This window comes from Rhizobium sp. SJZ105 (assembly GCF_007828365.1).
In the GTDB taxonomy this organism is placed as follows: Bacteria; Pseudomonadota; Alphaproteobacteria; order Rhizobiales; family Rhizobiaceae; genus Agrobacterium; species Agrobacterium tumefaciens.
Window position 1 is genome coordinate 344951 of record NZ_VIUP01000002.1, and the last position, 57335, is coordinate 402285.

The window sequence follows — 57335 nt, forward strand, 5'->3', positions numbered from 1 at the left end:
GCGCGTTGCCATATCCGCAAGCCTGAACGCCACGGCCTGATGCTCGATGATGGCTTGCCCGAAGGCCTTGCGCTCGCGGGCATAATCCCGCGCCGCCTCGAAAGCCGCCTGCGCCATGCCAACCGCCTGTGCGGCAATGCCGATACGACCGCCTTCCAGATTGGCGAGCGCGATGCGATACCCCTGCCCCTCTTCACCGAGCCGCAATTCGGCTGGGACCGCCATGTCGGTAAAGGCAATCTGGCAGGTATCCGAAGAATGCAGACCGAGTTTTTCCTCGATCCTGATTACCTCGTAACCGGGCGTATCTGTCGGCACGATGAAGGCCGTGATACCTTTTTTGCCGGCAGCCGGATCGGTGATGGCAAAAACGATGATGACATCGCCGTTCTTGCCCGACGTGATGAACTGTTTTGCGCCGTCGATGATATAGCGGTCGCCATCGCGCCGCGCTTTTGTCTTCAGATTGGAGGCGTCGGAACCGGCCTGCGGTTCGGTCAGCGCAAAACCGCCGATCCATTCGCCGGAGGCGAGCTTGGGGAGGAAGCGCTGCTTCTGCTCTGCCGTGCCGAATTTCAGGATCGGCACGCAGCCAACCGAATTGTGGACGCTCATGATGGTGGAACAGGCGCCGTCACCGGCAGCGATTTCCTCCAGCGCCAGGGCGTAGGCGACAGCACCGGTTTCCGACCCGCCATAGTCCTCCGAGACCAGCATGCCGAGAAAGCCGAGTTCACCCATTTCTTTCAGCTCGTCTTTCGGGAACCGGCTTTCCCGGTCGCGCGCGGAAGCGCCGGGGGTGAGCCGCTCGCGGGCGAAATCGCGGGCCATGTCCCTGATCTGTTGCTGGGCTTCGTTCAGGATCATCTCCGCCTCCCTTCAGTGCCGCTCGACCGCAAGCGCAGTCGCCTCGCCGCCGCCGATGCAGACGGCGGCAACGCCGCGTTTCAGTCCGTGACGCTGCAAAGCGGCCAGCAACGTGACGACGATGCGTGCACCGGAAGCCCCGATGGGATGGCCGAGCGCGCAGGCGCCGCCATGCACATTCACCTTCTCATGTGGCAGATCGAGATCACGCATGGCCGCCATCACCACAACCGCGAAAGCCTCGTTGATTTCGAACAGATCGACATCCTTCGCCGACCAGCCGGTTTTTTCGAACAGCTTTGTCATCGCGCCGATGGGAGCCGTCGGATATCTGGCAGGTGCATCCGCATGGGATGCCTGACCGATAATGGTCGCCAGCGGTGAAAGGCCTCGTCTTTCCGCTTCGGAACGGCGCGTGACAACGAGAGCGGCTGCGCCATCCGAAATAGAACTGGAATTCGCCGCCGTCACCGTTCCGCCGTCGCGAAAGGCGGGCTTCAGCTGCGGTATCTTTTCCGGCTTTGCCTTCCCCGGCAACTCGTCCACGCCATCATCGCCAACAGGCGCGATTTCCGCTTCGAACGCACCTTCCTCTATGGCGCGTCGCGCCCGTTCCAGTGAGGCGAGCGCAAAATCATCCTGCATCGCGCGAGTGAATTGATACTCTTGCGCGCAATCTTCAGCAAAAGTCCCCATCAGCCTGCCCTTGTCATAGGCGTCTTCGAGACCGTCGAGAAACATGTGGTCGGTGAGCTTGCCGTGGCCAAGACGATAGCCGTTGCGGGCGCGGTCCAGCAGATAAGGGGCGTTGCTCATGCTTTCCATGCCACCTGCAAGCACGATGGAAGAGCTTCCCGCCGCAAGCTGGTCATGTGCCAGCATGATCGCTTTCATGCCCGAGCCACACATCTTGTTGATTGTTGTTGCGCCAACCGAGTTGGGAATGGCGGCGGCAATCGCTGCCTGTCTGGCAGGAGCCTGTCCCTGCCCGGCTGAGAGCACGCAGCCCATCAGCACATCGTCAATGTCAGCGGAAGAAATTGCAGCACGTTCGACGGCCGCGCGGATTGCCGCCGCCCCAAGATCGGACGCCGCCACCGATTTGAATTCGCCCTGGAACCCACCCATAGCAGTACGGGCGGCCCCGACGATAACGACAGGGTCATGCACAGCCAAATTCACCTCCCTTGGCCATCCTCCCACCGAGAGAACGACCGTCATCGCAATCTCCTCCAGACCGCGACTGACGTGAACGCTATCACTATCTCGAATTCATTTCAAAGCTATTTTGATTGACAGTTTTTTGATTGGCGATATCTTTGATCCAACAATTAGTCATATCATAGAGCAAATGATCCATGATTGAGCTCGACAGTTTCGACCAGAAGATTCTCCATGTGCTTGGCGATGACGGGCGTGTGAGCTGGCGCGATCTGGCAGCCCGGATCGGGCTTTCCTTCACGCCGACACTGCGCCGCGTGCGCAAGCTGGAAGAAGAAGGCATCATTCGCGGTTATACCGCCGTGTTCGATGAGAACCGGCTGCTCGGCAATATGGGCGTCTTCATTTCCGTCACGCTGGAACGGCAGATAAAGGAAGCGCTGACGACGTTCGAGCACCATGTCGCCTCCATTCCGGAAGTGGTGGGCGGCTACCAGACGAGCGGCAGTTCCGACTATCTCATTCATGCCATGGTGCGGGATCTACCGCATTATCAGCAGCTTCTGGATTTCCTGACCACGGTTCCCGGTGTGTCGCGCATCCAGTCCAATTTCGCCATCAAGACATTCGTGCGCCGTTCCGCCGCCTTCACCGGAGGTGACGCGCCATAAATGAGAGTTGCCAGCACGGAGGAGGTGCTGGCCGCTGACGAGAGGGACGGAGACAAATGGCCGTCCGGAGGAGGAGACGCGATGAGTTTGAACCTCGCCGCCATTTTCGATGCCGATCTCGGCCCGGAAATCGCAGCATTGCGCGACAGCGCAAGAGCATTCGCAGACGATGAAATAGCGCCGCTCGCAGCAGAAATCGATCGCAACGATCAGTTTCCGCGCCAGCTCTGGCCGCGGATGGGTGAACTCGGTCTGCACGGTATTACCGTTTCGGAGGAATTCGGCGGTGCTGACATGGGCTATCTCGCTCATTGCGTGGCGATGGAGGAGATAAGCCGCGCTTCCGCGTCCATCGGCCTGTCCTATGGCGCCCATTCCAACCTCTGCATCAACCAGATTCATCGCTGGGGAACGGAAGAGCAGAAGCGGCGATATCTGCCGAAGCTGGTGTCGGGCGAGCATGTCGGTTCGCTCGCCATGAGCGAGACGGAGGCCGGCTCGGATGTCGTCTCGATGCGGCTGAAGGCGGAACGTAAGGGCGACGTCTATGTGCTGAACGGCACAAAGATGTGGATCACCAACGGTCACGAGGCAGACACGCTGGTTGTCTACGCCAAGACGGACATGTCCGCCGGTGCGCGTGGCATCACGGCCTTTCTGATCGAAAAAGGCTTCAAGGGTTTTCGCCCCGCACAAAAACTCGACAAGCTTGGCATGCGCGGCTCACCCACCTCCGAACTGGTGTTTACGGATTGCGAGGTCCCGGAGGAAAACCTCCTCGGGCGCTTGAACGACGGCGTGACGGTGCTGATGAGCGGGCTTGATTACGAGCGCGCGGTGCTGGCTGCCGGCCCTGTTGGCATCATGCAGGCGGCTATCGATCTGGTGCTACCCTATGCGCGCGAGCGCAAGCAATTCGGCAAGCCGATCGGCGAATTCCAGCTGGTGCAGGGAAAGCTTGCCGATATCTATTCGGCCATGAACGCCTCCCGCGCCTATGTCTATGCCGTGGCGCGCGCCTGCGACAATGGCCGCATCACAAGGCAGGATGCGGCAGGTGCGATCCTGTTTGCCGCCGAGCGGGCGACGCGAGTTGCACTGGATGCAATCCAGCTTCTCGGCGGTTCCGGCTATGTCAATGAAAGTCCGGCCGGGCGGCTGCTTCGGGACGCCAAGCTTTATGAAATCGGCGCGGGCACCAGCGAAATCCGCCGGATGCTGATCGGCCGCGAACTGGTCAAAGGCAATGGGTGAGGAATGCGATGAAGCTTACATCCAGTCTGAACCGCGATCCTACCTTTTCCGCCAACGTCACCTTCATGTCGGGCCTGGTGGATGACCTGCGGCAGCATGTCGAAAAAATCTCCAAGGGCGGCGGCGACAAGGCGCGCGAACGGCATCTGTCACGCGGCAAATTGCTTGCGCGCGACCGGATAGAAGCACTGCTCGATCCCGGGAGTCCGTTTCTCGAATTCTCGCAATTCGCAGCATACGAGGTCTACGACGAACCCGTTCCGGCCGCCGGCATCGTCACCGGCATCGGCCGGGTCGCAGGCCGTGAATGCGTCATCGTGGCCAATGACGCGACGGTGAAAGGCGGCACCTATTATCCGCTGACGGTCAAGAAACATCTGCGCGCGCAAGAGATCGCTGCCGACAACCACCTGCCCTGCATTTATCTGGTCGATTCCGGCGGTGCGAACCTTCCCAATCAGGACGAGGTTTTTCCCGACCGCGATCATTTCGGCCGCATCTTTTACAATCAGGCCAATATGTCGGCGGCAGGCATCGCCCAGATCGCAGTCGTGATGGGAAGCTGTACGGCTGGTGGGGCCTATGTGCCGGCTATGAGCGACCAGTCCGTGATCGTCAAAAATCAGGGCACGATCTTCCTCGGCGGTCCGCCGCTGGTGAAGGCCGCAACGGGCGAAGTGGTGAGTGCGGAAGAACTGGGTGGCGCGGATGTGCATTCGCGGCAATCCGGCGTGACTGATCACTATGCCCACGATGACCGCCACGCGCTTTCGCTGACCCGAAGGATCGTCTCCACCCTCAACCGCCGCAAACGCGTGGAGCTGGATATTCGCGAACCCGCAGAACCGCTTTATCCATCGGAGGAGCTTTACGGCATCGTGCCCACCGATACGCGCAAGCCTTTCGAGGTGCGCGAGATCATCGCGCGTCTGGTGGATGGCTCCGAATTCGACGAGTTCAAGGCGCTTTATGGCACGACGCTTGTGTGCGGTTTCGCCCATATCCACGGTTATCCCGTCGGCATCGTCGCCAATAACGGCATTCTGTTTTCGGAATCGGCGCTGAAGGGCGCGCATTTCATCGAACTCTGCTGCCAGCGCGGCATTCCCCTGGTTTTCCTGCAGAACATAACCGGCTTCATGGTCGGCAAGGCCTATGAGGCCGATGGTATCGCCAAGGATGGCGCCAAGCTCGTTACGGCCGTTGCATCGGCTAAAGTGCCGAAATTCACCGTCATTATCGGCGGCTCCTTCGGTGCGGGCAATTACGGCATGTGCGGGCGCGCCTATTCGCCGCGCTTTTTGTGGATGTGGCCGAATGCGCGCATTTCCGTCATGGGCGGCGAGCAGGCGGCATCCGTTCTGGCGCAAATCCGGCGCGACGGCATCGAGGCGGATGGCCGCCACTGGTCCAAGGAGGGCGAGGAGGCGTTCAAACAGCCGATCCGGGAAAAATACGAGCGGGAAGGTCACCCCTATTATGCCAGTGCAAGGCTGTGGGACGATGGCATCATCGACCCGAAGGACACCCGCCTCGTGCTCGGCCTTGGCCTGTCGGCCGCGCTGAACGCGCCGATTGAACCCACCCGTTTCGGCATATTCAGGATGTGAGGCGACGATGTTCTCAAAAATACTGATCGCCAACCGCGGCGAAATCGCCTGCCGGATCATCCGCACCGCCCGCAAGATGGGCATCCGCACCGTCGCGGTCTATTCGGATGCCGACCGCGACGCCATGCATGTGGCGCTGGCCGACGAGGCCATTGCGATCGGTCCTGCACCTGCCCGCTCGTCGTATCTCGATGCTGAAAAGATCATCGCCGCCGCACAGGCAAGCGGCGCGCAAGCCATTCATCCCGGTTACGGTTTTCTCTCGGAGAATGCCGGTTTCGCCGAAGCCTGCGCCTCTGCCGGCATCATTTTCATCGGCCCGACACCCGATGCCATCCGCGCCATGGGCGGAAAAAGCGAGGCGAAGGCGCTTATGGCGCAGGCGGGCGTTCCCGTGGTGCCCGGCTATCACGGCGAGGATCAGGCCGACGAAAAGCTTGCCGGCGAGGCAGAAGCCATCGGCTATCCGGTTTTACTCAAGGCTTCAGCTGGCGGCGGTGGCAAGGGCATGCGCATTGTCCGTGAAAAGCGTGAATTTGCGGCAGAGCTCGCCGGCGCAAAACGCGAAGCGCTCGCCGCCTTCGGCAATGACCGTATGCTGATCGAGAAATATCTGGAACGGCCGCGACATGTGGAGGTGCAGGTCTTTGCCGATGGCCATGGCAATTGTCTTTCGCTTTTCGAGCGCGATTGCTCGATCCAGCGCCGGCACCAGAAAGTCATAGAGGAGGCCCCTGCCCCCGGCCTGCCCGATACGCTCAGGCAACGCATGTACAACGCGGCGGTCGCCGCCGCCCGCGCCATCGACTATCGCGGGGCAGGAACGGTGGAGTTCCTGCTCGACCCGTCCGGCGCGTTCTATTTCATGGAAATGAACACGAGGCTTCAGGTCGAGCATCCGGTCACGGAATATATTACCGGGCTCGATCTGGTCGAATGGCAGATCCGTGTTGCGAATGGAGAGGCGCTGCCGGACGACTGGGGCAATCTGCGCATCAACGGCCATGCCATCGAGGCACGGATTTACGCCGAAGACCCGGCGCATGATTTTCTGCCGTCAATTGGCACGGTCAGCCACCTCGCCTTTCCGGAAGAAGGACCTCACCTTAGGATAGATAGCGGCATACGCACCGGCGACGCCATCAGCGTGCACTATGATCCGATGATCGCCAAGCTGATCGTCTGGGACTACGACCGTCCGTCTGCCGTGCGGCGTCTGCGTCTTGCACTTGAAAAACTGGCGATTTGCGGCGTCACCAGCAATGCCGCCTTTCTGACACGGCTTGCGGGGCTGGACGCTTTCGCCGCCGCCGAACTCGATACCGGCTTCATAGCCCGCAACGAAGCGGCGCTTTTTGCCCCCGGAGCCACGAGCGAGAACGAAATAGCTTTGGCCACGCTCGGCCTGCTTCTCTCACGCCGGAACGGGGCCAAGCCGCAGGCCGATCCTTATAGCCCTTGGAACAATACGAACTCTTTCCGCCTCAATGCGCCAGCGAGGGAAACCTTGCGTTTCGTCCTGGATCAACAGCCGGTCGATGTCGCCGTTACACATGAGCCAGATGGTTTTTCACTGGAGATCGGCACGCGGGCAATCCGCGCTCATGGCAGCATCTCACAAGACGGCGCACTGCGGGCGACCGTCGATGGCAGGCAAAGGCAGTGCCGTTTCTTTGCCAGCGATAACGGCCACGCGCTTTTTCTGGATGGCGAGCACTATCGCATCAGCCAGCCCGACCCGGTCGATGTAGCGGATACCTCCAACCATACCGGCGGTCTGGAAGCCCCGATGCCCGGCGTCATCCGCGCCATTCTAAGCCAGCAGGGCGCAGCGGTTGAGGCCGGTGACGCGCTTGTGGTGATGGAGGCGATGAAAATGGAGCACACTATCCGTGCGCCAGCAAAAGGCACCGTCACCGCCATCAACTGCGCCGAAGGTAATATGGTCGAAGCCGGCGCCATGCTGGTGGATTTCGAACCGGAGGGCGCATGAGATGGCCTTGCCCAAAACCGTCAAGATCGTCGAGGTCGGCGCACGTGATGGCCTGCAAAACGAAACTGCTGAGGTTCCCACCGCCATCAAGATCAGGTTGATCGAGCGGCTGGCTGCGGCCGGATTGGCGGCGGTGGAGGCGGGAGCCTTCGTTTCGCCAAAAAAAGTTCCGCAAATGGCAGGGTCGAAGGAGGTGCTTCTAGGCCTCAAACGACATCCCAATACCGCCTATCCGGCGCTCGTTCCTAATATCAAGGGTTTCGAGGCCGCCGTTGAAGCCGGTGTGACGGAGATAGCCGTTTTCGTGTCCGCATCCGAAGGCTTCAGCCAGCACAATATCGCCTGTTCGCGCGCCGAAAGCCTCGAGCGCCTGCGCGATGTTTCGGAGGCAGCGGCCAGCCGTAACATCCGCATGCGCGGCTATGTCTCCTGCATCGCCGGTTGCCCCTATGACGGCGCGGTCGCACCCGAAGATGTGGCGGCGATGGCCGAAGCGCTTGTCGCCATGGGATGCTACGAAATCTCGCTCGGCGATACGATTGGTGTCGGCACTGCCGGGCAAATCCGCAAGCTCATACAACATGTATCGACCCGCATCCCGTGCGAAAAACTCGCCATGCATTTCCACGACACCTATGGCCAGGGCGTCGCCAATGTGTTGGCTTCGCTTGAGGAAGGTATTTGTGTGTTCGACAGTTCCGTGGCCGGGCTCGGCGGTTGCCCCTTTGCGCCGGGCGCAAGCGGCAATGTCGCCACCGAAGACGTTGTTTATCTGCTGCACGGGCTTGGCATCAAAACCGGCATCGACCTGATGGCGGTGGCGAGAACGGGAGACTGGATAAGTCGACATCTCGGCAGGGCAAATGCGTCACGCGCCGGTAAGGCACTTCTTGCCGTAAAGATGGAGGATAATGCACATGGTGGGTGAGTTGTTGAGCGAGAAGCGCAAGGACGTTCTGTGGCTGACGCTTAACCGGCCGGACGTCCACAACGCCATGAACGCCGCGATGACGGACGGCTTGACGCATGCGATCCGGACGGCCTCCAGCGACGGCGACCTGCGTGCCGTGGTGATAACGGCGGCGGGCGACCGTAGCTTCTGCTCAGGGGCCGATCTGAAGGAAAGCGCTGGTGGCATGTTCCTCTCGCGAGACGGAACGAACCCCATCGCCAATGTGATGCGCGCTATCGAGACCTGCAACAAAATCGTCATCGCCCGCGTCAATGGCCGGGTGCTGGCGGGTGGGCTAGGCCTTATCGCGGCCTGCGATCTCGCTTATGCCGCCGATCATGCTGAGTTCGGCCTGCCGGAAGTTCGCGTCGGGCTTTTCCCGGCCATGGTGGCGGCGAAACTTCTGGCCAAAATACCGCTGAGCCGCCTCCACGAAATGGCCTATCTGGGGCAACCGGTCACCGCCGCAGAAGCCGAAGGGATCGGCCTCATCAACCGCACGGCGCCACATGCCGAACTCGATGGCGTGATCGAGGGGGTACTCGCCCGCTTGCGGCAGAACGCGCCGGGCGCAGTCTCCGCCGGAAAGGCAGCGCTGCTGACGATGCGCGACATGCCGGCCAGTGAACGGCTCGCCTTTGCCGAAAGCGTCATCGCGAAGATCAGCAGCAGCGAGGAGGCGCGCGAAGGCAGAGACGCCTTCGCTGGAAAACGCCCGCCGCTCTGGGCTGGCGGGTCCTGAACCACCGCTCAAGGTCTTAATCGATATAATGCCCGCAGCCGCGTTGACCCCGTTCGGCAAATCGAGTTCTATCCACCACCTTTCGCCGGAGGGCGATCGGGGAGCTGGAGGAGAACCTATGCGCCTTGTAAAAACCGTCGCCGAGTTGCGCGGTCTGACCGCCAAGTTTCGTCGCGATGGCAAGACCGTCGGCTTCGTGCCGACCATGGGTTTTTTGCATATCGGCCATCTGACGCTGGTTGCCAGGGCGAAAGCGGAGAACGACGTGACGGTGGTCTCGATCTTCGTCAATCCGCTGCAATTTGGAGCCAATGAGGATCTTGCCCGTTACCCCCGCGATCTCGCCCGCGATAGCGCGCTGCTGGAAGAGGCAGGTGTCGACATTCTTTTCGCACCCGAGGTTACGGAGATGTATCCGCGCCCGATGCAGACCGTGGTGGATGTGCCGGAACTGGGAAGCCAGTTGGAAGGTGCGGTACGGCCGGGGCATTTTGCCGGGGTTACGACTGTTGTCACCAAGCTTTTTAATCTCGTGCAGCCGGGTGCCGCCTATTTCGGTGAAAAGGACTACCAGCAGGTAACGCTGATCCGGCGCATGGTGGACGATCTCGCCCAGCCAGTCCGCGTCGTTCCCGTCGCCACCGTACGTGAGGCGGATGGGCTCGCCTGCTCCTCGCGCAATGTCTACCTGAGCCTTGAAGAGCGTGCCGCCGCCGTAATTGTGCCGCGCGCGCTTGATGAGGCCGAGCGGCTGTACGATGAGGGCTGCGACGACCCGGCCACTTTAGAAGCGGCGATAGAAAAATTCATCGCCAAGGAGAAGCTGGCGTTGCCCGAAGTCGTGGCGGTGCGCGATCCCGACACGCTGGCCCCCGTGGTTTCGCTGCAGGCGGGGCCTGTGCTGGTGGCACTGTTCGTGCGGGTCGGCAACACCCGCCTTCTCGACAACCGCGTCATCGGACGTGATAAAACCGGCAAACAGGAGGCTGCACGATGAGCACGCACGCGAAACAGAAGCGGCTGACGACAGCCTCCATCAAGCAAATGAAAGGCGGTGCGCGCATCGTCTGCCTCACCGCCTATACGACGCCGATTGCCCGCCTGCTCGATCCGCATTGCGACCTGCTGCTGGTTGGCGATTCAGTCGGCATGGTACTTTATGGCATGGACACGACGGTCGGCGTCACCCTGGATATGATGATCGCCCACGGCCGCGCCGTCATGCGTGGTGTGGAACACGCCTGCGTCATCGTCGATCTCCCCTTCGGGACCTATCAGGAATCAAAGGAACAGGCGTTCCGCAACGCAGTGCGACTGATGCAGGAAACCGGCTGTGATGGCGTGAAGCTGGAAGGCGGTGAGGAAATGGCCGAAACCATCGCCTTTCTCGTGGCGCGCGGCATTCCGGTGTTCGGCCATGTCGGGCTGATGCCGCAGCTGGTCCACACCGCCGGAGGTTTTCGCTCTCTTGGGCATTCAGATGCGGAAACGCAGAAAATCTGGCGCGATGCGATTGCGGTCGATCAGGCCAGTGCTTTCGCCATTGTCGTGGAAGGTACCGTCGAGCCGCTTGCGCGCGAATTGACCGAAAAACTCTCCGTCCCGACTGTCGGCATCGGCGCATCACCGGCCTGCGATGGGCAGGTGCTGGTTTCCGACGACATGCTCGGTCTCTTCACCGATTTCAAACCGAAATTCGTCAAACGTTTCGCCGATCTGGGTGCGACCGTTTCACAGGCAGCGGCAGGTTATGCCGAAGAGGTGCGCTCCGGTGCGTTTCCGGGGCCGGAGCATACGTTTCAGGTCCGCAGGCAATCGCCTTCCGGGGAGTGAGGGAACGGCGCAGAGGAGTTGGTGAGGTGGTGACGGACACCTTCACCTTCGTCACGCTCGGGCTTGTCCCGAGCATCTGCTACCTATCTATTTTGTGAAATGTCGGCAGATCCTCGGCACAAGGCCGAGGATGACGTCGCGTTTGCGGCAAGGTTTGTAAGTAGGCTCGGCTTCTCCGCCTATCCCCTCAAACCCCAACCCCTAAACAATCCCGCCGCTGCCGCCGACCGAAGCCGGGCGTTCCGCCGCAACCCGTTTGCGATAACCACTCGCCCGGTAGGTGGCAACAGGATCGATCGCGCCGCCCGCCAACTGCCTTGCTTTAGCGAGAACCGGCTCGACATCGGTGCGATAGGCCCGTTTCAGCGTATCGGAGGCCATCAACGCATCGTTGTCTTGCTGGTAGCCATCCAAAGCCGCGCGATCCACCAGCAGCGCCTGCGCATAGGCGCGGCGGATTTCGTTGGCACTGGAAATCAGGCTTTCGATTGGGTCGGTCACATTGTGCGACTGGTCGATCATATGGGCGGGATGGAAGCCCTTCACGCCACGATGTTCGGCATCTACCAGCTCGTTGAAGACGAGGAACAGGCGGTAAGGCTCGATGGAGCCGGCATCCAGATCGTCATCGCCATATTTCGAATCGTTGAAGTGGAAGCCACCGAGCTTGCCGAACTGGATGAGCCGGGAGACGATCATCTCGATATTGGTGTTCGGCGCATGGTGACCGAGATCAACGAGGCAGAACGCCTTTTCACCGAGCGTATTGGCGATGAGGTAGTTGGTGCCCCAATCCTGCACGACGGTGGAATAGAAAGCAGGCTCGAACATCTTGTGTTCGGAAAAGATGCGCCAGTCATCCGGCAGCGCCTTGTAGATATCGGCCATGGCCGCGAGATAGCGCTCGAAACTTCTGGTGAAATTGCTCTGGCCGGGGAAGTTGGAACCATCGCCCACCCACACCGTCAGCGCCTTGGAACCAATGGCTTTACCGATCTCGATACATTCGATGTTGTGCTCCACGGCTTGGCCCCGCGTTGCGGCATCGGTGTGGCTGAGCGAACCGTATTTGTAGGAATGGCTCTGATCCGGTGCATCCGAGAAGGTATTGGAATTCATGGCGTCGAAGCCGAGACCTAGCGTGTCGGCATGGTCCTTCAAACGCTTCGGGTCCTGCTTGTCCCACGGAATATGCAGGGAGACATTCGGGGTCGCCCGTGTCAGCTGGTTGATGACGGCGCAATCATCCAGCTTGTCAAAAATGCCGCGGGGCTCACCTTCGCCCGGAAAGCGGGCGAAACGGGTGCCGCCGGTGCCGACACCCCAGGATGGAACAGCGACGAAGAATTCCGCGACCTTGGCGGTGACAGCATCGATATCGATGTTGCGGCGCGCAAGCTGGTTGCCCAGCGCATCGTAGTCGTCCTTCAGCGCGGCGGCGCGCTTGTCGTTTTCGGCCGCGATCACATCGGCGGCGATTTTGGTGTCGGTCATCTCTTCCTCCCCGGAATCGGTCCAGTGCATGCTCGATCATCGCCCCCTCCGTCATTCCGGCATTCAGCCGGGATGACGGAGGTGAGACGTGCCGAAATTCCTACCGCGTAAAGCTCTGCGCATTGCCGGCATCGACATTGATGATATTGCCGGTTGATTTGGCCGACGCGTCGGACGCCAGGAAGTAGATCGCTTCGGCGATGTCTTCCGGGAACACATTGAGCTTCAGCATAGAGCGCTTGCGGTAATGTTCCTCCAGATCGGTCACCTCGATCTTCGACGAGGCCGCGCGCTGCTCGCGCCACTCGCCGTTCCAGATCTTCGAACCGCGCAGAACGGCATCGGGATTGACGGTGTTGACGCGAATGCCGGCTTCCGCCCCTTCCAGAGCAAGGCAACGGGCAAGATGGATTTCAGCCGCCTTGGCCGTGCAATAGGCAGAAGCATTGGGCGAAGAGGCAAGACCGTTTTTAGAGGCGACGAACACCACGTTGCCGCCGAGATTTTGACGCCTGAGTAGCCGGAATGCTTCTCGCGACACGAGGAAATAACCCGTCGCGAGAATATCGATATTCTTGTTCCACATGGCAAGCGTCGTGTCTTCCACCGGTGCAGACGAGGCGATGCCGGCATTGGAGACGAGAATATCCACGCCGCCAAATTCCACGCTCGCTTCCGCAAATGCGGAAATGACCGCGTCTTCCTGCGTCACATCCAGCTTGACGCTGCGCACCGCATCAGCACTGTAGCGCTTCGCGAAATCGCCCTTGGCCGCCTCCAGCGCCGCCTCGTCAATATCGGCGAGAACAACGCAGGCGCCCTCCGCTGCCAGCCTTTCCGCCGTCGCCCGGCCGATGCCGCCGGCGCCACCGGTGACAAAGGCCACGCGTCCGGCAAGGCTTTTCGGCTTCGGCATGCGCTGCAGCTTTGCCTCTTCCAGCAGCCAATATTCGATATCGAAGGCTTCCTGTTCGGGTAGGCCCTGATATTCGGACACGGTGGAAGCGCCGCGCATGACGTTAATGGCGTTGACGTAAAATTCACCGGCGATACGTGCGGTTGCCTTGTCCTTGGCGAAGGACAGCATGCCGACACCGGGGATCAGGAAAATCACCGGGTTCGGGTCGCGCATATCAGGCGAATTATCATGGCGGCACGCCTCATAATATCTGACGTAGTCGGCGCGGTAGGCCTCCAGCGCCTTGTCGAGACCGGCTGTCAGCGCATCCACATCGGGATTTGCCGTATCGAGATCGAGGATCAGCGGGCGGATTTTCGTGCGCAGGAAATGATCCGGGCAGGAGGTGCCGAGATTTCCGAGCGGCTTCAGATCCTTCGAATTGACGAATTCCAGAACCGCGTCCTGATCATCGAAATGGCCGAGCTTGCGCTCCTCGCGGCCGATCCGACCACGGATTTCCGGCATCAACCGTGCTGCAATCGCGCGGCGTTCGGCAAGTGGCAGGCTCCTGGCAACGGCACCGCCGAAAATCGTCTTGCCTTCGGTCTTGGCCGCAAACCATTCGATCGCCTTGTTGATAATGGCGAGCGTCAGTTCGTAACATGTCTTGGCGTCGTTATCCCAGGTGAACAGACCGTGGCTTTCCAGCACAACGCCCTTGGCCTCGGGGTTGGCTTTTACGAAAGCCTCGAGATCGAGACCCAGTTGGAAACCGGGACGGCGCCAGGGAAGCCAGCCGATGTCATCGCCAAAGATCTGCTGCGTCAGTTCTTTCGAATTTTTGGAGGCGGCAATCGCGATGATCGCATCCGGATGCATGTGATCGACATGATCAAAAGGCACGAAACCGTGCAGCGGCGTATCGATGGAGGCGGCGCGTGGGTTGAGGTTGAAAGTGCAATGCGGCAGGAAGCCGACCATGCGGTCCTCATCCTCGACACCCTTGTAAATGCCCTTTAGCGCTTCCAGCTTGTCGAGATAAAGCGTCGCAAAACCATCGAGCTTGATGGTACCGACATCGCCGCCGGACCCTTTAACCCACATGACGCGGACTTTCTCGCCCGTCAGCGGATCGGTTTCGAGCACCTTCGCGGATGTGTTTCCGCCGCCGTAATTGGTGATGCGCTTGTCGGCGCCAAGCAGATTGGAGCGATAAAGCAGCTTGCCAGGCTCATCGAGCGTTTTGGCATAGGCATCGTCCCAACGGCTTTCGAGAAGGCGGGATTTTCCCGTCATGTCTTCCTCCCAAGTCAAGTCTGCATTCGCGGTGCCGATATCGGCCCGCCTCCGTTGACGGCAGATATCGCGCATACAAAAGCATAATGTCAATCAAAAACGATCATAAATTTTCATGCTGCAGCGCGATATTGATTAATTTGATCGTTCTTGATTGACAACGTAAAGAGATTGCGAATAATCACAATCAGGAGGACCACATGCACGAACGCGAACGCCATCGCATCATCTTAAGCGCCACACAGGAAAAAGCTGTCGTGACGGTGCAGGATATTGCCGAACTGACGGATGCGTCGGAAGCAACGATCCGCCGGGATATCGCGTCCCTGCATGTTCAGGGAAAGTTACGACGCGTGCGTGGCGGTGCCGAAGCGGTGCATCCACCGCAGTTGGGCAATCTGGCCGCGCGACCGTTCCGCGTGTCCGAATCGGTCAACATCGACAAGAAACGCGCAATTGCGCGCAAGGCGGTTGATCTCTGTAATGACGGTGATGCGATCATCCTGAATGGTGGGACGACCACATTCCAGATGGTGCACTACATGGCGGCGCGCCGGCTGCAGGTGATGACCAATTCCTTCGCGATTGCGGAGCATCTGGTCAAACATTCCAAATGCAATGTCAGCGTGCCGGGTGGCGCGATCTATCGCGATCAAAGCCTCATCCTGTCGCCCTTCGAAAACGATGCCATCCGCAATTTTTACGCAAGACGAATTTTTCTCGGCGCGCAGGGCATCGGCGCACTCGGCATCATGGAATCGGACGCGCTGGTGATCCAGAGCGAGCAGAAGCTGATGCGGCAGGCGGAAGAGCTGATCGTGATGGTCGATTCCTCGAAATTCAAAAAACGATCCAGCCTGATTTTATGCCCACTCGAAAACGTCTCGACCATCATCACCGATGACGGGATTTCGGATGAGGCGGCGCGGATGGTTGAAAATGCCGGCGTCGAATTGCTGATCGCCGGCGCAGCGGGGGATGGCAAGATAGCCAACCCGCCTGATGAGGAGGATTCCTCTTCGGTCGCTTGAGGAAGCACCGAAGAGAGGAACAGGTTCAAAAACGGGAGGAAAAGGAACATGAAACTTACACGCAGAACATTGACGAGCGTCCTGGCACTTAGCGCGGCGCTCTCCGTCGCGGGTCTTGGCGGCGTTGCCCAGGCAGCCGATGTGAAGATCGCGCTGGTGGTCAAATCACTTGGCAACGGCTTTTTCGAAGCCGCCAACAAGGGCGCGCAGGAGGCTGCAAAAGACCTCGGTGGCGTCGAGATCATCTATACGGGCCCGACCAGCACCACTGCGGAAGGCCAGATCGAGGTCATCAATTCGCTGATCGCGCAGGGCGTGGATGCCATCGCTATTTCCGCCAATGACCCGGACGCCGTAGTTCCGGCGCTGAAAAAGGCGGCGCAGCGCGGCATCAAGGTCATCTCTTGGGATTCCGGCGTGGCACCTGAAGGCCGCATTCTGCAGCTCAACCCCTCGTCCAACGCGCTGATCGGCAAGATGTGCCTGCAGCTTGCCGCATCGCACCTGGAAGGCGGCAAGGGCGATTTCGCCATCCTTTCGGCCACCACCACCTCCACGAACCAGAATATCTGGATCGATGAGATGAAGAAGCAGCTGAAGGACTTCCCCGGCCTCAACCTCGTTACCACCGTTTATGGTGACGACCTTGCCGACAAGAGCTACCGCGAAGCACAGGGCCTGCTTTCCTCCCATCCTGATGTGAAGGTCATCGTCGCACCGACGACGGTTGGCGTTCTTGCGGCCTCTCAGGCCGTGAAGGATGCGGGCAAGATCGGCAAGGTCTTTGTGACGGGCCTTGGCCTGCCCTCGGAGATGGCTGGCGCCATCAAATCAGGCGCAACCAAGGAATTCGCCATCTGGAACCCGATCGACCTCGGTTATTCCGCCACCCAGATTGCCTACCGCCTTGTGAAGGGTGAAGCAGACGGCAAACCGGGCTCGGAAATCGAAGCCGGCCGCATGGGCAAGATCAAGGTCGGCGAAAATAGCGAAGCGGCCATGGCCGATCCCTTCATTTATGACGCCAAGAACATCGATCAGTTCTCGAAGATTTTCTGATCTGAATAATTTCCGGCAGTGCGGAGGCTAACCCCCTCTGTCCTGCCGGGCATCTCCCCCTCAAGGGGGGGAGATCGATATGCCGCACCCGCTCGTTCCATAGGCAGGGTGTATCCGCTTGCCGATCTCCCCCCTCTTGGGGGGACATGCCCGGCAGGGCAGAGGGGGGGTGCCTCTCGCCGCTACACTCAAAACCAACCGGTAAGACGGAATGATGCGTGCTGAAACCAAAATCTTAGACGTTACCGAGACTTCCAGCGCGACGCCCATTCTGGAAATGCGCGGCATCAGCCAGATATTCCCCGGCGTGAAGGCGCTGGATGGCGTCGATATCGCGCTTTATCCCGGCAAGGTCACGGCGCTGATCGGCGAGAACGGTGCTGGAAAATCCACGCTCGTCAAAATTCTCACCGGAATCTACCGCCCGAATGAAGGGGAAATCCTTCTCGATGGCCGGCCTGTCACCTTTCACGGCGCACAGGATGCCATCGATGCCGGCGTGACCGCCATTCATCAGGAAACCGTGCTGTTCGACGAGCTTTCCGTGGGCGAAAACATCTTCCTCGGTCATGCGCCCAAAGGCCGTTTCGGCCTCATTGACTGGAAGACCATCAATTCGCGCGCCGGGGTCCTGCTTGAACAGCTCGAAAGCACCATCGATCCGTCCATTCGGCTAAAGGACCTTTCCATCGCGCAGCGCCACCTCGTGGCAATCGCCAGAGCGCTTTCCGTCGAGGCACGTATCGTCATCATGGACGAACCGACAGCCGCCCTTTCCCGCAAGGAAATCGATGATCTGTTCCGCATCGTTGAAAACCTGAAGCGGCAGGGCAAGGCCATCCTCTTCATCAGCCACAAGTTCGATGAAGTATATGAAATCGCTGAAAATTACGCCGTATTCCGGGACGGAAAGATGGTCGGCGCGGGCAATCTTGCGGCCACCTCGCAGGATGAGATCGTGCGCCTGATGGTTGGCCGCGACGTCACGAACGCCTTTCCCAAGCAGGCGGTCGCGCTCGGTCCGACGGTTCTTTCGGTGCAAAATTATTCACACCAGACGGAATTTCGCGATATTTCTCTCGATCTGCGCAAAGGCGAAATTCTTGGCCTTTATGGGCTGATCGGCGCCGGGCGGTCGGAACTGTGCCAGTCGCTTTTCGGAATCACGCGCCCAGCCTCAGGACAGATTACCCTCAACGGCGAACCGCTCGTCATCCGTTCGCCGGAGGATGCGATCCGCGCCGGTATCGTTTATGTGCCGGAAGAGCGTGGACGGCATGGGCTGGCGCTGGACATGCCGATCTACCAGAACATGTCGTTGCCCTCTCTTGCCCGCACCTCTCGCAAGGGCTTTCTCGCCGCCGCAAACGAATTTGCTCTGGCGCGCAAATATGCCTCACGCCTCGACCTGCGCGCCGCCGCCCTGTCCGTGCCCGTCGGCACGCTTTCCGGCGGCAACCAGCAGAAGGTGGTGATCGGCAAATGGCTCGCCACGCAGCCGAAAGTCATTATTCTCGATGAACCCACCAAGGGCATCGATATCGGCTCCAAGGCCGCCGTGCACGGCTTCATCAGCGAGCTGGCGGCCGAAGGTCTCTCCATCATCATGATTTCATCTGAACTTCCCGAAATTCTCGGCATGTCCGACCGCGCCATCGTCATGCGCGAAGGCCTGATGGCAGGTCAGTTCGAACGCGCCGATTTTTCTCCGGAAAAGCTGGTGCGCGCCGCCACCGGCAACGCCTGAGAGGGGCAAAACCATGCAACGTTTTCTCAAAAATCGCGAATGGCTGCTGGCGGGCATCATCGTCATCATGATCGCAGGCTTTGCGCTGCGCGCGCCCGGTTTCGGTAAGCCGGCCAATCTCGTCAATATCTTCAACGATACCTCCATCCTCATCATCCTGGCGCTTGGCCAGATGGCGGTCATTCTCACCAAATCCATCGATCTTTCGGTTGCCGCCAACCTCGCCTTCACCGGCATGGCAGTGGCGATGACCAATGCCGCCTTCCCGGGAATTCCACTGCCGCTTCTCATCGCCATGGCGGTCGGCATCGGCGCGTTTCTGGGATCGATCAACGGCATTCTCGTCTGGTGGCTCGGCATTCCGCCCATCGTCGTCACGCTCGGCACGCTCACCATCTATCGCGGCATGGCCTTCGTGCTGTCGGGCGGCGGCTGGGTGAATGCGCACCAGCTTTCGCCGACTTTTCTCAACGTGCCGCGCACCATGATTCTCGGCATGCCGGTTTTATCTTGGGTCGCCATCCTCATCATCGCCGGCGCCTGGCTGGTGCTCAGCCGGACCTCTTTCGGCCGCTCCGCCTACGCTTCCGGCGGTAATCCGGGCGCTGCGGTCTATGCCGGCATCGATGTCGGCCGCACACGCTTTCTGGCTTTCGTTCTGTCGGGTGCACTGGCAGGACTTGCAAGCTATCTCTGGGTGTCGCGTTATGCCGTTGCCTATGTGGATATCGCAGCCGGTTTCGAACTCGATAGCGTGGCGGCAAATGTGATTGGCGGCATCTCCATTGCCGGCGGCATTGGCTCGGTGGCAGGCGCTGTGCTCGGCGCACTGTTTCTCGGCGTCATCAAGAACGCCCTGCCCGTCATCGGCATTTCTCCCTTCGCGCAAATGGCGATTTCCGGCGTGGTTATCGTGCTCGCCGTCGTCTTCAACGCCCGCGCCGAAGCTCGAAAAGGGCGCATCATCCTGCGCGACCGGGCGGCAAGCGATCAGGCCAAGGAGGCCGCAGCATGAGTACGAATTCTCAACCGGCGCAGAAACCGCGCATCATTCCAGACAAGCTCGGCACGCCGTTGCGCCGTCTCCTGGCAAGCTGGGAAGTGCTACTGCTCGGCGTCGCGATCCTCATCTTCATCGCCAATTCGTTTGCCTCGCCCTATTTCCTCAATGCCTGGAACCTGTCCGACGCGACCTTTAACTTCACCGAAAAGGCGATCATCGCCTTTGCGATGGCGCTTCTGATCATCGCTGGCGAGATTGATCTATCAGTCGCCGCCATCATCGCTCTCGCCTCCACCGCAATGGGTGCGGCGGTGCAGATGGGTGTCGGCACGCCGGGGCTCGTCGCCATCGGCATCGGAACCGGGCTACTCTGCGGGGCGTTCAACGGCTTTCTCGTCGCTGGCCTCAAACTGCCATCCATCGTCGTCACCATCGGTACGATGAGCCTGTTTCGCGGTATTTCCTATATGGTGCTGGGTGATCAGGCCTATGGCAAATATCCGGCGGATTTCGCCTATTTCGGTCAGGGTTACGTGTACTCGGTCATCTCCTTCGAATTCGTGCTGTTCCTCGCCATGGCCGTCATCTTCGCCATTCTGCTGCACGCCACCAATTTCGGCCGGCAGGTCTACGTGATCGGCAACAATCCGTTTGCCGCCCGTTTTTCCGGTATTCCCGTCGAGCGGGTGAAATTCATCCTCTTCCTTTTGACCGGCCTGATGAGCGGCATCGCCGCCGTCTGCCTCACCTCGCGGCTCGGTTCCACCCGCCCCTCGATTGCTCAAGGCTGGGAGCTTGAAGTCGTGACCATGGTGGTGCTCGGCGGCGTGTCCATTCTCGGCGGCTCCGGCACCATTGCAGGTGTCGTCATCGCTGCCTTCGTCATGGGCCTCGTCACCTTCGGCCTCGGTCTTCTGAACGTGCCTGGCATCGTCATGTCGATCTTCGTCGGCCTGCTTTTGATCATCACCATCGCCATACCCATCGTTGTGCGCCGCCTTCGCGCCATCAGAGGCTAAGCCATGCCGGAATTAGAAAAACACGCTTTCAAGATGAAACTCTTCGCCGGCAAGCAAGCCGAATATAGACGGCGCCATGACGAGATATGGCCGGAACTGGTTGCTCTACTGCACGAAGCGGGTGTGAGCGACTATTCAATCCACCTCGACCCGGAAACCGACATCCTGTTCGGCGTGCTGACCCGCCCGAAGAACCACGGCATGGCAGCATTGCCCGAGCATCCCGTGATGAAGAAATGGTGGGCGCATATGGCTGACATCATGGAAAGCAACCCCGATAATTCGCCTGTCGCGACTGACCTTGTGACGGTGTTCCACCTGCCATGAATGACATGACAAAGCCACGTCGCGTCGCGGTCATCGATATAGGCAAGACCAATGCCAAGGTCGTTGTCATTGACACCCGAAGCGGCGAAGAGATAACCGGTGACAGGCGTTCCAACCCTGTCCTTCGTGACGGCATCTATCCGCATTACGATGTGGAGATGCTCTGGAGCTTCATTCTCACCTCTCTGCGGCGGTTCGCGGAAGAGCCGGGTTTCGACGCGATTTCCATCACGACCCATGGCGCGTCTGCCGCACTTCTTGACGAAAACGGCGACCTTGCCATGCCTGTGCTGGATTACGAGCACAGCTACCCCGCAAGCGTTGCGGAAGCCTATCTCCGCATCAGGCCAGATTTTGCTGAAACCGGCTCGCCCTCGCTTCCAGCCGGATTGAACCTTGGCGCACAAATCCATTTCCAGAAAACCGCCTTTCCGCAGGAATTCGCTGGGGTGCGCAGCATCGTCACCTACGCGCAATATTGGGCGGGGCGGCTGACCGGCGTTCAGGCCACCGAGACGACCTCGCTCGGTTGCCATACGGATTTGTGGAATCCGCGGCTGAAGGCGTTTTCATCGCTGGTCGAGCGCTTGGGCATTGCGCAATTGATGGCGCCGGTGCGCTCCGCCTTCGATGTACTCGCGCCAGTCCGCGAATCGGTGGCGCTGGAAACCGGGCTTTCGGCGGATATATCGGTCTATTGCGGCATCCATGATTCCAACGCCTCGCTCCTGCCGCATCTGCTGCGGCGGCAGGGTGATTTTTCGGTCGTCTCCACCGGCACCTGGGTGGTGAATTTCGCCATCGGCGGTACGGCGGAGACGCTGGATCCCGCCCGTGATACGCTTTTGAATGTCGATGCCCTCGGGCGTCCCGTTCCCTCCTCCCGCTTCATGGGCGGCAGGGAATATGAAATGCTGACGCAACAATTCGGGCCTGCTCCGGACGAAGAAACCGAAGCCGCTCTCGGCGGCGTGCTCACCAGAGGCATGATGCTGTTGCCCAGCGTCGTCAGCGGTTCCGGCCCCTTCCCCGGCAAAACAGCGCGCTGGATTGCCGACGACAATGCCACTGTTGCTGAACGGCACGCGGCAGCGGCGCTTTATCTCGCCCTGATGACGGAGTTCAGCCTATCGCTCATCGGGCAGAAAGGCCCGATACTGGTCGAAGGGCCATTCGCCAGCAATGCGCTTTATCTCAAGGCGCTGGCAGGTTTTGCCGAAACTGAGGTCATCGCCGTCAGCGGTTCCACAGGCACCAGTGCCGGGGCAGCACTCCTCACCGGTATCAAACCACTTGCCGGTCGCGAGCGCCATTTCGCTCCCGATGCCATTGCAGGGCTTCCCGCCTATCGCAGCGAATGGCAGGCCCGTCTGGCTTGACGCAGGACGACAAAATGCGGCCGGGTATCCAGCCGCATTCCGTTTTGCAAAAGGATCAAGCCTTGATGAAGGCCAGGAGATCGGCGTTGAGCACGTCTGCATTGATGGTCAGCATGCCGTGCGAGAAGCCGGGATAGGTCTTCAGCGTACCGTTTTTCAGGAGCTTCACCGATTTCAGCGCAGAGTCCGCAATCGGCACGATCTGGTCATCTTCACCGTGCAGCACGAGTGTAGGCACGCTGATGGCCTTCAGGTCTTCGGTCTGGTCGGTTTCCGAGAATGCCTTGATGCCATCGTAATGCGCCTTGGCACTGCCCATCATACCCTGCCGCCACCAGTTCTGGATCACGCCTTCCTGAACGGTCGCTCCATCGCGGTTGAAGCCGTAGAACGGGCCGGAGGGCACATCGCGGAAGAACTGCGCGCGGTTTGCGGCAATTGCTGAACGGAAGCCGTCAAAAACCTCCATCGGCAGGCCCTCGGGGTTGGCCTCGGTCTTGAGCATCAGCGGCGGCACGGCGGAAACCAGAACGGCCTTCGCGACGCGGCCTGCGGGTTCACCGTGTCTGGCAACATAACGCGCCACTTCGCCACCGCCGGTGGAATGGCCGATATGCACGGCGTTTTTCAAGTCCAGCGCTTCCGCAACGGCAAAGGCGTCTGCGGCATAATGGTCCATATCGTGACCTTCGGAAACCTGCGCGGAGCGGCCGTGACCACGGCGATCATGGGCGACGACACGATACCCTTTCGAGAGGAAAAACAGCATCTGTCCATCCCAGTCGTCGGAGCTGAGTGGCCAGCCGTGGTGAAACACGATGGGCTGAGCATCCTTCGGGCCCCAGTCCTTGTAGAAGATGTCTGTTCCATCTGTCGTCTTAACAAAGCCCATGATCGTTTCTCCTTCGGTTGCGTTGGCATCTTCCGGTGCGATCTATGTTGTGCGCCGGTTTGATGGAGGGATGATGACGCAGGAAAACATCCGCAACAATTGCAACAATAATTCTGAATGAATTGCTGATCTGGCAATAATGGCCGTGCCGCCCGCTGTCTTACGCCCCGGTACCGGCGCTAAACGGCACCGCGACCGAAAAGTTGCGACAGAAGACGCAAACGGATTGAAATAACCAACCGGATAAGTTGCGTTTTAAATTGTAATCAACGGCGGAAGGGCGCGGTCGCGACTGCACACCGCCGGAAACGAAACTCGCTAAGTTGTTCGAACTCTCAATCCACGTCGGGATCGTATTCCCTCGGGCTGACGTCCTTGGAAAACAACACGCAAGGGCCGCGTGAACCGCGCGGATCATAGGCGTATCCCTTGGCGGTCAGTGCCTGCATGATGTCGCGAACACCTTCGAGGCCATAAAGGTGATCGTGCAGCTCGACGAATATCCGCTCCACGCCAGCAAGCTCGGCATTGCCGAGCAGATCGCGTTCCGCGCCCTCGATATCCATCACGAGCGCCGTGATGCCCCGGCTGGCGACAAACGCATCGATATTCTCGGACGAGATTTCGATGCGCCTTTCATAAGGACCCTGATTTTCGTCCATGGACGACATCCAGAGATCCTTGCGGACATAGAATGGATAGGTACGCGGCTCGTCGGCCGTGAGAAGTCCTTGGGAAAACACGACATTGCCACGGCAATTTGCCTTGATCACCCGTTCCGCCAGTGCCGCTGTGGACGGATTGGCCTCGAATGCCCAAACGGAAACATCCTGAATACCGGCAATGATCGAGGTTATGATGCCGATGCCGGACCCCAGTTCCAATACGCGGTCGCCGGGCTTGATGGCTTTCAGGACGCTGCGGGCCTCTTTCGCCTCATAGCTGCCGTCGGTCAGCGCCTGCCATATGACGGGCGATACCTCATCGGAAGAAAGAGGCAGGGCTACTCCATGCACATCCAGAATTTCCATATTTCCCAAGCCCTTTCTCAAAACCCGGTCTCGTCAACAGAACGATCCCGCATAGACCGCGAATGCTCTACAGTATCGGTGCGACAACCGGTACTGGTTTTCGCCGTCAATGATGTATCCCACTGAAATTTAACATGGCTTGCCCTGTTCGAAAGCAAACCCGTTCAAACGGAACTCCAGGCCACAAGCTCCTTGGCCGGCAACGGCCTGCTGATCAGATAGCCCTGTACCAGATCGCATCCCAGACGTTTGACCAGCTCATATTGCTCCTCCGTCTCGATGCCTTCGGCGATGGTGGTCATTCGGAGGCTGCGCCCGACGCCGACCACGAATTCGACGATCGCCAGCGCGTCGCGGTCGCTGGTGATATCGCGCAGGAATGACCGGTCGATCTTGATCTTGTCGAACGGCACGCCGCGCAAATTCGCAAGCGAGGAGTAACCGGTGCCGAAATCGTCCATGGCGATCTGGATGCCGACGGCCTTCAGCCGCGTCAGCGTGTTGATCGTCTGGTCGCTCTTGTTCAGCAGGATCGATTCGGTGATCTCAAGCTCGAGCCGGCTCGGCTCCAGCCCGCTTTTATCAAGGGCACCCATCACGTTCTGAATGAGGTTGGTACTGTGGAACTGAACCGGCGAGAGATTGACCGCCACCTTCATGTCCTCATCCCATCGCATCGCCTCGCGGCAGGCAGTCTCCATCACCCATTTTCCGAGCGAATGGATAAGGCCGGTTCGTTCCGCAACGGGAATGAACACGCTGGGCGGAACATCGCCGCGCACTGGATGTTTCCAGCGCAAAAGTGCCTCGAAGCCACAAAGCTTGCGGGTCTGCGTCGCCACCTGCGGCTGGTAATAGACCTCCATCTCGTCGTTCTGCAGCGCCGTCTGCAGATCGGCCTCGAAGGATTTCTTTTCGGTCAGCTGCTTTTGCATGCGGACCTTGAAAACACTCGCCCGGCCAGGGCCGATGGCCTTGGCTTCATAAAGCGCCAGATCCGCGCGCTTGAACAATTCATCCGCATCGACGGTACCATGCGATATGGCGATGCCGATGCAGGTGCCGATTTTCACCTCCTGCTCGCCGAGCTGGTAGGTCCGGCTGATCTGCTCGATAAGCTTGGAGGCGAGACGGCGCGCCGTGTCCTCATTGAGATCATCGGACACGACAGCGAATTCATCGCCGCCAAGGCGGCAAACCATGTCGTAATCACCGCCGATCCCCGAAAGGCGCTGTGCCACGGCCTGAAGCAAGGCGTCGCCCGAATCGTGGCCAAGCGTGTCGTTGACGTCCTTGAACCCATCGAGATCAAGCAGAAGAATGGCCGTCGTTCCATTGCCGCCGAAAGAGCGGCGCAACCGCTCGATAAGTTCCTGCCGGAACAGCGAGCGGTTCGGAAGGCCCGTCAGCGCATCATGATAGGCATCATGCTCAAGCCGGACGTTCTTGGCCTGCAATTCAAGCGTGGCGGCGCGCAGGTCGTCCGTCAGCCCGCGCATGCTTTTCTGCGCGCGGTTCAACAGATCGTTCTGACGAAGCAGCAATATCACCAGCGCGATGCCGCACAGGATTAACCCGCCTGCAAGCGCGGTGTAGACGATATGCAGCTTGCGCACGTCTTCATGGGCCGTATCGATCAGATTGACGTCATAGGCGACCGACGACGAAGCCAGCGTCGTCATCGGCGCATCGAGCGAGCTCATCTCGGAGAGCAGATCCGGAACATCCCTTGGCTCCAGGGTGTTCATCTGCTGTTCCAGGCGGGCCAGAACCGCGTCAAGGCGGGTTACGAGATCCCGCCATTGCTGTTTTTCATTGATGAAAGCGCCGAGGTTACCCTGCTTCAAGAGCTCCAGGCGGCTTAGCATGATGTCCATGCGCAGCTGCAATTCGTCCCGGTCTATGACACCGGGACTGAGCGCAAAAACGGCCAATTTGTTCTGAAGGCGGAGATACTCCGCCACGGTCTGACTGACCGCCCACGAATCGTTATAGCGGGCAAATTTCTGCAGAGCGGTCTGACGCTCGGCAATGACGAAAGCGATATAGCCCGTTGCCAGGACGAAGCAACAGATGATCACCGCCACAAGTTTTCGCAAACGGCACCTTTATTCCACTATCAATTTGGCAACTTGCCATGCGGACCGCGAATAATAGGTCTGCTTCTGCAATTCCGGGTCGCTATCATAGGGATAGATGACAAACAGCGGACCCTTTTCGCGAACTGTCATGTAGTTGCCATCCAGCTTGATCGCGAGGATAACGTTAAATTTCTTAAAATCCTCAACCGGTATGGTGCTCACATAATCGTTGAGTGCAACTGCCGTTACGCTGGTGCCTTTTGCACCGACGAGATCCATCAACTTTGCCAGTGACACGCCGTCAAAACGAACGCGGCCATCGTGCCAGGGCGTCGTGGTCTCCACCGTCACCATGCCCAATCCCTCCAGCATGTCGCGATCGAATACCGCAGCGCCATCGGCATTGGTGTTGGTGATGTTTCCGGAGATGGTCAATATCGGCTTGCCTTGCGGCTTGGCGATTGTCCCGGCCTCGGCACAGGAAAGCCACATGAGCGACAGAAACGCACTGAGAAGTACCCGGGCGAAACTCATACTCTTTCTCCATCTAGCGTTCAGGTCGAGGGGTTTACGCCAACCTCTGAGGGTCAAGGGAACCGACGCTCGCAATATATATCAGGAATGAATGTTATATCCTTAGTGAGATTTTATCCGTATTTTCTCTAGGTTTTGAGTAAACCGTTTGGATAATTTTTCCGTCTTATTGTACTTTTTTACACTTCACGCCCTGTTATGACGCAAGCAACACTACAAGTTACGTCTTCGTATCAATCCGTCTGGTGCGACAAAGGCCAAATTGCGGCATATGCGTGATTGCTTAACAACAGCAACACATGATTCGCGCGTATCGGACAAGACCAATGCGCGTTCGGCATCCGCCTGCCTGTCAGGCAGGAAAGCCGAGAGACAAGTTTCGCATCACAGAAAAATCATGGCGATTGCCAGAGCGAACGGTTGAAACATACCGTACGCAACTTAATATAAGAGCTGTCATTTCCGTTTCCGGCATTTTCAGCTTCCTCTTGCCGGAAATGCCCAGACGCCCGTTCCGCGCAGCGCAAGCGGCGATACCGGATATATTCCGGTCAGGAAAATTCTGTTCACGTCTCCGGGCTGGACGGCACCCTGCCGTATCGGCCGCATCATGAAGGTAGTCCCTATGCACACCTATCCCGACATCAAACTTCTCATTGATGGCGAATGGCGAGACGCCGTTTCCGGCAAGACGATCGCCGTATCCGACCCTGCGACCGACGAAATCATCGGCGCGATCGCTCATGCCGAAAAGGCGGACCTCGATCTGGCACTTGCCGCCGCCGAGCGTGGCTTCAAGGTCTGGCGCGACACCTCGCCCTTCGAGCGTTCCAAGATCATGCGCAGGGCAGCCGATATCCTGCGCGAGCGCAAGGACAAGATCGCCTATATAATGACCCGCGAGCAGGGCAAGCCGCTGTCGCAATCGGCAACCGAAATCATGGGCGCCGCCGATACCATCGACTGGTTCGCCGAGGAAGCACGTCGCACCTACGGCCAGGTCATCCCGGCGCGCGCAACCGGCGTTTCCCAGCTTGCCATCAAGCTGCCGGTTGGTCCCGTCGCGGCGTTTACGCCATGGAACTTCCCGATCAACCAGATCGTCCGCAAGCTTTCGGCTGCCCTTGCCACGGGCTGCTCCATCATCGTCAAGGCCCCGGAAGAAACACCGGCATCGCCGGCGGAACTGATCCGAGCGTTTGTGGATGCGGGCGTGCCGGCGGGTGTCATCGGTCTCGTTTACGGCGTGCCATCCGAGATTTCGGAATATCTGATCCCGCATCCGGTCATCCGCAAGATTTCCTTCACCGGCTCCACGCCGATCGGCAAACATCTGGCAGCCCTTGCCGGCAAGCACATGAAGCGCGCCACGATGGAACTCGGCGGTCATGCGCCAGTGATGATCTTTGACGATGCCGATATCGAAAAAGCGATCGAGGTGACCTCGCTTGCCAAGTTCCGCAATGCCGGTCAGGTCTGCGTCGCTCCCACCCGCTTCCTCGTGCAGGACGGTGTGGCGGATCGCTTCCTTGAAGGTTTCGTGGAAGCCACGAAGGCGATCAAGGTCGGCAACGGCCTGGAAGAAGGTGTCGTCATGGGGCCGCTCGCCAATGAGCGCCGCATCCCAGCGCTGGAAGGCCTGATCAACGACGCCGTTTCCCATGGCGCGGAACTGAAGACCGGTGGCCGCCGCATCGGCAACAAGGGCAACTTCTTCGAGCCCACGGTGCTCGCCAACGTGCCAGTGACAGCAAAGATCATGAACGACGAGCCCTTCGGTCCCGTCGCCATCATCAACCGCTTCTCGACATTCGATGATGCCATCAACGAAGCGAACCGCCTGCCTTTTGGCCTCGCATCCTACGCCTTTACCAGCTCGGTCAAGACAGCGCATGCGCTCGGCCACCAGGTCGAGGCGGGCATGCTGACCATCAACCACAACGGCCTTGCGCTTCCCGAAGTCCCCTTCGGCGGCGTCAAGGATTCCGGTTATGGCACGGAGGGCGGTTCGGAGGCGGTTCAGGCCTATCTGGAGACGAAATTCGTCAGCCAGATGAGCTGAAGCTTTGGATGCAAGCTCAGGGCGGATGACAATATCCGCCCTGAACCTGAATTTGGCGAACCCGGAATCTCCACGCATCGTCACTCCGGACTAGATCCGGGGTCCAGCGCGGTCAAGTCACTGATCGCAAAAGACTATTCGCCGCGCAGGCGCCCAGTGGCCGGATGCCGGATGCCGGATGCCGGATCAAGCCCGGAATGACGGAGTGAAAGGCCTTCGTCAATCTGTGAAGAAGCAAGATCTGCTATGTCTTTTCTTCGGTAGTAGCGCCTTCCCTTGCCTCCGTCCTCATCATGTCCTAAAAGAACAAAAAGTGAACTTTGAGAGGCCCTATGAGCGAGACAGCGGCACCCGCGTTGAAGGAAATCTTCAACCACGAAAAACTGCGACACATCGCCGATCAGACCAAAGCCGTTCATGCGCCTTTCGATGTTCCCGCCTTCATGGCGCTTGCCACGACAAATCTCGAAGCGCTGGGCATCATGCAGCGCATGCGGCAGGTGGCGACCAGCCTGCACGCCACGCTTCCCGGCGACTTTGCCCGCAACATCGAAATTCTGACAGCCGCAGCACCCGGGATAGGCAACGGTTTCGCGTCCATTTCGCTGCCAGAATATGTGGCGCTTTACGGTCTCGACGATTTCGATCTTTCCATGCAGGCGCTGCAATATTTCACCCGTTTCGGCTCCTCGGAATTTGCCATCCGCCATTTCCTGCAAAGGGATCTGGCCCGAACACTTGCCGTGATGGAAACATGGTCGCGACATGACAACGAACATGTGCGAAGGCTGGCGAGCGAAGGCTGCCGGCCGCGCCTGCCTTGGTCGTTTCAGCTCAAAGCCCTGATCGATGATCCCTCACCGGTCACCGCGATCCTCGATGCCATGAAAGCTGACGAGGCGCTTTACGTGCGCAAATCCGTCGCCAATCATCTGAACGACATCACCAAGGACAATGCCGCTTTCGTGCTGGCGCTCATCGACACATGGCCGAAGGAAAACCCGCATACACGCTGGATCGTGCGGCAGGCCTTGCGCACTCTGGTCAAGAAAGGCGACGCTGCCGCACTCGCCCATTTGGGCGCCCATAAGGAGGCTCAGATCGCACTTTCGGCGTTTCAGGTTTCTCCTGAAAAGGTCGCTCTTGGTAATCCAGTGCGGATTTCAGCTTCTTTCACCTCGACGGCAGAAAGCCCGCAGAAACTGGTGATCGATTATGCCGTGCATTACGTGAAAAAGAGCGGTGACGCCTCCGCGAAAGTCTTCAAGTGGAAAGAAATCGAGTTGCAGCCGGGCGAAACGTGCGCGCTCTCGATAAGCCGCGCCATGCGCGATTTCACCACCCGCAAGCACTATGCGGGTGTTCACAAGGTTGACCTGATGGTCAATGGCAGGCTGGCGGCCGAGGCCTTTTTCGAACTGCTGATATGAGGCTGGCGAGAGCGTCCCTCAAGCCGCCGGGAAAATCTTCGCACGGCGGATGATGACGGAACCGCGATCGCCTGCCGCGACATCATTTTCCGGCGGCACGTCGAATTCCAGGAGATCGCCGCCATCTGTGCTGGCAATCACCCGCCGCTCGCCTGCCCTGTCGAGAACCCGCGAAACCGAGGCTGGAATGCCCTCGTGCAGATCTTCCCATTCCAGGTCGGAGGGACGGGCATAGATCTCAACGGCGCCATCCGCCTGACCGTAGGAGAAGGGCAGTTCGTTGTCACCGACATAGACCTTGCCGCCGCGCGCCACGCCGGACACACGGTTGGCATCGCCGAGAAAGCGCATGACGAAGGCGCTGTTCGGCTGGCGGCACACTTCCTTCGGCGTGCCCTGTTGCACGATCTCGCCCTGATTGAGGATGACGACGCGGTCAGCGAGATCCAGTGCCTCTTCCTGATCATGTGTCACGAAAATCGTGGTAATGCCCAGCGCGCCGTGAATTTCACGCAGCCAGCGGCGTAGGTCGCGGCGCACATTGGCATCCAGCGCGCCGAAGGGCTCATCCAGTAGAAGCACTTTGGGATCGACCGAAAGCGCACGGGCCAGCGCCACACGCTGCCGCTGCCCACCGGAAATCTGCGCCGGGAACCGGTCGCCCAGACCGTCAAGCTTGACCAGGTTCAACAGTTCCCCGACCCGCGCATCGATCGCCGCTTTGTCGCGCTTCACCTTCGACACCTTCATGCCGAACGCGATGTTTTCATGCAGCGTCATATGCGGAAAAAGTGCGTAGTGCTGGAACACGAAACCGACGCCGCGATCGCGCACCGGAATATTGGTGGCGTCTTCGTCTCCAAAAAAGATGCGGCCGCCATCGCTATATTCGAGACCGGCGACCATGCGCAAAATCGTGGTTTTGCCTGAACCCGAGGGGCCGAGCAGCGCCAGAAGCTCGCCACTTTCAATATCGAGCGAAACATCGCGCACCGCGCGGAATGTATCGAAGGTCTTCACCACATTTTCGAGGCGGATTTTCATGGGTATCAGGTCTCCGTGGCGATGGCGGCACCGCCGTTGGTCTTCTTGGCCCCGCGCCCCGCACCGCGCCCTTCCAGCGCCACCTTGGCGATGATGGTGATGACGGCGAGCAGAGCGAGGATGGAGGCCGACGCAAAGGCGCCGGCCGTCTGGTAATCATGGTAGAGCAGCTCGATATGCAGCGGCAGCGTGTTGGTCTGGCCGCGAATATTACCTGACACGATCGACACCGCGCCAAATTCACCCATGACGCGGGCGTTGCACAGAACGACGCCGTAGAGCAGCGCCCATTTGATATTCGGTAGCGTCACCGAAAAGAAGGTGCGCCAGCCGGATGCGCCAAGCGAGGTGGCCGCCTCCTCCAGATCGCGGCCCTGCGCCTGCATCAATGGGATCAGCTCGCGCGCCACGAAGGGTGCCGTGACGAACATCGACGCGATGACGATGCCGGGTAGTGCAAAGAGTATCTTGATATTGTGCGCATCGAGGAACGGCCCAAACAGCCCCTGCAGCCCATAAACGAAGAGATAGGCGACACCGGCGACGATCGGCGAGATGGAGAAGGGTATCTCGATCAGCACCAGCAGGAAGCGCCGGCCGGGAAAATCGAATTTGGTGATCGCCCATGCGGCCGCGACGCCGAAGGCCGTGTTGATCGGCACCGCAATCAGCGCCGTCAGCACCGTCAGCATGATGGCGTGGCGGGTATCGGGGTGGGTGATGGTGGCTGAGTAAACCTTCCAGCCCTGCGAAAAAGCCTCGACACCGATGATGGTCAGAGGAGCGACAACCAGGAACGCGCCGATGACGAGCACAAAAGCAATCAGGCTGCGGCGAACCCAGGGTGCATCACCAACGCGTGGCGGCTTGCGGCGGGAAGAAAACGCGCTCATGTCTCAGCTCCTCACCGTATAACGAAGCGCACGCGCCTGGAGGTAATTGGTCACCGCCAGCATCACGAAGGCCGCGATGAGCAGCACCGAGGCGATGGCGGCGGCGGCCTGATAATCATATTCCTCAAGCCGGATGAAGATCAGCAGTGCGGTGATTTCCGTCGAGAACGGCTGGTTGCCGGCAATAAAGATGATTGCCCCAAACTCGCCGAGGCTGCGTGCGAAGGACAGCGAAAGACCAGCCAGCAGAGCGGGTGTCAAAAGCGGCAGGATGACCTTGCGGAAGATTTCGAGATCGGAACCGCCGAGCGATTGCGCCGCCTCCTCCAATGCCGGATCGAGGTCTTCGAGCACCGGCTGCACGGTGCGCACGATGAAGGGTAGACTGGTAAAGGCCATCGCCACCATGATGCCGAGCGGCGTATAGGCAACCTTGATGCCGAATTGCGCAAGCACCGAGCCGAACCAGCCGTTACCCGCAAACAGCGTCGTCAGCGCAATGCCGGCAACGGCGGTGGGAAGCGCAAAAGGCAGATCGACAATGGCATCGACAAGGCGCCAGCCGGGGAAACGGTAACGCGTCAGCACCCAGGCGAGCGCCAGTCCGAAAACGACGTTGAACAAGGTCGCGGCGAGAGCGCAGAGCACCGTGACGCGATAGCTCGCAACAGCGCGCGGCGAAGAGATAATGGCCCAATATTCGGCTGGCCCGAGGCTCGCCGCCTTGAACACCAGCGCCGAGAGCGGCAGAAGCACGATGATGGCGACGTAAGTGAGGGTAACGCCGAGGGACAATTTAAGCCCCGGCAGAACATTCCGCTTCAAACCCCGCCCCCATTTCATCATAAAGCGACCCGGCAGTTTCCCGCCGGGTCTTTTACCTGTTGCATATCGTCGTGATTAACGGCTGCCGTAGAGCGTATCAAGCGTCGCGCCGGACGCAAAATGCTCTTTCTGGATTTTATTCCAGCCGCCGAAGACGTCATTGACGTTGACGAGGCGAATGGCCGGGAACTTGTCCTTGAACTCGCCGACAACCTTTTCGTTGTGAACGCGATGGCCGAATTCGGCAGCAATGCGCTGGCCCTCTTCGGTGTAGAGGAAATCGAGGTAGCTCTTCGCCAGATCGCGCGAGCCGCGCTTGTCGACCACCTTGTCCACCACAGCGACCGGGAATTCGGCGAGCAGGCTGACGGAAGGCACCACGCCCTCAACCTTGTCGGCGCCATATTGCTTGGCAATGCCGCGGGTCTCAGCTTCGAAGGTGATCAGCACGTCGCCGATTTCACGTTCCACAAAGGTGGTGGTGGCGGCGCGGCCTCCGGTGTCGAAAACAGGGGTGTTGTCGAAGATTTTCTTGACGAATTCCTGAACCTTCTTCTCGTCGCCGTTGAACTTCTCCTTGGCATAGGCCGTGGCGGCGAGATAGGTGTAACGGGCGTTACCCGAGGTCTTCGGATTGGGGAAAACCACCTTCACGTCGTCACGGGCAAGATCGTCCCAGTCTTTGATGTGCTTGGGATTACCGGCACGCACGAGAAAGGACGGGAAAGAATAGAACGGCGAGGCGTCGTTCGCAAAATCCTTCTGCCAGTCGGCGGAAACGAAACCCTGCTTCACCAGAAAATCGACATCCGTTACCTGGTTGAAGGTGACGACATCGGCTTCCAGACCCTCAACGATGGCACGCGCCTGCTTGGAGGTGCCGGCGTGCGACTGATCAACCGTGATACCCGGATGCAGCTTGATGAAAGCCTCGTTCTCGGCTGCGAAAACCTCACGGGCAACATCGTAGGAGGCGTTGAGAATGGTGGTCGGAGACTGCGCCTGCGCCGCACCTGCAAAAAGAGCGGCAATGGCAGTGCCGATGATGAGAAGACGTTTCATGAATACCCCCGGAAAATCGAATGGTCGTCAACATAACGGGGGGCGACAACGCCTGCGAGCAACAGCCGTGCGTTAAGCAGAAGCGTATTAGAAATTTCACCCAAGCAACATCAATTCGAAAGGTGATGATTTCATATATGTCCGCAAGCCGGATTTCTTTTGCGTTGCGCAATCTAAAGGCGGTGCTCGGGAAAGAGATTACCGGAATGTTTGGTAAAATATGGCAGAAGGTCTTCTTCACGCACCTCTTCCAGCTGTGCCGGTCGCCAGCGCGGATTGCGGTCCTTGTCGACCAGGGCCGCACGCACGCCCTCATAAAAATCATGACCCCGCAATATCTCCGTGCCGGCGGCAAATTCCCGTTCGAGGCATTCGATGAGGCTGGCGCTTTCCCGCCCCAGGCGCAGCAGCTTCAGGGTTAGTTTGAGACTGGTAGGGGAGCGTTTTTTGAGAATTTCCAGAGTCTCGCGCGAAAACGTATCGTCACGCTCCGAAAGTGCTGCGAAAATCTCCTCGACCGTGTCGAAACGGAATGCCGCGTCGATGATCTCACGGTGTGCCGACAGGACCCCCTCACCAGCTTCGACGGCATAAGTTCCGATTACCGCCTCGACACCATCAGGATCGAGCGCTTGTGATAGATTCTGCACCAAATCTGTAAGGCGCGCAGAAGGGACGAAATAATCGGCAAAACCGGCATAGATCGCATCGGCAGCAGTGACCGCATTGCCTGTCAGCCCCAGCCAGGTGCCACATTCGCCCGGCGCTCTGGGCAAAAGCCAGGAACCGCCGACGTCAGGGAAATAGCCGATACCGGTTTCCGGCATGGCAAGCTTCGTCCGCTCGGTGACGATGCGGTGGCTGGCATGGGCGGAAATGCCGACGCCGCCACCCATGACGATGCCGTCCATCAACGCGACATAAGGTTTACCAAAGCGGGCAATGTGATAATTCAGCGGAAACTCTTCGCGCCAGAAATCCAGCACCTGCGGATCGCCCGCTTTGCCGAGATCGTGAATGATCCGAACGTCACCCCCCGCACAGAGCCCCCTGTCGCCTTCTCCTGTCAGCACCACGCAGGAAACGTCAGGATCATCCTCGAAACGGTGAAGCGCCTGAAGCATGGCACGAACCATCGGCAGCGTCAGGCTGTTGATGGCTTTCGGACGGTTCAGGTGGATGATACCGGCCCCTACCCGTCTCTCGATGACGACCTGCGTCTCCGCTTCCGTTGCAACTTCCAAGGTCGCCTCCTCCGCTACCGTTCACCAGCCCATCTTGGAGGTCCGGGCGCGATCACGCAACGTTGATCTTGTCCTTCAGGAACGTCTTTCGCTCAAACCGCTTTCACCCGCGTAAAATGCCTGAAATCCGCTTTCGCAATGCAGCATGTTTGCTTGACGCCCGGAAAATCATGGCATGTAATGGAGTTTGAAATGCCGGCATTGATTCCTGTCGAGCGTGTGCCGGACCAAGCGGAATGTCGCCTTGTCAAAGGCGTTGTCAACAGCAACGGGAGACGAGCATGCAGGTTTCGGAACAAGAGTGGATCAGCAAACGGGCCTATACACTTTGGGAAAAGGAAGGCCATCCTCATGGCCGTGACGCGGACCATTGGGAACAGGCAAAGCATGAATTTTCGCTGCTGAAGACGTCGGAGGCGACAAAGCCTGCCCAGCGCAAGAAAGCAGTGCCGAAGACCGCTGCTGCGGAGCCGGAGGCAGAAGCCCCCGCAAAACCCAAGGCCCGTGCACGCAAGGCAGCAACCGCGAAATAAAAGTACTCTCGTGATAATATGAACCGGCAAATGAAAAGCCCGACGAAATCTCGCCGGGCTTTGTCTGTTTATCGCGGATCGCAACCGGGATCACCGACCCGGCAACCGCCCTGAAAGTTTTCCGAGGCGGGCGCGCGGCGTGGATCATCCCACTGGCGGCGCTCCGGACGACGCTGGCCTTCGTCCTGATTCGGCTGGCGATCGCGATTGCGGTCGCGATTTTCTTCCTCGAACCGCGGGCGGTCACCATCTCGACGCGGCCTGTCCTGATTTCCATCGCCCCGGTTTCTGTCACCCTGGTTCCAGTCGCCGTAACGGCGCTCCCAGCGGCCATCATTCGGTCCACCGCCCTGACGCGGATCGCGCCATTCATCCCGGCGGCCATCACGCCATTCGTCGCGCGGACGCGGGCGTTCCCAGTCACCGCGCGGCGGCGGAGGCGCAGCATTCCAGTAACCGCCTGATGGCGGCGGACGACGCCAGCGGTCACGCTCGCGGTAGAAGTCACGGTCACGATAATAACGGTCCCAATAACGACCGGCTTCGAAGGTGATCACGGGAACGCCGAGATCGCGGTAATAACGCGGCTCAACGTAGACCCGGTTCTGCCTGAACGTCGTCTGGATGTAACGACCGGCGACCCAACCACGACCGCTGACGAAAGAGACGTCGCACCACGGCGTATCGGACAGGCAGCCATGAACCGTCAATGGTGCGCCGACCGGGATCACGACCACGGCCGGATAGGCTGTGCTCGGACCGGAGCGCATATTCACATTCGCGGTGGCAAAGCCGCGAGTCGCAGCTTCGGCAAGGGCCGGCGCGGCGAGCATGGCCACCAGCGCAATTGCGCCAAACAGTTTTTTCTTCACTTACTTCTCCTCAAGCAAAAGCCCGCTTTGCCCTTGTCGGCGTCCATCGATTTCGATGGACGAGCATGCGTTCCACATACTGCCATGGCTGGAAAATACGCCGTGTTCCATGAACGCAGCATGAAACAAATCGCAGCCCGTTTCAGTTCCACCTGCGGCAATGAAGCACCCGGGAATTTGCCGACGGAATGTGCCGCCGGTCTTGACTTCGGGGATCAATCATCCGACTTCAATGCAACAGCAATATGGAGCAGAACCATGAGCGAAACCGCACAGACGACCGTCGACCAGAGCGAAGTGGATCGCTTCTCCGCGATGGCTGCGGAATGGTGGAGCCCGACGGGCAAGTTCCGGCCGCTGCACAAATTCAACCCGGTGCGGCTTGAATATATCCGCAACCGCATCTGCGATAATTTCGGCCGCGACCCGAAGGCGCACCGCCCGCTTGAAGGGCTGCGTGTGCTGGATATCGGCTGCGGCGGCGGCCTGCTTTCCGAACCCGTGGCGCGCATGGGCGCGGACGTGGTGGGCGCCGACCCTTCAGAAAAGAATATCGGCATTGCCTCCACCCACGCCCGTGAAAGCGGTGTCAGCGTCGACTACCGCGCCGTAACCGCCGAACAGTTGCTGGAGGCGGGCGAAACCTTCGACGTCGTCCTCAACATGGAAGTGGTCGAGCATGTGGCCAATGTCGATCTCTTCGTCACCACCTGCGCGAAAATGGTGCGTCCCGGCGGACTGATGTTCGCCGCCACCATCAACCGCACGCTGAAAGCCCGCGCGCTCGCGATCTTTGCCGCCGAAAACGTATTGCGCTGGCTGCCGCGCGGCACCCACCAATATGAGAAGCTGGTTCGCCCGGATGAGCTTGAACGGCCGCTGGTGGCCAGCGGCATGGATATCGTCCACCGTACCGGCGTCTTCTACAACGTATTGCAGGACCGCTGGAACCTCTCGCCGGACATGGAAGTCAACTACATGATGCTGGCGAAAAGACCGGGATAAATTGGCATTCAGACCGGAAACGCCTGCACCTGAACAAGCAAGTCCCGCTGCCCGGCCGCGTTTCTCTCGCCAATCTCCCTAACCTTCGCACGGTCGATTGCAAGGGGAGTGCCATCGGGGCCGAAAGGCCTTTTGAAATTGAAGGCGCGTGGGGATGGGCCATGGTCGTGCAGATGTTCAAACCTTGCGACAGCCTCTGACCATTGCGGTTGATGCGCTGCCTCGACCCACCACAGCACGAGCGATGGCCACTGTTGTGGAACGTTCCAGTTTCGACCGTGTTTCAATGCCTCGGCATGTACTCCGGAATAGGAGTAAGCCATCAGCGATTCGATGTCGCACCAGAGAGAAAATGAGGAAACGCCGCTGGCCGCGCCGCTTTCTTTCAAAAACCGCGGAAATACCTGCTCACCCCAACTTGCAGGATCAGATTCTCCCTCATAACCGGATCGTGCAACAAAACCTTCGGCACGTTCGGCGGCAAGGAAATTCAACGGCTCGCGTCGTGCAAATCCTGCAACAAGCGGATCGTCATAGGACGCAATCTGTATTCCAAAGTTATAGACTGCAATCCGCATAGGGAAACTCAATTCACATCATCGGGCAGCACCGGCAACGGTGCAATCTCGATGCCCTCGTCAATCAGGGCCTTCGCGTCCTGGGCAGACGCGTGGCCGATGATGCCGCGTTCGTCGGCCTCGCCATAGTGGATCTTGCGGGCTTCTTCGGGAAATTTATCGCCGACATCTTCCGCATTTGCGCGGATATTGGCGACCGCTTCGCGGATTTTTGCGAGCGCCTCTTTTCTGGCCGCGTCCATGGCGAGCGTCTGGCGTTCGTCTTTTTTGCGGGCGGTGGAGACCGAAGGCGCCATCAGAAGTTTGGAAACCTGCGGGGAATTGCACATCGGGCAGGACAGGAAGCCGCGCTGCAACTGATTGTCGAAATCGTCGCTTCCGGAAAACCAGCCTTCGAACTCATGGCCCTTTTCACAGGCCAACGCATAACGGATCACGCCGCCTCACCTCCAGCAGGAATAACCGTGTCCAGTCCGAACTCGCGGGCATTGCGCAGATTGGGGATTTTCCCGCGCGCGGCAGCCACGAGAGACGTGTCGATCTCTGCGAAAATGATCTCTTCCCCGGCGCCACCGGCCATTGCCAGCACCTTGCCCCAGGGGTCGATGATGATGGAATGGCCGAACGTGACCCGCCCGTCCTCATGCAGGCCGGCCTGTGCGGCGGCAATGACGAAAGCGCCGTTTTCAATGGCGCGGGCACGCAGCAGAATTTCCCAGTGGGCTTCCCCTGTCTGGCGGGTGAAGGCGGCCGGAACCGTCAGAACCTCGGCGCCGGCGAGTGCCTCCGCCCGGAAAAGCTGCGGGAAGCGCACATCGTAGCAGATCGCAAAGCCGAATTTCCCCAGTGGCAGCTCAGCAACGCGAGCGACAGCGCCGGGTTCGTAAGCCGCACTTTCGCGCCAGCTTTCGCCATTGTCGAGATCGACATCGAACATATGGATCTTGTCATAGCTGCAGATACGCGAACCGTCAGGCGCAAACAGAAAACCGCGATTGGCAATCTTGCCATCCGGGCGGGCAATCGCTGTCGAGCCGACATGGACATGGATGCCGAGTTCGCGTGCCAGCCGCGCGGCGGTCGCAACGATGATATCGCCATCGTCGTCACGCAGCTGGGCGCGAAGCGCCTGCCTGTCCTTCTGGAGAGCGCCGGTCATTTCCGGCGTCTGAACATAGACAGCGCCCGCAGCCGCAGCAACACGTACCAGGCGCTCCATATCGGCGGCATTTTTCACCGTATCGACACCCGAGCGCATCTGAATGGCGGCAGCCTTGAAAATCATCACGTCCTCCGTATCGAAAATCGAGCCGATTAAGCGGCAAGCATAACGTCGAGTTTGCCAGCACGCTCCAGTGCATGTAGATCGTCGCAACCGCCGATATGCTGGCCGTTGATGAAGATTTGCGGGAAGGTCGTTCCGCCGGATTTCTCGATCATTTCCTGCCGGTACTCCGGCGTCGTCGTCGCGTTATATTCGGCGTAATCGACGCCCTTGCTGTCCAGCAACGCCTTGGCGCGCGCGCAATAACCACAAAAATCCCGTGTATAGATCGTTACCGGTGCCATGTATTTCGAAGCCTCGCAAACGTGTGCTGAAACGCACGATATCCTCGTTTCATTCAGGCTTCATATAGGACCGGAAATGGCCATTGCAAAGGTCAAAACGGTCACATCCGTAGCACCCGCCTTCCGCAAGACGCGACTTGCCGCGCCCACCGTCGCACCAGTGGTATAAACATCATCCACCAGCACCACTCGCTTGCCATAAACATCGGCTTTTCGGCCGGGCGCTATTGCAAAAGCACCCCGCACATTGTCCTGCCGGGCAAGCGCTGAAAGCCCCACCTGCCGCTCGGTCGGCTTCACGCGCAACAGCGTGCCGGCAAGCAGCGGTTTGCCGGTGGCCTTGGCCAGATGCCGTGCGAGCTCAGCGGACTGGTTGAAACGGCGACGCCAGAAGCGGTGGCGATGCAGCGGAACCGGCAAGATACAGTCGCAGCTATCAACCGTTCCGTCGCTTGCCCGCAGCATCCACAGCGCCATGAAACGCGCAAGATCGGTCCGGTCCTGATATTTCAGCCGGTGTACGAGTTTACGCGCGGTTCCCTCATGGCTGGCAACAGCACGCAAACGGTCGAAAGGCGGTGGGTCGGCGATGGCTTGTGCGCTCACAATACCCGCGCCGTGATCCCGGGCGAAGGGGATACCCAGAACCTCGCAAAAAGGCCGATCGATAAAGGCCACATCCCGCCAGCAATCCGCACACAGGGCACCCTCGCCGCCGGTCATGCGGGAACACCCTGCGCAAGTGGGAGGATAGACCATGCGGAAGGCCGAGTGCAACACGCTGCGTGCCGCCATCGACACCGTCGCGGACTTCGACAGCAATCCCGAAAACAAATCTTCACCAGCGCCCATGAGGTTGACTTTAGCGCCGAACGGGTGCCTTTGCGAGAGAGATATGTTTCGGCCTCTGACCGGAAAAACAATGCCCGAAGCGGCATGACAGCAACGATGCGGCCCGCCGATCCCAAAGGCGCTACAGGCCGAGCAGGCACGACGATGGATATTCTCTTTGACCAGGCCCTGATCGAACAAAATCGCCGCCGGGCGTGGAACCGGCGTGACGACAAGGCCCTGTTTCTTCTCGACATGGCCGCCGACGAGTTTGCCGACAGGCTCGCCATCGTCGAGCGCCGTTTCGAGACCGCAATCGAACTGCACGGCGGGACGGGCATCACCGCCCGGCGTGTGACTGAGACGGGCAAGGTGGAATCCATCCGCCGTATCGAGACGGATACCTCCTTTGCGACGGATGGGAATCTGCCGCAGGTGGCCTCCATGGAGCATCTGCCGCTCGAAGAAGCCTCCGCCAATCTCATTGTTTCCCCGCTTGCCCTCCACCTCACCAACGACACCCCCGGTGCGTTGATCCAGATAAGGCGGGCGTTAAAGCCGGACGGGCTGTTTCTCGGAGCCATTCCCGGCAGCGGCACATTGCAGGAACTGCGCGACGTGCTGTTGACAGCAGAAGCCGAGTTGACCGGCGGCGCCAGCCCGCGCGTCATTCCCTTTGCCGATGTGCGCGATGTTGGCGCACTGTTGCAGCGTGCCGGTTTTGCGCTTCCCGTCACCGACGCGGAAACTTATACGGTGCGTTACGACTCGATTTTTCCGCTGATGCGCGATCTGCGCGCCATGGGCATGGCCAATCCGCTGGCAAGCCGCAGCAGAAAACCGCTCAATCGCGCTTTTTTCCTGCGGGCAGCGGAGCTTTACGCCGAACGTTATTCCGATCCGGACGGGCGGATCAGAGCCACGTTTTCCATCATCTATGTCTCAGGCTGGGCACCGCACGAGAGCCAGCAGAAACCGCTGAAACCTGGTTCCGCCAAAATGCGCCTTGCCGATGCCTTGAAGACGACCGAAGTCAAGCTTTCCTGATAGGCGTAGCGCAGGCCTCAGATGTTGGCAAAAGTATCGGCGAGGAACTGGAATACAGCATTGATGTTGCTGCCGATGGTGGCTCCGCCACCGATGATGGTGGCGGAAATAACGCCGACGATCAGGCCGTATTCGACTGCGGTCGCGCCGTTTTCGTCTTTAAAGAAACGAATAAAACAATGCAGCACGGGATATTCTCCATCCGCCATCCGGTGATTACGCTAACCGGCATTATATATTGCTAAAATCGAATTTATACTATGCCACGGGCATGAGGAATCCGTTACCGATGATGGTAAACGATCAGCAACCGCTCTCGCTGCTATAGCCCGTCACGACACAGGGCATCTCGGGCATCGGCTGGGTTATGCTGCGGCGGATGGAATAGGTCTTGCCGGCATCGGTCTTCTTGATGGAGCCGGTGCTTATCATGTCGTAATTGTCGGAGAACTGCGCGACGCGCGTTGATGATTTTCCGGCAAGCATGGGGGTGACTATCAAGGAAAGAGCAATCACAGCCGTCCCGAAAAGCAGCGCGACATTAAGAACGCCGGTGCGACGGGATTTGTTGGAGTAAGACTGACGACCTTCCACCGTCTTCCAGAAATCCTCGTTCATAGCCAACCTCATACGCGCAGTTTACCGCTTCTTTAGCTTAACAATCTGCCAGAGGGTGCTGAACGATCTGTTAACACAGCCTCGTTTTGGCACGGTAAAGCGGAGTTACGGGATGTTTTCAACAGGCTGCGCGAGGGGATGGAACCCGCCAGGTAGGTCGCTTTAAAGCAAATCCTGAAGGAAGGGGATGAGCGGCTCGTCGGCCGGCGGCATCGGATAATCACGCAGAGCCTGCGGCTTTACCCATTTAATTGCCTGTCCTTCGCGCCCATGGGCCATGCCTTCATAACGACGGCACACGTAAAGCGGCATCAGCAGGTGAAAAGTCTCGTAGGTATGGCTGGCGAACGTCAGCGGCGCAAGGCAGGCTATCTTGGTCTTGATACCCAGCTCCTCGTCCAGCTCGCGGACAAGGGTCTCCTCCGGTGTTTCGCCTTGTTCCACCTTGCCGCCTGGAAATTCCCACAGGCCGGCAAGCGACTTGCCCTCAGGTCGTTGCGCCAGAAGAATACGGCCGTCCTGATCGAGAAGGGCGCAGGCGGCAACCAGCAGGATTTTTTTGCCCGCTTCGCTCATTCTTCACCAGCCTTGCGCCAGTAGCGATAGGAATAGGCCTCGGTGAAGCCGAATTTTTCATAAAGTGCAATCGCGGGCGCATTTGTGGAGACGACCTGCAACCAGGCGCTTTTGGCGCCGCTGATGCGGGCCCAGCGCAGTGCTGACGCCAGCAGCTGCGTGCCGAGGCCCTTTTTCCGCTGCGACTTCTCGACATCGAGGGAAAGAATGCCGGCAAGATCGTTATCCTGCACGCAGATAACGGTGGCAAGTGCGCTGCCCCCTGCTTCTTCGTTGATGAACAGGCCAAGGGTCGGCTTGATCGAACTGAGGATTTCAGCGATCGCCGGGCGCAGGGTCGGGTCGCCATCGCTGACCTTGATGCTCGCCTCGACAAAACGGCCAATATCGTGGCTCGGCAGGCTGACCAGCGTTTCCGGCAGTTCCATGCCAGCGAGATCGGCCGTCATGACCTTGACCTCCTCAACCATGGACCAGCCGTCCTTTACCAGAAAATCCTTGAGCTGCGGCGGCATCAGCGTCGTTTCGCGCACCACCAGCGGACGGCCGAAATCCTCGAAGCGCTTGCGCGCCTTTTCCAGCCGCACCGCGCAGTTTCCATAATCGGAAGGATCGAGCGGCACCACGCAATTGATGCGTTTGGATGGATGCGACCCCGTCAGGCGGATTTGCCAGCTACCGTCATAAATCACCGACGAGGCCGGCCATGCCCGAAAGCTGACTGCTTCCAGACGGCGAACCAGCGGCAGATTGACGATTTTATTGTCCTGCATTCTCTTCGGCTCCAACGGTCAGCTCCGGTAGTCGCCGTTGATCGCAACATATTCCTTGGTCAGGTCGCACGTCCATACGGTGGCCTTGCCCTCACCGAGACCGATGTCAACCTTCACCGGGATGTCTTCCAGCCGCATCACGGCGGTGGTTTCCGCTTCCGAATAATCCGGATCGCGTTCGCCATTGACGGCAACGCGCACGCCGCCGAACCAGATGGCAAGGCGATCACGGTCGGCCATTTCACCGGATTTGCCCACAGCCATGACGACGCGACCCCAATTTGCATCTTCGCCGGCAACCGCGGTCTTCACCAGCGGTGAGTTGGCAATCGAAAGGGCGATCTTCTTGGCAGCGACATCGTTTTCCGCGCCGGTAACGGTGACTTCGACCATCTTGCGTGCGCCTTCGCCATCGCGAACCACCTGCAGGGCCAGATCTTTCAGGAGATCGTTCAAGGCGGCGCGGAAGGAGGAAAGCCGCTCGTCATCGGCGCGCGTCACCTTGACCTGACCGTCCTCAGCCGCCGCACCTGTCGCAAACAACATCAGCGTATCGGAGGTGGAGGTGTCGCTGTCAACAGTCACGGAATTGAAGGTCGGGCCGACACCGGCGGAAAGCAGTGATTGCAGCGCGGCCGGATCAATATCGGCATCCGTAACCACGAAAGAAAGCATCGTCGCCATATCGGGCGCGATCATGCCGGCACCCTTGGCGATACCGTTGATGGTGACCACGACACCGCCGATTTCGGCCGTGCGGGTCGCGACCTTGGGATAAGTGTCGGTCGTCATGATTGCCTTGGCGGCTTCCTGCCAGAAATCGGCTTCGGCCATGCCCTGCATGTCGCCCAGAACCCCGGCGAACTTGGTGGCATCAAGCGGCTCGCCGATTACGCCGGTCGATGCCAGAAACACTTCATTTTCAGAGCAGCCGACTGCAGCGGCTGCGGATTTCGCCGTCAATTCGGTCGCGGCCTTGCCTTTGACGCCGGTAAAGGCGTTTGCGTTACCGGAATTGACCACCACGGCGCGCGCCACGCCACCGCCGAGATTGGCGCGGCAGAAATCAACGGGGGCCGAGGGGCATTTCGATTTTGTGAAAACGCCAGCCACGCTTGCCGGCTTGTCGAACACCATCAACAGAACGTCGGTCCGGTTCTTGTACTTGATGCCGGCGGCAGCCGTCGCCATGCGAACACCACGCAGCGCGGGCATGTCGGGATAGGATTTCGGAGCGAGCGGGGAAACGGCAACGGACATGGGAAAGCGCCTGAGATTCTGGAAACGGGGAAGGTTTGAAAGTGCCTGAGATGAAGCGGGGCGGCCTGTGGCCGCCCCGTAACATGGTTTTATTACTGCTGCGGCTGTGCCTGCTGTTCCTTCGTGGCTTCGTCGTAGCCCTTCTTCAGCGTCTCATCCATGATTTCGATCTTCTGGTCAGCCTTTGCCTTCTCGATGAGGGCAACGTACTTGTCACGCATGACAAGCTGACGAACCTGCGGCTCGACCTGCTCGAAAGCCGGCGGCGGTGCGATGCGCTTGTCTTCCAGCTTGATGACGTGGAAGCCGAACTGCGTCTTGACAGGCGTCTTGGTGTAGGCGCCCTTTTCGAGACCGAAAGCGGCCTCTTCGAATTCCGGAACCATGCGGCCCTTACCGAACCAGCCGAGATCGCCGCCATCATCCTTGTTGGAGTCGGTCGACTTTTCCTTGGCAAGTGCTGCGAAATCCTTGCCCGCATCAAGCTGCTTGATGACGTCCTTGGCTTCGTCTTCGCTTGCAACCAGAATATGGGCTGCCTTGATTTCTTCTTCCTTCGGCAAGGCTGCGACTTCCTTGTCGTAGCGCGCCTTCACCTCTTCATTGGTGACAGCGTCAACCACATGCTTGCGGAAATAGGCGTTGTGCAGCTCACGGTCCTGAATGAACTCCATGCGCTTCTTGAAGTCTTCGGTCTTTTCCAGACCTTCGGCGCTGGCATTCTTCACGAGAAGCTTGACGTCGATCGCGCCGGAAAGGGCTGCGACCTTTTTCTGCTCGTCGGGAAGCTGTGCGAGCTGCGGATCGAGATTGCCCATGGCAAGGTCGAGTTCGGACTGGTGGATTTCCAGATCGCCAACCTTGGCGACAACCTTGTCTTCCTGTGCAAAGGCAGGAAACTGGAGGCCGAGCGTGGCCACAATCACCGCAGCCGCAATTTTATTATAGCGCAACATTTTGAACCTTTCGGGGACAATGCCGGCTCCAGACATGGTTTCCGGCTCTGAAAAAACTTCCAAACACCGGATTGTGGCCATTCTGTAACGGGCAGAACCGTTGACATCATTTGCCCCCCCTCTTATCTGTCACGCAACCTCGCGTCCAGATACGTTGAAGGGCGAAGTCCGTCATTTGTTGCCGAAATCGGCGTGATGGAAAAAACCGCCTGCGAAAACGGAATTTCAGAAAGGGCCAGTAAGATGGTCAGCCTCGGCGGAATAGCCCGCAAATTGTTCGGTTCGGCAAATGAACGCCGCGTCCGCTCCTATAAAAGCAAGATCGCAGCCATCAATGCGCTGGAGGAAGCCACCAAGGCTCTTTCCGACGACGCGCTGGCGGCAAAGACGGCGGAGTTCCGCCAGCAGCTTGCGGACGGCAAATCGCTGGACGATCTGCTGATCCCGGCTTTTGCCGTCGCCCGCGAGGCGTCGCGCCGTGTTCTACACATGCGACCCTTTGATGTGCAGCTGACCGGTGCCATGATCCTGCACCAGGGCGCCATCGCCGAAATGAAGACCGGTGAAGGCAAGACGCTGGTGGCGACCCTTGCAGTCTACCTCAATGCGCTGGCCGGCAAGGGCGTGCATGTCGTTACCGTCAACGACTACCTCGCCCAGCGCGACGCGGCCACGATGAGCAAGCTCTACCGTTTCCTCGGTCTGACGACCGGTGTGATCGTGCACGGGCTAGATGACGACCAACGCCGCGAGGCCTATGGCTGCGACATCACCTACGCCACGAATAACGAGCTTGGCTTCGATTATCTGCGCGACAACATGAAATATGATCGCGCCCAGATGGTGCAGCGCGGCCACAACTACGCAATCGTCGACGAAGTGGACAGCATTCTGGTCGATGAGGCGCGCACGCCGCTTATCATCTCCGGCCCGCTGGACGACCGCTCCGATCTCTATAACACCATCGACGCCTTCATTCCGCTTCTGTCGCCGGAAGATTACGAAATCGATGAGAAGCAGCGTTCGGCCAACTTCTCCGAAGACGGCACCGAGAAGCTCGAAAACCTGCTGCGGCAGGCGGGCCTGCTAAAGGGCGAATCGCTTTACGACATCGAAAACGTCGCCATCGTTCACCACATCAACAATGCGCTGAAGGCCCACAAGCTCTTCACCCGCGACAAGGACTACATCGTCCGCAACGACGAGATCGTCATCATCGACGAATTCACCGGCCGCATGATGCCGGGCCGCCGTTATTCCGAAGGCCAGCACCAGGCGCTGGAAGCCAAGGAAAAGGTGCAGATCCAGCCGGAAAACCAGACGCTGTCTTCCGTCACCTTCCAGAACTACTTCCGCATGTATGCAAAGCTTGCCGGCATGACCGGTACGGCGTCGACGGAAGCGGAAGAGTTCGGCAACATCTACGGTCTCGACGTCATCGAGGTGCCGACCAACCTGCCGATCCAGCGTATCGACGAGGACGACGAGGTTTATCGTACCGGCGAAGAGAAGTTCCTTGCCATCATCGCCGAGATCAAGGCGGCGCACGATCGTGGTCAGCCGGTTCTCGTAGGCACGACCTCCATCGAGAAGTCCGAGCTTCTGGCCCACATGCTGCGCCAGTCCGGCTTTACCGATTTCCAGGTTCTGAACGCCCGTTACCACGAGCAGGAAGCCTATATCGTTTCGCAGGCCGGTGTTCCCGGTGCGGTCACCATCGCCACCAACATGGCCGGTCGTGGTACGGACATCCAGCTCGGCGGCAACGTCGAGATGCGTCTGGAGCGCGAGCTGGAAGGCATGGAGCCGGGTCCGGAGCGTGATGCGAAGGAAGCGGCCATCCGCGCAGAGATCAAGGTGCTCAAGGAAAAGGCGCTTGCCGCTGGCGGTCTCTACGTCATCGCGACCGAGCGACACGAAAGCCGCCGTATCGACAACCAGCTGCGTGGCCGTTCCGGCCGTCAGGGCGACCCCGGTCGCTCGAAATTCTATCTGTCGCTTCAGGACGACCTGATGCGCATCTTCGGTTCCGAGCGCATGGACAGCATGCTGCAGAAGCTCGGCCTGAAGGACGGCGAGGCCATCGTCCATCCGTGGATCAACAAGGCGCTGGAACGCGCCCAGAAGAAGGTCGAAGCTCGTAACTTCGAGACCCGCAAGAACCTGCTGAAATATGACGACGTGCTGAACGACCAGCGCAAGGTCATCTTCGAGCAGCGCCTCGAGCTGATGGAATCCGACAATATCGGTGAAACCGCAGCCGACATGCGCCACGAAGTGATCGAAGCGCTCGTCACCAAGCATATTCCTGAAAATGCCTATGCCGAACAGTGGGATATCGCCGGTCTCAAGGCCGGTATCGCCCAGTTCCTGAACCTCGACCTGCCGGTGGAGGAATGGGCGAAGGAAGAAGGCATCGCCGAGGACGACATTCTTCAGCGCGTTACCGAGGCCGCGGACAAATACGCCGCTGAACGTGCGGAACGTTTCGGCCCAGAGATCATGACCTATGTCGAGCGCTCGGTCGTGCTTCAGACAATCGACCATCTGTGGCGCGAACACATCGTCAACCTCGATCACCTTCGGTCCGTCGTCGGTTTCCGCGGTTACGCCCAGCGCGATCCATTGCAGGAATACAAGGCGGAAGCCTTCGAGCTGTTCCAGTCGCTGCTTACCAACCTGCGTGAAGCCGTCACCGCCCAGCTGATGCGCGTGGAACTGGTGCAGCAGGAACCGCAGCAGCCTGAGCTGCCGGAAATGACCGCGCATCACCTCGACCCCGTCACCGGGGAAGATGAGATGGCGCAGGGCGTGCCGGTCGCTTTCGTACCGGCCGAGGACCGCGACCCGAACAACCCCGCCACCTGGGGCCGTATCGGCCGCAACGAAATGTGCCCCTGCGGCTCGGGCAAGAAGTACAAGCACTGCCACGGCGTTTACGAACAGGCGTAAAAGGCCAGGGCTTTATGCCAGAAATCGATCGCCCGTAACCTGCGTTACGGGCGATTTTGTTTGGGCAGGATCATTGCTGCTGGTCGGGGTGTTGACTGGTATCGGCACTTTCCATATGGGAGCCGGATCATCCTGCGGAAACTGCTTTCATGGCCCCTCGCGATCTTGCCGCCTATATTTTTCTCGCGATTACGTGGGGCGTGTCTTTCCTGCTGCTTCTACATGTCGTCGCAGCCTTCGGCTGGATTGGCGCAGTCACGCTTCGCTCGCTCATAACCGCTGTAGCACTCTTTCTCATTGCGCGTGCGGCACGCCGGAAGCTTGCATTCTCCGCAAGCTGGCGCGCTTTCGCAATCGTCGGCGCAACGACGGTCGCCGGGCAACTAATCGGCCTGTCCTACGCGACGCCTCAGATCGGCACTGCGATGGCAGCCATATTGGTGGCGACCATTCCGCTTTTTTCAATGCTAATCTCGCAGATTTGGGGTCTGGAACGCCTGACGCGGCAGGGTATTGCAGGTCTCGTCATCGGCTTTGCCGGCATCGTCCTGCTCGTTGGTTTTCCCGCCGTTCCTGTCACATCCGGCTTTGTCATTGGCTGTGCTGCCGCTGTCGCCGCCTGCATCTGTGCCGCCTATGGCAGCAATTTTGCGAGCCTGCACCTCAAGGGGGTTGGATCCTGGGAAATAACCATCGGTTCCTTCCTGACAGGCGGCCTGATGACCCTGCCGCTTCTTTTCGCGGTGCCCTTGCCCGGAACGCCCGATCTCGTCGATTACGGTTATCTTCTGATACAGGCGGTCGTCATGAGCGGCCTGACCTACATCACCTATTTCAAGCTGGTCTCCTCGATCGGCGCAACGAAGGCGATCAGCGTGGAATTTGCCGTCACCGTTGTGGCGGTGCTTGTTGGCGCCCTGGTGCTCGACGAACCCCTGTCGCTTCCCCAGCTGTTCGGTGCCGGCATCATCATTCTGGGCTGCGCACTGGTGCTTGACCTCATGCCCAAGAAAAAGGCCCCGCCCACCCCGTCGGGTGCATGAAGGGTTTATTAGCGTTTTCCACCAATAGTCGTGTTGATCGTTACGGATCAAGCGGGATCGCGTTCGTCACGCGAGGGGAAAATGCAACCGGGCAAATCAGACTATGAGCATTATTGGGACCCGTTGCGGGCACTCCTCATGCTGCTCGGCATACCCTATCACGCCTCCCTGCTCTACAGCTATGCTTTGCCCTGGGACATCAAGGATTTCGAGACCAGCCCAGTCCTGACCGCGCTTGGGGCAGCGCTCGTCACCTTCCGCATGCCTTCGTTTTTTCTGGTGGCCGGCTATTTTTCCACCATGGTCATCGGCAGGAAGGGCAAGATGCCATGGCTCAGACAGCGCTTCCTTCGCCTTGGCGTCCCTTTCATCGTGGCCGTGCTCCTGCTTGGGCCATCGCAGCTTTTCCTGCTGAAACTGGCAGGTATCGCCAAAGGTGATATTCCCGCCGACCGGCTGCTCGCGAACCTGCCGGATTTGCTGCTTCCGGGTGAGCAATGGATCATGCATCTATGGTTCCTACCCGCCCTTATCGCCTATTCGGGTCTGCTTGCCGGCCTGCTATTTCTGGCGGGGCGCCCGCCCCTCGCCTATGCAAGAGACTGGTTCGGCAGGATGCGGGGTCAATATCCAGCCGCGTTTTTCGCAGCGCTCTGCGCCTTCCCTGTTTTATGGGAGCTGACGGTTTACGGTTCGGGCCTGCTTGCTGGCAAAAATGGGAACAGCCTTCTCGTTCTCTATGAACGGGCCTCCGACCCTTACGCACGTTACGTACCGTTCTTCCTTATCGGGGCTTTGCTTCATCGCGACCGGGCTCTTTTTCACCGCTTCCGCCAGACGGGCATCCTCACGGGCGTCATCGCGTTTGCCGGGATCGCGGCAGCGGTTATGCTGCGGTTGGAATATCCTTTTTCGAACTCGGCCCTGCTGGTACTCGTCTCCGCAATCGCCGCCGTGGCGGCAAGCCGTCTGCTGATCGACATCGCCTGCCGCTTTTTCGACCGGCCAAGCCGGCTTGCCAGGAGAATGACCGACGCTTCCTTCACCATCTACCTGGTTCACCACCCGCTGATTTATGCCTTCGGCACCCTCTTCATCCTGATCTCGCTGCCGCCGATCCTGGAATTCGCCATCATCGTCGTCGCCACCACGATAACGGCCTATCTGCTGCATCAGGCGATACGCCGTAGTCCGCTTGCCCTTTTTCTCTTCAACGGGATCCGCAAACCGAGGCAGGTGGCCAATATCGGCACACAGGTGCCTGTCTCCCAAACCCTTCGTTAATGATAAGGTGCTTATAATCCAGTTGCCTACTCAACTGGAAATGATGGCGTGTGGATTATGGCTATCCTCAACACGGCGGAAAAAGCCTTACCCGCAGGCCTGCGCGCTAAACTGGCGCCGCTGGGGGCAAAAATCGCCGTCGTCGTTTCCGGCAGAGACGATGTCTCCCGGGCCCAGCGCATGGCGCTCGTCGCCTTTGCGGTGCGCATCATTAGCGCCGGTATCGCTTTCATCTCCCAGATCATCCTTGCCCGCCTGATGGGCGAATTCGAATATGGCCTGTTCGCCTTTGTCTGGGTTCTGGTCATCCTGTTCGGCAACCTCTCCTGTCTCGGCTTTCACACCACCGTCATCCGCTTTTTGCCCGGCTACCGCCTGGAGGATGCCCATGACAAGATCATGGGTCTAACCTCGACAGCGCGCCTCTTCGCCATGCTTTCGGCCAGCGCGCTTGCATTTTTCGGTTTCGTCTTCCTGTATTTCTTCGGCGAGCGCATCTCCTCCTATTACCTCATTCCGGTTTCGCTGGCGCTTTTCACCCTGCCGATGGTGGCGCTTGGCGATGTGCTGAACGGGACAGCTCGTGCCAACGGCTGGGCGGTTTCAGCCCTCAGCCCCACCTATATCATCCGCCCGGTGCTGATCCTGCTGTTCATGCTGGTGGCGATCCTTCTCGGCGCGGAAAAAACCGCAACGACAGCGATGCTTGCGGCCCTTTTGGCCACCTATGTCACCACGCTTTTCCACTTCGTGTTCATGAACCGCCGGCTCAACCGGCATTTCCGCAGCGCTGCCCGCAGGGTGCATTTCCGTCCGTGGATACGGTTTGCCTTTCCGATGTTCCTGATCGACGGCATCGGTTTTTTGATGACCAATTCAGATGTAGTAATCGTCGGTCTATATCTGCCGCCGGATCAGGTCGGCATCTATTTTGCCGCGGCAAAAACCATCGTGCTGATGCAATTCGTGTTTTTTTCAGTGCAGGCGGCTGCGGCCCCACGTCTGGCCGCGCTCATTGCTGCCAATGACAGGCAGGGGCTGGCCGGGTTCGCCAGCCAGGCGGCGCGCTGGGCCTTCTGGCCATCGCTTGCCGTTGGCTGTCTCGTGCTTCTGGCAGGGCCGTTTCTGCTGTCCCTGTTCGGTCCCGGCTTCGTACAGGGTTACAAGCTGATGTTCTTCCTCTTTGCCGGCTTCCTCGCAAAAGCACTGATCGGCCCGGGAGAAACGCTGCTGAATATGGCCGGCAAACAAAAATTGTGCGTAGCTCTTTATATTATTATCTTCGGTTGTAACATTATACTCAACATGGTGTTGATTCCGGTCTATGGTCTGACTGGCGCTGCGGCAGCTGTGGCGATAGCAATGTGCATAGAAGCTGTGCTATTGCATATTGCCATTCGCCGCACACTCGGGATCGTCCTTTTTGCCTTCAACGATCCCCGGGCGGGTCAAGACACTGGGAAGGCGGTGTAACGATAAGCATGTCCAGCGACCCAAAGAATCCGGATTTTCAGGACCCGCGCATCGCTGCGCTGATGGCGTCTACGGAGCGTGACCGCCCCGTGGCCGACAGCAGCCGTCGCGTGGGACGCGACGGCCGCGAATTCTGCATCTATCCTGGCCGGCTCGGTTACGACATGCAGGAAGAACTCGACTTCCTGTCCAACCGCGTCATGGAGGCAAATGTCTTCTTCACAGGGCGGCTTCTTGCACCCGCCATGCCGCGTATCGATGACAAGTCCGTGCGCTTCGCCCTTATTCGCGACGAGAACGGCGCTAGAAGCCGCATGCGCTTTCTGATGCCCTTCACCGTGGAAAAGCCGGGTTTTTCCATCGGTCCCTCCATCATCCGTGGCTGGGCCAACCCCTTCGGCCCTCTCGGCACGCCGCTGGTCGATACCGAAGGTGCCGCAGAGACGCTCGACAATCTTTTCGATGCGCTTTCCGACCGGGAAATGCGCCTGCCGAATGTTCTGGTACTGCCGGATGTACGGCTTGAAGGGCCTTTTGCCCGGATGTTCAAGGCCATAGCAATCAGCCGCAACCTGCCGGTGACGACGACTGGTAACTATCAGCGGCCGATGCTGGAGAGCCTTCTGGACGGCGAAGCCTATCTGCGTAATTCACTTGCGCCGCATCATTTGCGGGAGATGCGCAGGCAGTGGCGACAGCTCGAAAAACTCGGGGCCCTTTCCTACACCGTTACCCGGCAACCGAAGGACATACGCTACCGCATGGAGGAATTCCTGGCGCTGGAAGCGAGTGGCTGGAAAGGCCGCAAACGCAGCGCGCTGGTGAACGACCGCTATCGCGCCGCCTTCGCCCGCGAGGCAATCACAAATCTGGCTGAAGCGGATGCGGTGCGCATTCACACCATCGATCTCAATGGCAGCGCCATCGCCTCCATGATCGTCTTCATGACGGCTGGCGAGGCCTATACGTGGAAGACCGCCTTTGACGAATCCTATTCGCGGTTTTCACCCGGCAAACTTCTGGTGCAGAAACTGACCGACTGGCAGTTGGACGACGCCAATATTCTGCGCAGCGACAGCTGCGCAGTGCCCGATCATCCGATCATGAGCCGCTTCTGGCAGGAACGGCAGGAAATGGGCACTCTTGTCGTCGGGCTTGCGCAGAACAGCGACCGTGACGTGCGACAGGTTTCCACGCAGGTGGACATGTATCGCAACACCCGCAACCTCGCCCGCAGCCTGCGCCAGAAAATCCTCTCCTTCGGGCGCAAGAACAGCTAATCCCGAAGGATGCCGCAGCATCCTTCGGTTTGGTATCGGACTATCCACGGGGCTGACGCAGCGTCAGCGCGAGGCCGTCCGGATCATTTTGCACAATTGGGTCAGTGCGGCGTCATATCCGCCGCCGAGAATATCGACACAACGACGGGCAAGCTTGATCTGCTCGTTTCGCGACATGTCGTTATAGGCCTGTATGGCATTGCGCATGCCACCGGGCGATACCGGCCCCGTGTTGCCGGGGTTTCCAGGATTGCCCTGATTACCGGGGTTCCCCGGATTGCCTGGCGAGCTGGAGCCGCCGATGCCAAGCCCGACACCAAGGCCAAGATCGCTCGATCCGCCCACATTCGCACCAACATTGGCATTGATGCCGCTGGAGCCGCCAACCGAAGCATTGGCGCCCGCACTGACACCGCTCGAGCCGCCGACGGATGCGTTGACATCCGCATTGACCCCGCTACTGCCACCGACCGACGCGTTGACATCCGCGCCCAGTCCGCCACTGCTTCTGCCGCCGACATCAGCGCTGGCATTGACGCCATTGCTGCCACCAACGGAAGCGTCGACACCAAGCCCACCGCTGCCATTGCCGCCCACACTGGCATTCACCCCGTTCTCACCGCCAATCCCGATATCCAGCGCGTGGGCGTTGACCGGTAAAATCAGACAGGCAGACAGTAACAAATTGCGAGAAAGCGCCCTCATAATTTCCTCCTATGAGTTCTGGCTTCTCCCGCCCCGCGTGGAAACTCCACGCAAACATCATAATTCAATTAGCAATTGTGTATATTCTAATTTATTAGTGGTATCTAATATTGCTTTAACGCCACAACCGTCGGTGTACCGATACGGGACGGACAAACGCCACTCTCCTTTCATTCCCCGCCCGGTAAAAGCTCTGAAATGAAGGCTGCAAACGCACGTCATTAGACAGGAAAAATCAGCTTTGGGGTTGCACGCATGCCATTGACCGTGATAGACGCTGTGGCATTACCACCGTTGCCCCAATGGCGGAATTGGTAGACGCGCCGCACTCAAAATGCGGTTCCGCAAGGAGTGCTGGTTCGATCCCGGCTTGGGGTACCATTTTTTAGAAATCATATTGATTTTCTTAGGTTTTCCACTCTTAAATGTCTGAGAAGCTCGCACCACTTGAAAAAGTTGGATACTTTTGTTCTGTTTTTGGTCAATCGCCGCTGTCGTCTACAGCTTGATCCATCAGCTTCATGGCGCTCTTTGCAAGCACTTTCTGGCGCACCGCTTTGGTGTAGCGGATAACCTCTTTCGACGCAGTGTGTCAGTGACGGCCACAATCTGATGCTCGTTGCTACACGATCCGCAAACCATGCGGCCGCCGCTTTTCTCAGGCTGTGCGCGCTACAATACTGTAGGTTTGCCACATTGCATCTTTTCCGAAACCAGTTCCCAAAGCCGTTTGACGTGAATGGCCTGCTGAGCTCCGTGATGAGTAAAGTCAGATCGCCGTAAGGGCCGGCCTCGATTGCCTTAACGAGATTAGAATGCAAAGGCATTTCTAGCTTGCGAGGCTTTCTCTTTCAATTCTTCTCCTCGGTGAAATGAGGTCATCCTTTCGTTATGCGCTGTTTTCCGAACAGTACAATGTCGATGCGGCGCTAGCAGGTATATGATGGTCTTTTGCAGCAATAACGAATTCTCGCCTGTGCCATTGCGATCAAGACCGCATATACGCCAATAATAAATTGGAATACAGCATCGAGACGGCGCCACCGCCGTCGTTAGATTATTAAGATTCCTGATTTATACTTACGTAAGCTGCATCTAGCAGATCAAATATTAGTCCAAAATGGGCAAAATCCTGCGCGGCCCCGTTCGCTATCACCCAGTCGGCAAGGTTCCGCTTTTCGTCCGGGTTAACCTCCCAACGCTCGGGCTCTTCAACTGCGTTCCCCCTTACGACTTTCTGAAACGCAGGTGACACATCGATGAATGCAGGGCTTGCTTGTTTAGCTCTTTCGATGAGTTCGTCAGCGAAAAGATTTTCCATGCCTTTGGAAATACGATGCCCCTGCTGAGGCGCAACCAAGCGAGAGACACCCGGCTTGCTGCTTGCAGCTTTGTTAACGTCGCAGTCGTAGAGAAGTGTGACACGACGGTTAGTGAGTCGAGCTATGTTTGTGTCAAAGTGCTTCCATATCTTATCTAGCCCGCCAAAACCGTTCGCGTCGAGGAGCCGAAATTTCTCAATGGATTCCTGCCGATCAAGTAGCTCAGCTGCCTTCGCTAAATAATCGATGTCAATCGATCCCTCAGCGAACAAGATCGGCGTTTGGCTTTGGGTGATTGCAGTTCTGACATCACTGTCGAAGACGGCGGTTTCCTTGAAATGCCGATAAGCAAGCTCAAATTCCGAGAACCGCTCTACGCTAATAGGGTTTGCATGGGGAAGTTCGACTAGAGCGAATCCATCGTTACCCAGCGATTTCTCCATACCCATAATGAATAGCGGCGAGTGCGTTGTAATGACAAATTGCACCTTCGGAAACAGCAAAAGCAGCTGTGGTAAGATCCTGTGCTGCAAATCTGTGTGCAGGTGAACGTCAATCTCATCTATAACAACTATTCCTTTTATCTCCTGAAGCCCAGTAAAACCGCCCTCTAAAAGGTCGCAGTCGCGTATAACCGTGAGAAAAATATTGAGGAGCGCAGTCTGGCCTGTAGAAAGGCTGAAAAGGTTGCTCGAAAGCGGCGTCTGATTTTGTGAGATGGAGATGCTTCTTCCCCCACGCGATCCGACCCCCCATTTGATCGGACCTTCCGCGCCTAAAAGGCGAAGAAGGAACTCTTCAATTGCTTTACGAAGTTGAGTTGCTGGTCCGTTAGTCTCAACTAGTAACGGTACAGCAACGCCTAGCGCCGGTATATTACGAGCTTGGCGCTCAATCGCGAAGCTATCGTAGATTATGTCGAGCAACCAATTTTGATTGTCTTGCAACGGCGAAAAATTGATGATCTGACGACCGGAGACACCTTGGATGCGCTTTGCCACGCGATAGGTCGCTGTACTCTTCAGGTTGTCGATGTTAAGCCATGCTGGCTCTTCAAACCTGTTGGGAGGGAAGTACAGCATCACGGATCGCGAAAGCTTTTGCCGCACCTCTCCCTCTCGGTCATCAAAGTTTGTAGTGAAGATTGACGCGCCATCGTTGGGCATTTGTGCCCAGTTAGCGTCTGCGGGGGTATATCCTTTAATATCCTCGAATTGCTGA

Annotated in this window: 53 protein-coding genes and 1 tRNA gene (2 of these 54 running past the window's edge); 26 read left to right on the forward strand and 28 right to left on the reverse strand. The window is 58.8% G+C overall.

What is annotated here, in order from left to right:
- Positions 1-867, reverse strand: partial view of an acyl-CoA dehydrogenase family protein gene (locus tag FB593_RS10740; RefSeq protein WP_065704306.1) — the 5' portion only. 261 nt of this gene lie to the left of the window's left edge; 867 of the gene's 1128 nt are visible here — the first part of the coding sequence; its start codon is at positions 865-867; the stop codon falls past the left edge of the window.
- Positions 868-879: 12 nt separating this feature from the next.
- Positions 880-1995 (reverse strand): acetyl-CoA C-acyltransferase, encoded by a 1116-nt coding sequence (locus FB593_RS10745; RefSeq protein ID WP_065704532.1) that lies wholly within the window; start codon positions 1993-1995, stop codon positions 880-882.
- Between the two features lie 230 nt (positions 1996-2225).
- On the opposite strand from FB593_RS10745, the gene FB593_RS10750 reads away from it, so the two are divergent.
- The 8 genes from FB593_RS10750 (at position 2226) to panB (ending at position 11083) form a co-directional block, all read left to right on the forward strand.
- Positions 2226-2699 carry an Lrp/AsnC family transcriptional regulator gene (locus tag FB593_RS10750; protein ID WP_003500312.1) on the forward strand — a complete coding sequence of 158 codons (474 nt, stop codon included), beginning with the start codon at positions 2226-2228 and terminating at the stop codon, positions 2697-2699.
- An 81-nt stretch (positions 2700-2780) separates the two neighbouring features.
- Entirely contained in the window at positions 2781-3953 is a 1173-nt protein-coding gene (locus FB593_RS10755) for an isovaleryl-CoA dehydrogenase (protein ID WP_035199562.1), read from the forward strand.
- An 8-nt stretch (positions 3954-3961) separates the two neighbouring features.
- Positions 3962-5563: a carboxyl transferase domain-containing protein gene (locus FB593_RS10760; protein WP_111795392.1), complete on the forward strand. Its 1602-nt coding sequence runs from the start codon at positions 3962-3964 to the stop codon at positions 5561-5563.
- A 7-nt stretch (positions 5564-5570) separates the two neighbouring features.
- Entirely contained in the window at positions 5571-7556 is a 1986-nt protein-coding gene (locus FB593_RS10765; protein WP_145166553.1) for an acetyl/propionyl/methylcrotonyl-CoA carboxylase subunit alpha, read from the forward strand.
- A 1-nt stretch (position 7557) separates the two neighbouring features.
- The gene (locus FB593_RS10770) at positions 7558-8484 is read left to right on the forward strand and encodes a hydroxymethylglutaryl-CoA lyase (protein ID WP_113472749.1); all 927 of its coding nucleotides are present in this window, start codon (positions 7558-7560) and stop codon (positions 8482-8484) included.
- Positions 8474-9250: an enoyl-CoA hydratase-related protein gene (locus tag FB593_RS10775; protein ID WP_145166554.1), complete on the forward strand. Its 777-nt coding sequence runs from the start codon at positions 8474-8476 to the stop codon at positions 9248-9250. Before FB593_RS10770 ends, FB593_RS10775 begins: the two co-directional genes overlap by 11 nt.
- Before the next feature lie 118 nt (positions 9251-9368).
- Positions 9369-10247: a pantoate--beta-alanine ligase gene (gene panC / locus FB593_RS10780; RefSeq protein ID WP_065687824.1), complete on the forward strand. Its 879-nt coding sequence runs from the start codon at positions 9369-9371 to the stop codon at positions 10245-10247.
- Complete coding sequence (gene panB, locus FB593_RS10785; RefSeq protein ID WP_145166555.1) at positions 10244-11083, forward strand: 3-methyl-2-oxobutanoate hydroxymethyltransferase; 840 nt, start codon at positions 10244-10246, stop codon at positions 11081-11083. The genes panC and panB overlap by 4 nt, the downstream gene beginning before the upstream one ends.
- Positions 11084-11284: 201 nt before the next feature.
- On the opposite strand, the gene rhaI is transcribed toward panB, so the two are convergent.
- Together rhaI and FB593_RS10795 are read right to left on the reverse strand one after the other, a co-directional pair.
- Positions 11285-12577, reverse strand: a complete 1293-nt coding sequence (rhaI, locus tag FB593_RS10790; RefSeq protein WP_003511194.1) for an L-rhamnose catabolism isomerase — start codon at positions 12575-12577, stop codon at positions 11285-11287.
- Between the two features lie 100 nt (positions 12578-12677).
- A complete protein-coding gene (locus FB593_RS10795) occupies positions 12678-14774 on the reverse strand; it encodes a bifunctional rhamnulose-1-phosphate aldolase/short-chain dehydrogenase (protein WP_019564795.1) in 2097 nt (698 codons plus the stop codon).
- Positions 14775-14974: 200 nt separating this feature from the next.
- Here FB593_RS10795 and FB593_RS10800 point away from each other — a divergent pair, with 200 nt between their 5' ends.
- From FB593_RS10800 to FB593_RS10835, 7 genes are all read left to right on the forward strand, one after another.
- A complete protein-coding gene (locus FB593_RS10800; RefSeq protein ID WP_003511198.1) occupies positions 14975-15805 on the forward strand; it encodes a DeoR/GlpR family DNA-binding transcription regulator in 831 nt (276 codons plus the stop codon).
- Between the two features lie 48 nt (positions 15806-15853).
- A complete protein-coding gene (gene rhaS / locus FB593_RS10805; protein ID WP_003511200.1) occupies positions 15854-16864 on the forward strand; it encodes a rhamnose ABC transporter substrate-binding protein in 1011 nt (336 codons plus the stop codon).
- A 211-nt stretch (positions 16865-17075) separates the two neighbouring features.
- Complete coding sequence (locus FB593_RS10815; RefSeq protein WP_162695815.1) at positions 17076-18611, forward strand: sugar ABC transporter ATP-binding protein; 1536 nt, start codon at positions 17076-17078, stop codon at positions 18609-18611.
- Positions 18612-18624: 13 nt separating this feature from the next.
- On the forward strand, positions 18625-19626 hold the full coding sequence (locus tag FB593_RS10820; RefSeq protein WP_019564797.1) for an ABC transporter permease: 1002 nt from the start codon (positions 18625-18627) through the stop codon (positions 19624-19626).
- Positions 19623-20633 (forward strand): ABC transporter permease, encoded by a 1011-nt coding sequence (locus tag FB593_RS10825; RefSeq protein ID WP_003511205.1) that lies wholly within the window; start codon positions 19623-19625, stop codon positions 20631-20633. The genes FB593_RS10820 and FB593_RS10825 overlap by 4 nt, the downstream gene beginning before the upstream one ends.
- 3 nt (positions 20634-20636) lie before the next feature.
- On the forward strand, positions 20637-20960 hold the full coding sequence (gene rhaM / locus FB593_RS10830; protein ID WP_003511206.1) for an L-rhamnose mutarotase: 324 nt from the start codon (positions 20637-20639) through the stop codon (positions 20958-20960).
- Positions 20957-22339: an FGGY-family carbohydrate kinase gene (locus FB593_RS10835; RefSeq protein WP_145166556.1), complete on the forward strand. Its 1383-nt coding sequence runs from the start codon at positions 20957-20959 to the stop codon at positions 22337-22339. The genes rhaM and FB593_RS10835 overlap by 4 nt, the downstream gene beginning before the upstream one ends.
- A 55-nt stretch (positions 22340-22394) precedes the next feature.
- Here FB593_RS10835 and FB593_RS10840 read toward each other — a convergent pair whose 3' ends face one another.
- From FB593_RS10840 to FB593_RS10855, 4 genes are all read right to left on the reverse strand, one after another.
- Positions 22395-23231, reverse strand: coding sequence for an alpha/beta fold hydrolase (locus FB593_RS10840; protein ID WP_145166557.1), 837 nt, complete (start codon positions 23229-23231; stop codon positions 22395-22397).
- Positions 23232-23566: 335 nt separating this feature from the next.
- Positions 23567-24262 carry an FkbM family methyltransferase gene (locus FB593_RS10845; RefSeq protein WP_112391297.1) on the reverse strand — a complete coding sequence of 232 codons (696 nt, stop codon included), beginning with the start codon at positions 24260-24262 and terminating at the stop codon, positions 23567-23569.
- A gap of 164 nt (positions 24263-24426) precedes the next feature.
- Positions 24427-26349, reverse strand: coding sequence for a putative bifunctional diguanylate cyclase/phosphodiesterase (locus FB593_RS10850; protein WP_236742517.1), 1923 nt, complete (start codon positions 26347-26349; stop codon positions 24427-24429).
- A 21-nt stretch (positions 26350-26370) separates the two neighbouring features.
- Positions 26371-26877 (reverse strand): molybdopterin-dependent oxidoreductase, encoded by a 507-nt coding sequence (locus FB593_RS10855; RefSeq protein ID WP_003511212.1) that lies wholly within the window; start codon positions 26875-26877, stop codon positions 26371-26373.
- A gap of 625 nt (positions 26878-27502) precedes the next feature.
- On the opposite strand from FB593_RS10855, the gene FB593_RS10860 reads away from it, so the two are divergent.
- Both FB593_RS10860 and FB593_RS10865 read left to right on the forward strand, forming a co-directional pair.
- Positions 27503-28939: an NAD-dependent succinate-semialdehyde dehydrogenase gene (locus FB593_RS10860; RefSeq protein ID WP_003511213.1), complete on the forward strand. Its 1437-nt coding sequence runs from the start codon at positions 27503-27505 to the stop codon at positions 28937-28939.
- A 332-nt stretch (positions 28940-29271) separates the two neighbouring features.
- Complete coding sequence (locus FB593_RS10865) at positions 29272-30369, forward strand: DNA alkylation repair protein (RefSeq protein ID WP_065687833.1); 1098 nt, start codon at positions 29272-29274, stop codon at positions 30367-30369.
- A gap of 18 nt (positions 30370-30387) precedes the next feature.
- On the opposite strand, the gene FB593_RS10870 is transcribed toward FB593_RS10865, so the two are convergent.
- The 5 genes from FB593_RS10870 to FB593_RS10890 form a co-directional block, all read right to left on the reverse strand.
- Positions 30388-31413 (reverse strand): sulfate/molybdate ABC transporter ATP-binding protein, encoded by a 1026-nt coding sequence (locus tag FB593_RS10870; protein ID WP_013761716.1) that lies wholly within the window; start codon positions 31411-31413, stop codon positions 30388-30390.
- Positions 31414-31418: 5 nt separating this feature from the next.
- Positions 31419-32306: a sulfate ABC transporter permease subunit CysW gene (gene cysW / locus FB593_RS10875; protein ID WP_145166558.1), complete on the reverse strand. Its 888-nt coding sequence runs from the start codon at positions 32304-32306 to the stop codon at positions 31419-31421.
- Positions 32307-32309: 3 nt separating this feature from the next.
- A complete protein-coding gene (cysT, locus tag FB593_RS10880) occupies positions 32310-33152 on the reverse strand; it encodes a sulfate ABC transporter permease subunit CysT (RefSeq protein ID WP_013761717.1) in 843 nt (280 codons plus the stop codon).
- 54 nt (positions 33153-33206) lie between these two features.
- Positions 33207-34193, reverse strand: a complete 987-nt coding sequence (gene cysP, locus FB593_RS10885; protein ID WP_065659633.1) for a thiosulfate ABC transporter substrate-binding protein CysP — start codon at positions 34191-34193, stop codon at positions 33207-33209.
- Between the two features lie 173 nt (positions 34194-34366).
- Positions 34367-35437 (reverse strand): enoyl-CoA hydratase/isomerase family protein, encoded by a 1071-nt coding sequence (locus FB593_RS10890; protein WP_065687835.1) that lies wholly within the window; start codon positions 35435-35437, stop codon positions 34367-34369.
- 281 nt (positions 35438-35718) lie between these two features.
- Between FB593_RS10890 and FB593_RS10895 the strand changes: the two genes are divergently transcribed.
- On the forward strand, positions 35719-35970 hold the full coding sequence (locus tag FB593_RS10895) for a DUF2934 domain-containing protein (RefSeq protein ID WP_065687836.1): 252 nt from the start codon (positions 35719-35721) through the stop codon (positions 35968-35970).
- Positions 35971-36038: 68 nt separating this feature from the next.
- Here FB593_RS10895 and FB593_RS10900 read toward each other — a convergent pair whose 3' ends face one another.
- Positions 36039-36842 (reverse strand): SH3 domain-containing protein, encoded by an 804-nt coding sequence (locus FB593_RS10900; RefSeq protein WP_003511225.1) that lies wholly within the window; start codon positions 36840-36842, stop codon positions 36039-36041.
- Positions 36843-37061 carry a hypothetical protein gene (locus tag FB593_RS10905; RefSeq protein ID WP_139104343.1) on the reverse strand — a complete coding sequence of 73 codons (219 nt, stop codon included), beginning with the start codon at positions 37059-37061 and terminating at the stop codon, positions 36843-36845.
- A gap of 39 nt (positions 37062-37100) precedes the next feature.
- Between FB593_RS10905 and ubiG the strand changes: the two genes are divergently transcribed.
- Positions 37101-37847 carry a bifunctional 2-polyprenyl-6-hydroxyphenol methylase/3-demethylubiquinol 3-O-methyltransferase UbiG gene (gene ubiG, locus FB593_RS10910; protein ID WP_111842212.1) on the forward strand — a complete coding sequence of 249 codons (747 nt, stop codon included), beginning with the start codon at positions 37101-37103 and terminating at the stop codon, positions 37845-37847.
- A gap of 8 nt (positions 37848-37855) precedes the next feature.
- Here the strand turns inward: ubiG and FB593_RS10915 are convergent, their stop codons facing one another.
- The 5 genes from FB593_RS10915 to FB593_RS10935 are packed head-to-tail and all read right to left on the reverse strand — an operon-like array spanning position 37856 to position 40789.
- A complete protein-coding gene (locus tag FB593_RS10915) occupies positions 37856-38425 on the reverse strand; it encodes a DUF3291 domain-containing protein (RefSeq protein WP_111842164.1) in 570 nt (189 codons plus the stop codon).
- 8 nt (positions 38426-38433) lie between these two features.
- A complete protein-coding gene (locus tag FB593_RS10920) occupies positions 38434-38862 on the reverse strand; it encodes a DUF1178 family protein (RefSeq protein WP_065704342.1) in 429 nt (142 codons plus the stop codon).
- Positions 38859-39710 (reverse strand): carbon-nitrogen hydrolase family protein, encoded by an 852-nt coding sequence (locus FB593_RS10925; protein WP_003511228.1) that lies wholly within the window; start codon positions 39708-39710, stop codon positions 38859-38861. The genes FB593_RS10920 and FB593_RS10925 overlap by 4 nt, the downstream gene beginning before the upstream one ends.
- A 29-nt stretch (positions 39711-39739) precedes the next feature.
- Positions 39740-39994 (reverse strand): glutaredoxin 3, encoded by a 255-nt coding sequence (grxC, locus tag FB593_RS10930; RefSeq protein ID WP_003511229.1) that lies wholly within the window; start codon positions 39992-39994, stop codon positions 39740-39742.
- A gap of 60 nt (positions 39995-40054) precedes the next feature.
- Positions 40055-40789, reverse strand: coding sequence for a ComF family protein (locus FB593_RS10935; RefSeq protein WP_414896259.1), 735 nt, complete (start codon positions 40787-40789; stop codon positions 40055-40057).
- 201 nt (positions 40790-40990) lie between these two features.
- On the opposite strand from FB593_RS10935, the gene FB593_RS10940 reads away from it, so the two are divergent.
- Positions 40991-41872, forward strand: coding sequence for a methyltransferase domain-containing protein (locus FB593_RS10940; protein ID WP_065704534.1), 882 nt, complete (start codon positions 40991-40993; stop codon positions 41870-41872).
- A 17-nt stretch (positions 41873-41889) separates the two neighbouring features.
- On the opposite strand, the gene FB593_RS10945 is transcribed toward FB593_RS10940, so the two are convergent.
- The 6 genes from FB593_RS10945 to FB593_RS10970 all read right to left on the reverse strand — a co-directional run bounded on the left by FB593_RS10945 (position 41890) and on the right by FB593_RS10970 (position 46055).
- Positions 41890-42081: a Flp family type IVb pilin gene (locus FB593_RS10945; RefSeq protein WP_153793397.1), complete on the reverse strand. Its 192-nt coding sequence runs from the start codon at positions 42079-42081 to the stop codon at positions 41890-41892.
- 94 nt (positions 42082-42175) lie between these two features.
- Positions 42176-42490, reverse strand: coding sequence for a hypothetical protein (locus FB593_RS10950; RefSeq protein ID WP_003511234.1), 315 nt, complete (start codon positions 42488-42490; stop codon positions 42176-42178).
- A 162-nt stretch (positions 42491-42652) separates the two neighbouring features.
- Positions 42653-43066, reverse strand: a complete 414-nt coding sequence (gene mutT, locus FB593_RS10955) for an 8-oxo-dGTP diphosphatase MutT (RefSeq protein ID WP_003511235.1) — start codon at positions 43064-43066, stop codon at positions 42653-42655.
- On the reverse strand, positions 43063-43839 hold the full coding sequence (locus FB593_RS10960; RefSeq protein ID WP_013761724.1) for a GNAT family N-acetyltransferase: 777 nt from the start codon (positions 43837-43839) through the stop codon (positions 43063-43065). The genes mutT and FB593_RS10960 overlap by 4 nt, the downstream gene beginning before the upstream one ends.
- 18 nt (positions 43840-43857) lie before the next feature.
- Entirely contained in the window at positions 43858-45099 is a 1242-nt protein-coding gene (gene argJ / locus FB593_RS10965) for a bifunctional glutamate N-acetyltransferase/amino-acid acetyltransferase ArgJ (protein WP_003511237.1), read from the reverse strand.
- Between the two features lie 92 nt (positions 45100-45191).
- A complete protein-coding gene (locus FB593_RS10970; protein WP_013761725.1) occupies positions 45192-46055 on the reverse strand; it encodes a peptidylprolyl isomerase in 864 nt (287 codons plus the stop codon).
- A 243-nt stretch (positions 46056-46298) separates the two neighbouring features.
- Here FB593_RS10970 and secA point away from each other — a divergent pair, with 243 nt between their 5' ends.
- From secA to FB593_RS10995, 5 genes are all read left to right on the forward strand, one after another.
- Entirely contained in the window at positions 46299-49007 is a 2709-nt protein-coding gene (secA, locus tag FB593_RS10975) for a preprotein translocase subunit SecA (RefSeq protein WP_038495808.1), read from the forward strand.
- Positions 49008-49156: 149 nt separating this feature from the next.
- Positions 49157-50050 (forward strand): DMT family transporter, encoded by an 894-nt coding sequence (locus FB593_RS10980; RefSeq protein ID WP_013761727.1) that lies wholly within the window; start codon positions 49157-49159, stop codon positions 50048-50050.
- Between the two features lie 81 nt (positions 50051-50131).
- On the forward strand, positions 50132-51334 hold the full coding sequence (locus FB593_RS10985) for an acyltransferase family protein (protein ID WP_111842167.1): 1203 nt from the start codon (positions 50132-50134) through the stop codon (positions 51332-51334).
- A gap of 57 nt (positions 51335-51391) precedes the next feature.
- A complete protein-coding gene (gene uppV, locus FB593_RS10990; protein WP_145166560.1) occupies positions 51392-52807 on the forward strand; it encodes a Wzx-type polysaccharide biosynthesis protein UppV in 1416 nt (471 codons plus the stop codon).
- Positions 52808-52815: 8 nt separating this feature from the next.
- The gene (locus tag FB593_RS10995; RefSeq protein WP_003511245.1) at positions 52816-54087 is read left to right on the forward strand and encodes a GNAT family N-acetyltransferase; all 1272 of its coding nucleotides are present in this window, start codon (positions 52816-52818) and stop codon (positions 54085-54087) included.
- A gap of 63 nt (positions 54088-54150) precedes the next feature.
- On the opposite strand, the gene uppQ is transcribed toward FB593_RS10995, so the two are convergent.
- Positions 54151-54792 carry a polysaccharide biosynthesis GNAT family N-acetyltransferase UppQ gene (gene uppQ / locus FB593_RS11000; RefSeq protein WP_145166561.1) on the reverse strand — a complete coding sequence of 214 codons (642 nt, stop codon included), beginning with the start codon at positions 54790-54792 and terminating at the stop codon, positions 54151-54153.
- A gap of 296 nt (positions 54793-55088) precedes the next feature.
- Here uppQ and FB593_RS11005 point away from each other — a divergent pair.
- Positions 55089-55173 (forward strand) — tRNA-Leu (locus FB593_RS11005).
- A gap of 679 nt (positions 55174-55852) precedes the next feature.
- Here FB593_RS11005 and FB593_RS11010 read toward each other — a convergent pair.
- A protein-coding gene (locus FB593_RS11010) for an AAA family ATPase (RefSeq protein ID WP_145166562.1) crosses the window boundary here: on the reverse strand, positions 55853-57335 show its 3' portion. 323 nt of this gene lie beyond the right edge of the window; 1483 of the gene's 1806 nt are visible here — the last part of the coding sequence; its start codon lies beyond the right edge, outside the window; its stop codon occupies positions 55853-55855.

Excerpts from the sequence above, each read along its gene's own strand:
- mutT (WP_003511235.1), bottom strand. The coding sequence starts at position 43,066 with ATGAGCGAAGCGGGCAAAAAAATCCTGCTGGTTGCCGCCTGCGCCCTT.
- FB593_RS10915 (WP_111842164.1), bottom strand. The coding sequence starts at position 38,425 with ATGCGGATTGCAGTCTATAACTTTGGAATACAGATTGCGTCCTATGAC.
- ubiG (WP_111842212.1), top strand. The coding sequence starts at position 37,101 with ATGAGCGAAACCGCACAGACGACCGTCGACCAGAGCGAAGTGGATCGC.
- rhaI (WP_003511194.1), bottom strand. The coding sequence starts at position 12,577 with ATGACCGACACCAAAATCGCCGCCGATGTGATCGCGGCCGAAAACGAC.
- FB593_RS10940 (WP_065704534.1), top strand. The coding sequence starts at position 40,991 with ATGGATATTCTCTTTGACCAGGCCCTGATCGAACAAAATCGCCGCCGG.
- FB593_RS10820 (WP_019564797.1), top strand. The coding sequence starts at position 18,625 with ATGCAACGTTTTCTCAAAAATCGCGAATGGCTGCTGGCGGGCATCATC.
- FB593_RS10765 (WP_145166553.1), top strand. The coding sequence starts at position 5,571 with ATGTTCTCAAAAATACTGATCGCCAACCGCGGCGAAATCGCCTGCCGG.
- FB593_RS10760 (WP_111795392.1), top strand. The coding sequence starts at position 3,962 with ATGAAGCTTACATCCAGTCTGAACCGCGATCCTACCTTTTCCGCCAAC.
- rhaS (WP_003511200.1), top strand. The coding sequence starts at position 15,854 with ATGAAACTTACACGCAGAACATTGACGAGCGTCCTGGCACTTAGCGCG.
- FB593_RS10775 (WP_145166554.1), top strand. The coding sequence starts at position 8,474 with ATGGTGGGTGAGTTGTTGAGCGAGAAGCGCAAGGACGTTCTGTGGCTG.
- cysT (WP_013761717.1), bottom strand. The coding sequence starts at position 33,152 with ATGATGAAATGGGGGCGGGGTTTGAAGCGGAATGTTCTGCCGGGGCTT.
- FB593_RS10960 (WP_013761724.1), bottom strand. The coding sequence starts at position 43,839 with ATGCAGGACAATAAAATCGTCAATCTGCCGCTGGTTCGCCGTCTGGAA.
- argJ (WP_003511237.1), bottom strand. The coding sequence starts at position 45,099 with ATGTCCGTTGCCGTTTCCCCGCTCGCTCCGAAATCCTATCCCGACATG.
- FB593_RS10845 (WP_112391297.1), bottom strand. The coding sequence starts at position 24,262 with ATGGAAATTCTGGATGTGCATGGAGTAGCCCTGCCTCTTTCTTCCGAT.
- FB593_RS10925 (WP_003511228.1), bottom strand. The coding sequence starts at position 39,710 with ATGATTTTCAAGGCTGCCGCCATTCAGATGCGCTCGGGTGTCGATACG.
- panC (WP_065687824.1), top strand. The coding sequence starts at position 9,369 with ATGCGCCTTGTAAAAACCGTCGCCGAGTTGCGCGGTCTGACCGCCAAG.
- FB593_RS10860 (WP_003511213.1), top strand. The coding sequence starts at position 27,503 with ATGCACACCTATCCCGACATCAAACTTCTCATTGATGGCGAATGGCGA.
- uppV (WP_145166560.1), top strand. The coding sequence starts at position 51,392 with ATGGCTATCCTCAACACGGCGGAAAAAGCCTTACCCGCAGGCCTGCGC.
- FB593_RS10800 (WP_003511198.1), top strand. The coding sequence starts at position 14,975 with ATGCACGAACGCGAACGCCATCGCATCATCTTAAGCGCCACACAGGAA.
- FB593_RS10745 (WP_065704532.1), bottom strand. The coding sequence starts at position 1,995 with ATGGGTGGGTTCCAGGGCGAATTCAAATCGGTGGCGGCGTCCGATCTT.
- FB593_RS10825 (WP_003511205.1), top strand. The coding sequence starts at position 19,623 with ATGAGTACGAATTCTCAACCGGCGCAGAAACCGCGCATCATTCCAGAC.
- FB593_RS10935 (WP_414896259.1), bottom strand. The coding sequence starts at position 40,789 with ATGGCGGCACGCAGCGTGTTGCACTCGGCCTTCCGCATGGTCTATCCT.
- FB593_RS10840 (WP_145166557.1), bottom strand. The coding sequence starts at position 23,231 with ATGGGCTTTGTTAAGACGACAGATGGAACAGACATCTTCTACAAGGAC.
- FB593_RS10945 (WP_153793397.1), bottom strand. The coding sequence starts at position 42,081 with ATGGCGGATGGAGAATATCCCGTGCTGCATTGTTTTATTCGTTTCTTT.
- cysW (WP_145166558.1), bottom strand. The coding sequence starts at position 32,306 with ATGAGCGCGTTTTCTTCCCGCCGCAAGCCGCCACGCGTTGGTGATGCA.
- rhaM (WP_003511206.1), top strand. The coding sequence starts at position 20,637 with ATGCCGGAATTAGAAAAACACGCTTTCAAGATGAAACTCTTCGCCGGC.
- FB593_RS10815 (WP_162695815.1), top strand. The coding sequence starts at position 17,076 with ATGATGCGTGCTGAAACCAAAATCTTAGACGTTACCGAGACTTCCAGC.
- FB593_RS10895 (WP_065687836.1), top strand. The coding sequence starts at position 35,719 with ATGCAGGTTTCGGAACAAGAGTGGATCAGCAAACGGGCCTATACACTT.
- uppQ (WP_145166561.1), bottom strand. The coding sequence starts at position 54,792 with ATGAGGGCGCTTTCTCGCAATTTGTTACTGTCTGCCTGTCTGATTTTA.
- FB593_RS10980 (WP_013761727.1), top strand. The coding sequence starts at position 49,157 with ATGGCCCCTCGCGATCTTGCCGCCTATATTTTTCTCGCGATTACGTGG.
- panB (WP_145166555.1), top strand. The coding sequence starts at position 10,244 with ATGAGCACGCACGCGAAACAGAAGCGGCTGACGACAGCCTCCATCAAG.
- secA (WP_038495808.1), top strand. The coding sequence starts at position 46,299 with ATGGTCAGCCTCGGCGGAATAGCCCGCAAATTGTTCGGTTCGGCAAAT.
- FB593_RS10870 (WP_013761716.1), bottom strand. The coding sequence starts at position 31,413 with ATGAAAATCCGCCTCGAAAATGTGGTGAAGACCTTCGATACATTCCGC.
- FB593_RS10835 (WP_145166556.1), top strand. The coding sequence starts at position 20,957 with ATGAATGACATGACAAAGCCACGTCGCGTCGCGGTCATCGATATAGGC.
- FB593_RS10755 (WP_035199562.1), top strand. The coding sequence starts at position 2,781 with ATGAGTTTGAACCTCGCCGCCATTTTCGATGCCGATCTCGGCCCGGAA.
- grxC (WP_003511229.1), bottom strand. The coding sequence starts at position 39,994 with ATGGCACCGGTAACGATCTATACACGGGATTTTTGTGGTTATTGCGCG.
- FB593_RS10970 (WP_013761725.1), bottom strand. The coding sequence starts at position 46,055 with ATGTTGCGCTATAATAAAATTGCGGCTGCGGTGATTGTGGCCACGCTC.
- cysP (WP_065659633.1), bottom strand. The coding sequence starts at position 34,193 with ATGAAACGTCTTCTCATCATCGGCACTGCCATTGCCGCTCTTTTTGCA.
- FB593_RS10995 (WP_003511245.1), top strand. The coding sequence starts at position 52,816 with ATGTCCAGCGACCCAAAGAATCCGGATTTTCAGGACCCGCGCATCGCT.
- FB593_RS10855 (WP_003511212.1), bottom strand. The coding sequence starts at position 26,877 with ATGAGTTTCGCCCGGGTACTTCTCAGTGCGTTTCTGTCGCTCATGTGG.
- FB593_RS10750 (WP_003500312.1), top strand. The coding sequence starts at position 2,226 with ATGATTGAGCTCGACAGTTTCGACCAGAAGATTCTCCATGTGCTTGGC.
- FB593_RS10795 (WP_019564795.1), bottom strand. The coding sequence starts at position 14,774 with ATGACGGGAAAATCCCGCCTTCTCGAAAGCCGTTGGGACGATGCCTAT.
- FB593_RS10985 (WP_111842167.1), top strand. The coding sequence starts at position 50,132 with ATGCAACCGGGCAAATCAGACTATGAGCATTATTGGGACCCGTTGCGG.
- FB593_RS10865 (WP_065687833.1), top strand. The coding sequence starts at position 29,272 with ATGAGCGAGACAGCGGCACCCGCGTTGAAGGAAATCTTCAACCACGAA.
- FB593_RS10770 (WP_113472749.1), top strand. The coding sequence starts at position 7,558 with ATGGCCTTGCCCAAAACCGTCAAGATCGTCGAGGTCGGCGCACGTGAT.
- FB593_RS10950 (WP_003511234.1), bottom strand. The coding sequence starts at position 42,490 with ATGAACGAGGATTTCTGGAAGACGGTGGAAGGTCGTCAGTCTTACTCC.